Here is a 57,671-nt window from a genome sequence, read left to right on the forward strand (position 1 = left end):
TTCGAATACATCGAGCGGTTCCACAACCCGAGGATGCGACGAAGGGTCGCCAGGCAAGACCAGAAGTTCTCAGCCCTTTTACAACCGTCCGTGATTTCGGGGTAGAACCCCGAAGACCGATCCGCGCCTGATCAACGATGCCGATGCACTGGCCTATGTCGACCACCTCAACGGAGACCCTACCGCCTCGACACGGGCGCGGCAGGAGGGCATGCGGACCATCGCTGCGTTCTTTGAGTGGCTACAGAAGGAACGCAAGCTGCGCCGTGACAACCCCTTCGATGGCCTCGCCAAATCAGTGCGGCCAAACGGGAAGAAGGTGAAGCGGAAAATTCGCGCTTGGCACGCGGAAGAACTGGTGACCTTGATTGAAGGCCTAGACCCTCGCGCTCCCTACTGGTCGCTAGTGGTGCTGGCGATCTACTCGGGATGCCGCATCAGCGAACTTTGCGGGATGAAGTTGCAGCACACCGCGCACCGGTGCCTAAGCGTCACTCGAGATATTGCCAAGACCGACCATTCCGTTCGCTCTGTCCCGATCCATCCCATCATCGCGCCGCTTGTGGCGAAGCTAATCGAGACATCCTTCGACGGCTACCTCATCAGCGGGCTGTTGCTTGCAGGCGAAGACAAGCGGCGTGGCGCCTACCCCAGTAAGCAGTTCTCCATCATCAGGCATCAGCTGGGCCTCTCCGACCCTCTCACGGTGTTCCACTCGACCCGCCACAACTTCACGACTGCACTGGAGCGGGCCGGCGTGCCCCACAACGTCATGCAACGCCTCACCGGCCACGCCTTCCAGAACATCACGCTCGACAGGTACAGCGATGGCCCGGAGCTGGCGACCTTCCGTGATGCCGTCGCCCGCGTCACCTACGACCGGCGGAAGTCAGAAGACTATCCCGCGATCACCGTAGATGCACTGGTCACCGCCAAGCTGGCGGACTTCGAAGGCAATACGGCGTGGAAGCACAAGGGAGGCCGCGCCGTCATTCCAACGGCGGTTCTTGGGAGCGTGTAACCAAATTCATTGACCGCCCGAAAGAGCTACCCCAATATGCTTCAACGCGCCAAGGCAACGCCGATCAAGTGCCGGAAAAACGGAACACACCTTACGAGACAGTGATCCAGCACGGCGCGGCTGTCTCAGGCCGGACTTGTTCAACCTTGCTCTAAGTAACGTACTGCCATGTTGAAGCAAACGGGAGTTAGATAAAGAGATGGCATTGAGAAATACTGTCATAGCTAATATCTGGAGTGCCCTCGAGAGGTCTCCATTCTCTCCGTCTGATTTCCAAGTGGTCACGGATGATCGCGACTACCTGCTGCGAATTGTCTTCAGGCACAAGGAAGAATATACGTTCACTCTGCGACGACTTGGCCATGAGTTTTTAGTGGTAGCTTCGCCGGGCGAGCATGAACTCCAAGAAAGCCTGAAGGTTTCCAACCCATCTCAAAGCCCGGACCAAATCCTTATATGGACCAGGAGCATCAGGGATGAGTTGCGCATCGCTCTTCCCGTTTACTCCGAACTCGATGCCCTTAGAGAGCAGCTTGAGAAGCACGTCCAAGCGCATATTCAAGATGCCCAACAGCCTTTCAGCGATGAAGAGTCAGCCGAATTACGAAGCAAGCTCGATGATCTCATGGCGAAGTTTGAAGAGATGGCGCAACGCCAAGAACTGAGCCAGCAGGAGGTTAACCGCTTGCAAAAGGAGGTCGCCGCCATAAAAGCCAACTTGGATGGCTACCCAAAAGGCACTTGGTATAAGACCGCCGCCAGCAAGCTATGGCTCGCTGTAAGTAAGGTCGGGACATCGAAGGAAAGTCGCTTAGTACTCGCAAAGGCAGCCCAAAAACTTCTGGGTCTAGACCAGTAGAATTTACTACTCAGAGCGGGCCAGGACGCGCGACACAGCAGCTGCCGTCCATTGCCCGCCTCTTCGTGTCGTCATGCCTCGCGCGTTCAGAGCCTTGGCCAACTCCCTGAGAGTCCCGCAGCCTGCGGCCTGTGCCTGCTGAATCACCGGCAGGACGTTGCTGGCGAACTGGTCGGCGCCGGCCCGAATCGCCCCAGCAGCAGCAGCCCGGGCCGCGCCAATCTCTGGATTTCCCAACGCCACGCCACGCCGCTTGGCAGCCGCCAGTGCTGCCTTTGTCCGCTGGCTGATCAGCCGCCGCTCTTCCTGCGCCACTGCTGCAAGGATATTGATCGTCAGCTCTGTGGCCGACGGGTTATCAGCAGCGACGAAGTGAACCCCCGAGTCCATCAGGCGGGACACGAACGACACCTTGCGGCTCAGTCGGTCGAGCTTTGCGATCACCAGGGTGGCCTTGTGGCGCTTCGCGTGGTCGATGGCCTTGGCCATCTCAGGACGATTATCGTCCTTGCCAGATTCGACATCGGTGAACTCCGCGATCAGCGCCCACGGACCGCCCGTAAGGTAGTCCGTCACCGCCTGCCGTTGGGCGTCGAGGCCCAAGCCCGAATCGCCCTGCCGCTTGGTCGACACGCGGTAGTACGCCACTGCCTTCCTGTCCATAACAGTCCCCTGCTCGTTGGCCCGTATCAATTCTATACCGACGTTTAGATTCGATACAAGACCGGGACGGCGGCCAGATAGCGGACACCCGGCAGGGCACTGCCAGCGCAGAAGCTCACCAGATGCATCAGGAGGCCGACACTCACCGGATGGCATGGCACTAGCAGGCGCCCCATGAGCAGCCCTCCTGTGGTCACTGGCGAGCTTCTAGAGGCATTCCGGGCGCTGGCGACACCGCCCACTCGACTGGATCAAAAAAAAGACCGGCCACCCGGTGAGGATGGCCAGCCTTGGAGAGGTGGCAGGACGGCGCGTGGTCGCGGCCTGTCGGCTGCCGATGGCAAGCGGTGAAGCTGTTCGCGGTAACAGGAGGACACGAAGTGTCCGACTGTCATGAAGGAGTTCTTCTAGAGGTAATCCATCGTCAATGAAGAAGAGAGAACTACTGCTAGACCAACTGTTCGTCTAACAGTTAGACCTTAGGGTTCTACCTTAAGAGGGACTCAGGCGATGCCGTTCAATGGGGACTCGACTCTCGACCATGCCAGCGGCCAAGGCCATCACGCCGACCGAATCGACCCCACTCCACCGCCTGATTCGCAGCGACCACCCAGGGGGGGGGAAGCCGCTGCAAGTGCTACCACCCTTAAATGACCTCTCAGATTTTCGCTACAAAATTCATCGGCGCCAGCCGGTAGACCTCAAGCCCCCAGCCCGCCACCACGATCCGCACCACGTTTCCCGCGTCCCACTTCACGAACCACTGCCGGTCCACGCTGAACCACCACGACAGGCCAAGCGCATCCATCTCCACACGAGGCGCTGCGATCAGGCCCCACCCCCACCGCTGGCCCGGCATGGCCTTCCAGCCATCCCAGTTGACCAAGTCGATGGCAACGCCAGTGGCGAAGTCACGCAATGTACGAACAGCACGCATGGTCCAAACGATCATCTGCAATCCCCATCAGCCCGACAGTGGGCGGCGGGATTCTGCTGGTGGTCCGCTGGTGACGCCACCCTGACTCGTCGGACTTGTGGTTTTCGCCGACGATCTCCACAGTAGACCGCACGATCACTCCTCAATCGTGGATTAATCCATTATCCGGGAGGACTGAAGCCGCCAGCAACGGCTGCCCTGCCGTGGCACCGGCGTTCGTGCAAAAAATAAATACCACCGCGAAGGCGGGGACCATGGTTGCTACGATGCAACGGCAAGTTGCTACGGCGACGGTCTCAAGCCACCATCCAAGTCACTGATTCGAAACGGAATTGATCGACGTTTTCGATAGTGGAGCGGGTGAAGGGAAAGAACCCCAAACCCGCCTAACCCGATGATCCAAAAGGCAATACAGGCCTCAACGGGTTAGAAAAACGATACCTCAAACGATGCCTGAACTCTAGCAGGGTCGTGGGTCGCCACTCAAGAACTCTTGGGTGGCGACATGCAGCGATTCCTGTTTTTGGTCCTGGCGGCCTTGACCGCCCTCCCCTGCCATGCGCAAGACTTGCCCGCCGAACTGGCACCGGTCCACCTGGCCGACCTCACCAGTCAGCAGGGCGAAACGCTGCCGTCTTTCCTGCTACGCGTCGGCGGCGCGCTCCACGGATACACGCGGGAAACCGGTTTTGAAGCGTGTGGTGCCATCGGCGAGCAGGATGGCATTTACAGCGTCCGCTTGTTTTCCGACCGGGTGCCCCACGGCTGTGTCGTGCGCACCAGCACGCTGGCCCAGGGCTTCGCATTCACTGGAGAAACCATTCACTCGCACCCGCATGCCAAGGTATTGACCATGACCACGCGCGCTCACGCCTGGTCGCAGTTTTACCGCGACGGCCACGCTGGAGCGCCAACCCTGCGCAACGATGGAGCGACGGGTTTCAGCAAGGCTGACCGCGCTAACGGAGATGGCTGGTTGGTCGCTGGCGGGCAGTTGCTGCACCTCGTCAACGGAAAGACCGAGCGCCATGGCTCGGTCTCTACCCACTGACTCCTTTGCCGCTTAGGGGCATTTGAACTCATATGCCGACCAGTCAGACGCTCCAGTCACCTGCCAGTAGAACGCCGAGCCAGCTCCGACCACCTCGCAGGCGCATTCGGACGGCCAATCTACTGGCCCATTGCTGGGGGTGTAGCCAAACCCTGGCATCGGACTCAGTCTCTGCTGAAGTGCGGCGATGCAGCTCCGACGCTCTGACGTCAGCGCCTGTTCTTGAGGCAGGACGGGGGAAAAAGTTGCGTCATCGTTAGTGTTCACGCTTTGCGTGCAGTGGGTCTGGTCCGCGTAATACTGGGACGGGGCGCAAAAGACGCCCCAACCGTAAAGCCCGCCGTCGCCCCACGAAACCCACGACCTCCCGCTATAGGACGGATAGGTTTTTGCCGGTGGTGCTGGAGTGGTGCAAGTGTTGGAGGTGATGACCCAACCGCTGGCCGCCGAGTATGTGCCGCTCCAGCTATCGGACGTGCTCGATACCGGGGAGCCGGTGGCAGCAGGGCACGCCCAGGACGTGGTGCGCGTGCCGGTCTCCACCCGCGTGCGCTGTTGGACGATGCTACCGGTCTGTCCCGTAGGGCATCCCAGACTCTGGCTCTCGACAGGCGCGGGCCGAGTGATGGCCACTGACGTGGACGAGGGGGCCACGCACGCCGGGGCGCAGGTGCTGGAAACAGTGGCCCATGGGCCATAGACACCCGTGGCCCAGGCTTCATAGGGCCCGCCCACCTCCCCGCAGTAACCCACGCGCTGCTGCGTCACAGTTCCGACTTGCCCTGCCGGGCAGTTCACGTTTTGCGCCTGCGTCGGCGGCACCGTGCAGACCGGCAAAACTGTGGGTGTGCTGGGAGGCGGAACCGCCGGCGTTGGCTGGGGAGTCTGTGGGACCACTGGCGCGGGCGGAGCTACAGGCACGGCAGGCGGCGGAGCCGCAGGCGTGCCAGGCGACACCACACCGGCGGCTCCAGGAGCAGCATCGCCCACGCTGGGGGCCCCATCAACCGGTGCGACTGGCGTTGTCGGGCTGGCTGGGGTCACGCCGACCGGGGCCGGCGGGAGTGCGATGGCAGACACGGCCACGGACGAGCCGGAGGCCAACCCCGAGAAATACACAAATCCCATCCGGTCCCCGCCGTGGGCCTGGCATGCAGCGGCGGCGGTAGCGGGGTCGTATCTGTTGCCCACGTAGACGCTTTCCCCGTCGACCTGGGCATCCCAAACGGCCGGGTCGCCGGACATGGCCGCGACCAGTCGGGCGCATGCCGCCTTGGGCACTTCGCGGGTTTCGACCAAAAACGAATCGTTCCCGCGTCGAACAGTGTTCGCCACGAACGACACCGAACCGCCCCACACGTTGCGCAAGGCGTCGCCCTGGCGCAGCCGCTGGGCGGCCAGGTCGTCAGATTGCACCAGGGAAGAGCTCAAGCCTGAGTAGCCGCCCAGGATTCCAAGGCTGCGGTCGATGGCGTTGGCGGTTTCACTGAAATCTAGTTGAGTCTGTTTCACGTCGGCGGCCACTGAAGTGGGACCGAATATAAGCCAGCCAGCGGCGGCCATGGCCGAGGCCACGCCAAGGACCAAAAGCACTTCCACCAAGGCGAAGCCGTGCGCATGTGCGCAGGCTCGCGCAAGTTTTGTTGGACGGGGCGCACTCATGACCGGGCCGCCTTGCGCGCCGCATCACGCGCTTCCAGGTGGGCGATGCCACGCTTGCGCAGTTGCTCGCGTAGCGGTGCATGCGTGCCCATTTTCTCGCCGACGAGCAACAATGCCCCGACGATTTCCGCTGGGTCCCAGTGGTCCGCGTCCGCAGCGATGGTCAACCCACCTAACACAATCTTGCGGTGCGCATCGGCGCTGCGAAACAGCGCGGCGCGCTCCTTCGCCCGCTCACGAGCAGCCTGCCGGGCTAGCCGTTCCTTCTGTTGCTTCTCCGCAACGAGCAGCTTGGCTTGCTCCTTGGCAGCGGCTTCCAGAATCCTCGCCAGTTTTAGTTTTTGCTTTTCAACATCCGCCACGACACGCCTGCATATAACCCTTGATAAACCATGCAAGCAGATTCAGCGCGGAGCGCAAGGGGCCACGCCCCAAAACTGGCGCGAGCGAGCAGCGAGCGCCGCCTTTGCTTTTGGCTAAAAACTTGACACTTCAGATGTGCATGTAAACCTGATTCAGGGGGCCAGCGAGCGCAGCGAGCAGCCCGGTTCTCATGCGGTTTTCAGCGGGTGCGAAGCGCCCGAAGAAAACAACAAGAGCGCGGTTATGCAAACTCTTCGAGTTTGCCCGCGGTCAGGGGCTTCGCCCCCGACACCCCGCGAGCGCTACGCACTCGCTGCCCCCTTCCGCCGGACGCCCCCGTGAACGGGGACTGGCGGGCTTGCCAAAGCTTGGGGACCGTGTGGCCATTTACCGTTGCGAAATCAAAACCGTCAGTCGAAGCCAAGGCGCCAGCGCCGTGGCCGGCGCGGCGTATCGCGCGGGCTTGGATCTCAACGACTTGCGCACGGGCGAGCGGCACGACTACACCCGCAAAAACGGTGTGGTGGCCTCGGGCATTCTGGCCCCGGCTGACGCTCCCGATTGGGCCCAGGACCCGGCCCAACTCTGGAACGCCGCCGAAGCCGCCGAGACGCGCAAGAACAGCGTGGTGGCACGGGAGTTCCTGGTGTCGCTCCCGCACGAGCTGACCGACGCCCAGCGCGCCGACTTGGCCCGCGACCTCACCGCCCACCTAGTGGACCGGTTCGCCTTTGCGGCCATGTTCGCCATCCATGCCCCGGACAAGAAGGCCGACGAGCGCAACCACCACGTCCACATTTTGGCGACGACGCGGCGAATGGAGCCGACCGGGCTGGGCGCGAAAACCCGTGAACTGGACGACCGGAAGAGCGGCGCGGTGGATGACGTCCGCGCTCAAGTCGCCAGCACTATCAACCTTCATTTGGAGCGCGCCGGCCTGGCCGTGCGCGTGGACCACCGCAGCTTGCTGGACCGGCAAATGGCCGCCGTCACCGTGGGCGACTTTGCCAAGGCGGCCGAACTGGACCGCCAACCGGAACCCAAGGTGGGCCGCACCGCCACCGCTGCCGCCCGCCGGGGCAAGCGCAGTCCCCGCGCCGAACGCGTCCAGCGGGTGCGCACCGAAAACGCCCAGCACGCCCAGGCCCAGGCCGACCGCTTCCGCGAGCTCAAAGCCCAAGCCGCCGCCGAAGGCCGCTTGACCCTGGTCGATGAGCAGGCCCTGCACGCCCGTGCGCTGTTGGAACGTCAGCATTCGGCTGCCCAGGCTCGCCGCCCCCTTTCCACTCCACGAGCCCCACGCCATGACCGAACTACCACCAACGCCCAGCGCCGACGCGCCCCCGCTCTCACTCGAAACAGCCTTGATGCTGTCCGAGTCAGAAAACCCCGAGATGGCAGCCAGCGCCTGCCTGCGCTGCGCCCACTCCACGGCCTTAACCCTGGGCTGGCCAGTGATGGACGACCAGCCGCCAAAACCGCCGGCTTTAGTCGTGTTCTGCGGCCAGATGCACCGCGACATCGAGACCCTCGTCCAGCGGTGCTCCGGATTCCAGCCCAAAGCCTGACACCTAAGGCAGGGGCCGCCGTCCAGGCGCGTGCACAGCGTCCCGCTGCGCACAAAGCCGGGGCATCCATGCCCCGGCCGGCCGCTGGCGCGGCTGGTCATCAGGGCAAGGGGGCGGCAGCGGTTGAGCGCGCTTCACGCAAATACACTCAGAACCGGCAGGCGGAAATCATGGCAGGCGATCAGGCGGTCAAAAATCTGGAAGAGATGATTGAACAGATGTTCAAGGTGGCACGCCGGGCGCTTATGTCCAGGAACGCCACACCCGAGCAGCGTTCTGCCTCTCGCATGCTCATCCAGCGGTGGGACGACGTGGCCGAAAAGCGCCAGGCACATGCGGACGCCAAACAAGCCAGGGAGGACGCCAGGCTGGTCCGCCGCAGGGCCATGGCTGACGCCAACACGTTCCCGGTGCCAACGGATTTTCGTTCTACCCTTCTGCGCAGGGTCGGACGGCCTACCGCCAAAGACCGGGCCGCACAGGCGGCGCAAGAACAGAAGCAGCAGGCCAGGCTGCAAGAGCAGCAGGCCCGTGCATTGCGCGAACAGACCAGGGAGGCCAGGAACAAAGCCGGGGTGGCGTTCGAGCTGGCCAAAGAAAACTTCCTGGCGCAGTTCCCCAAGCAGTTCCCGACGACGCCTTCAGCTTCTCCACCGGCGGCGTCTCCAACCCTTGGCCCCGAGCCTTCCTCACTGATTCAGCCTAGTCTCGATAGCGGCTTGAGCTCCCCCAGGAAGCCCGCGCCGCGGCCATGACACTCGAAACCGAGCAAGAAACCCATTTCCGCAGGGTCTTTGCAGGCTGAACTGGGCTTGATACCGTTGTCCGTTGCAGACAACTCGTGACGCTAATGCAACAGCCAGCACTCGCCAGGCTCCAACCGCTTCTAGACCAACTTACCGAGGGCCAACTGTCGCTTGTGGGCGACGTTGCTAGGTTGTTTACAACTGACCATACGTTTACATGCTCGCCATTCCTTATCGGGAGCGGCGTCCAGTTGATGACTCAGGAAATCGTCGATGACCTTGGCGATATCATCCGCGTTCATCACGCTTTTTCACGTGAAGCCTTCTCAAAAGATAAGTTCGAATACGCGCTGGAACGTGTCCAGAAGGCCCACGGTCGGGATGCAGAGTTGGCACCGCGCGGCAACAAGGGATATGACCTAAAGATAGGCGACGAGCGATTCTCGTTGAAGACAGAAGCATCGCAGTCCATCAAGGTCGATTCGATTCACATTTCCAAGTTTATGGAGCTGGGCGGTGGCAAATGGACAACTGACCCCGCTGACTTGGAAGGCCTGCGCCAGCAGTTTATCCAACATCTCAACGGCTACGAGCACGTGTTGACGCTGCGTCGGTTGCCGGCCAAGGCGGAGGGCTGGCACAAGTATGAGCTCGTAGCCATCCCCAAAGAACTTCTTTTGCTGGCAGCAGGCGGTGCCTTGGAGATGCGAGCGGACAGCAAGCAAACCCCAAGACCTGGCTATTGCTACGTGGGAAATGCCGGCTGGGCTTATCTTGCTGGAACTCGACCTAGCCCGAAGGACTTGCAGTTTTCGCTCTACTTTGACGGTGGTGGCGAGAGAAAACTGCAAATCAAGCACATGAAAAAGAGCCTGTGCAAAGTCATCGCGACTTGGGAGTTCGAAAGCTTACCGGTGTGACCTGCGGACTTGCTTGGGAGCGGCCAGCCGTTCCCGAGCCAGTTGCGCGTATTCCTCTGACAACTCAATCCCTACGAATCGTCGGCCGTTATCGCGAGCGACCTGTCCAACTGTTCCCGAGCCGAAGAATGGGTCCAAAACCAGGCCATCGTCCTGCGTGCTTCCCGCCATGCAAAGCCGCACGAGCTCGCTGGGAAACACGGCGAAATGGTTGCCGCCGTAAGGCTCCGTGTTGATAGCCCAGACCGAACGGCGGTTTTTTGCTCCCTTCCCGTCCGCAGTTTTTTCCTTCATTGCGCCGATGTCGTAGTAGTAGCGTTCCGACTTCGAGAGCAGGAAAACGTATTCGTGCGACCGCGTAGGACGGTCCTTGACCGATTCGGGCTGACAGTTCGGCTTGTGCCAAATGATATCGGAACGAAGGAACCAACCATCAGCCTGCAAGGCCAATGCAAGCCTCCATGGAACGCCCATAAGATCTTTTGGCTTTAGGCCTTCAGGGGTAGGGGCGCGGTATTCCATGGCCCGCCCTTTATTCTTCTTGTCAGGCGCGCGCCAAGTGCGGCCGCCGCTTGTGAAGCCATCCCCGATGTTCAGCCAGAGCGTGCCATCGGCCCGCAAGGTTCGACGCACCTCCCTAAACAGCAAAACCAAGTCGGTGATGTAGGCGTCGAGCGTCGGTTCTGCACCGATTTGGCCAGCGACTCCATAGTCGCGCAGCCCCCAATAGGGGGGGGATGTGATGCAAGCATTGAAGGTGTCGCTCGGGAAGCTCGCCAAGACACGCCGCGCATCACCCACAATCAGCCTTCCTCTGGCCTCCGGCTCATCGGTGGCTGGCAACGCAGAGGGGTCCAAGGCTGTCTCGTTCACAATCTGAAGCATAGATGGGTCACTGTTCGACTACTGCGTAAGGGTCCCGTGCATGCCCCCCCCTTGGTCAAGCACTGCTCTCATCTAGCGGACAGACCAAATAGGCATCGCCCCGGCCTCTTGACAAGCGACCGGGGCGAGCTAGTTTGGATTCACGGCCCCCGAGTTTGACCGACTCGGAGGCGAGCAAAGTAGGAATCAGCTACCCGCCCAGGCAAGGCCCCTTGAGGCCACTCTAACAAGCCTGGACGGACCCGCAAGCCCCCCTCCTTTCTCTCCTCCCTGTCTGCCCAGCCCGAAGGCCGTTGGTAGCCGTAACTCGTTGTCGGTGGAAAGACCGGCTGCGCACAGGGATATCTGGGAGCCCGCAAGGGCTTGGGTTGACCGCCACCAGGGTGCGCAGGCTTTGAAGCAGGGGGACAGGGTGCTGTATGGCCCGCAACCTGCGCCAACCCAGTGAATCATCTGTCGCGGGGAAACCGGGAGTGCTCAAGCTGGCCCGGAAGCGTGCGCCCCGACACTGTCCGTTCACGCCGGGGTATGGTCAAAGGATTGCTGCTAGGAGTTATCCCAGGAACAACGCGCCTGGGGCGGGGGAGCCCACTGGAGAGACGCCCGGCTGTTGGCCGGGTGGCAAGACCCAGAGCCGGGGCAGTCAGACTGCCTGAACTTGCCGTAGCGGTGTCGTCTGATTATCACCGCGCCCGACTGTCGGGCCGTCCTTCGGGGCGGTAACCAACGGGGGCCAAGTCACCCCTGCCGCTTCGCGCGGAGGTCCTAGGGGAGACTTTGCCCTTCATCGTCGGGGGGAGCCGGAGGCGACCCCCAAGATGAAGGGCAAAGCAGGGGAGCTTAGCTAAGCTTTAAGGGGAAGAAGGGCAGGCCCGTGCAAGCTTTTCCTGTTTCAGGAAAGCATATCGGCGCGCGCCGCCCCCTTGCGCATCGAGCCAAACGCGCTAAAAACTGGGGATGGACAGTGCCACTCGCCGAGCCGCCGCCAAGGCAGCAGACAAACTTCTGAAAGCCGCCGGTTACGACACGCGGGGCAAGAACCTGCGCAAAACCATGAAGAAGAAACGCAAAGCGGCACACGTCGCCCGGCAAGGAAAAAAGACCGGGAAAATGCGTGGTGCATTGGCCCGCAAGGCGATGACTTGACATTGCTCCGGGCTGTATTAGGTTTGTCGTGTCGGCGGGCTTCCCCGCATTAGCGGGGATGAATCGGATTGTTTACCACCCTATGGGTGGCTTAGAAAAAAGCTTTGCCCGCCGACACGTTCACCGCCCTCTGGGTGGAAAGTAGGTTCCCCCTTAGGGGGTAGTGAGTCCTAGCGATGCTGCTGGATTCAGTCTGGTTCCCCATCGGGATAGCAACACCAAAGCCCTCGCTCACGCGGGGGCTTTGCTTTTCTTGGGCGCTTGACGCGCCACCCGCTTCGCAACGCTTGCTGCCCGTTTTAGTTGGTCGGCGAACTGCCCAGGAACGTGCGCCGGAAGGCTGACAGGCGGCACCAAGAGTTTGAGGGTTGCGACACGCTCGGGCAGCGTCTCCGGCTCGGAGAAAGGCGGCACCGGCAGCCCGTCCTTATCGACGTATACAGCACGGAGCGTTGTTGCTGGCGGCTTGTAATGGCCCGTGATTCGTCCAATAGCCGGGTCCCGTTGCTCCTGCTTCATCCCAGCAGCGGTGAGCGCCCTGTCCAGGTGCGTAATGAGGTAATGCCGGAAAGCGTGGAAGCCCATCCCAGGGTCAGCAATCCCTTGCTTCTTGATGTAGCTGGAGAACTGGCGGCTCAACTGCCGCCCCAGCCCCAAGCCGGTGGAGTTTGGCAGATTCGGGAAGAGCCGCTCATGGCCCGCGGCTCGGACCTCTTCGACGTAGTGCAAAAACCCTGCGTCCAACACCGGCTGCGCCAATGGCACGAACCGCTTGGAGTTAGGGTTCTTAACCTTGTTCCCTTCTACTTTCGGGGTCACCACAAAGCCCCACACCCCTTCAATCGCGCACACGTCGACCACCCGCAACTGAGCGACCTCAGTAACACGGGCACCGCTGTAGAGCCCAAGCACAACGCCCCAGTAGCGATGAGGCCACTTGGCGGACCAGCCAGAAAAGGCGGGACCGAAAACTGTCTGAAGCTCCGCATGGGAGAACGGTCGTCCACTATCGGCTTCGACGTCAGCGCTGTGGGCTGTCATTCTGGCCAGCCCTGCCATCGGGTCGCGGTCGAGCACCCCAGACGCATGCAGATGGCGAACGAAGACGGCGAGGCGGTCCCAGTGCTTGTTCAACGTCCACGCCTTGGGAGATGGCTCTCCGTTGCTTTTGGACAACGTCACAATCTGCCGGACGGTCAGGCCACGGTATTCGGCGCGCTTAGTGGCATTCTTTGGCCAGTGCTGAACGGCGTCCAAGAACTCGCGCACGTGCTCAACGGTGAGCTGGCTTGCGGCGATATCCCCCACTACACCAAGCAAAATCCGCAGGCTGTGCCGGCTTTCGATGAGAGTCTTGGGGTCGCGCTTGGCGCGACTCAGGTCGGCTACATGCTTGTCGATGGCCTCTGACAGACTAGGCCCCTGTTGCTGCTTCGCCTCCGCTTCGGCTCTCTTACGGGCGCGGGCAGCCTTCATCCAGTCCCCATCGTCCTCAGCAGGCGCGGGTTTGCTGCGCAGAATGTCTGCAAACATGCGTGCGTCCTGTGGCGTGTCGATTTGCGCCCTCTCTACCCGTGCGCCCCCTGGCAGCGTGACGCCCTGAAGAGTGAGTTCAAACAACTCGCCGGAAGCAGCCTTCCGAAGCAGTTCATCAAGTTCCTTCTTATCCACACTCCCACCCGCGCGCATCGCCTTGAAGATGTTTGAGAGTGCCATAGCCAAGCGAGCCGCTGCCAGCCGGGCGGCATCGCCAAGCGGGAGATGCAACGCGCGAACAACGAAGCGCGAGCCCAGCGAATCGCGGAGGTCTTGAGGAACGAGGAAGCGGGCATAAACACCGCTGGGACGACTGAGCAGAAGCGCTTTTGGCATGGCTGCCGATACCTCAAACGATACCTAAAGGGAGGTCGTTTGAGATGCGCCAAACACACAAAAATCATTGCACTTTCAACCACTTAGTGCTAGTTTTTGCATTGAGTGGAGCGGGCGAAGGGAATCGAACCCTCGTCAGTAGCTTGGGAAGCTACAGCTCTACCATTGAGCTACACCCGCGTCGGGTGGGCAGTCTATGCGCTGGCCGGCGGCCGGCGCAACGCCGTCGAGCGATGCACCGCCCGGCGCGGGGCCGGGCGGTGCGGTCCGGCGGGCCGGACCGGATGGATCAGAAGCTGCCGCCCAGGCTGACGAACACGCCCGAGTCGTTGGCGCTGCTCTGGCCGATGGTGCTGCGCGCGCCGAAGTCGGCGTTCAGGCCGGCGATGTGGCCGCGGGCGCCGACCACGACCACACCGTAGTCCTGGTCGAATTCCACGCCCGGCACCGCGTAGCGCATCGCGCCGGGGATGGACTGCAGCGAGGCCCAGGCCTGGGCGGGGCTGTCCTCGAACTCGCGGTTGTAGGTGGCCTGCACATACGGCGTCCAGGTCGGCGAGATGTCGAAGCTGGCGCGCCAGCCGGCGCTGCCGATCAGCGAGTCGAACTTCTGGTTGGGGAAGGACAGCGCTGTGGAGGACAGGTTGTTCTCGTCGTAGCCGTCGACCTTGATCGTCTGCGAGACCAGGCCCAGCACCGGGCCGGTATGCCAGGGGCCACTCTGATTGAAGTCGAAGCCGGCGTTGATCGCCGCGGTGAAGTTGCTGCCGTCAGGCGAGCCTTCCTGCTTGCGCGTGGCCGTGCCCAGCTGGATCTGGCGGGTCACATCGAAGCTCAGCCAGGTGTAGCTCAGTTGGGCGTTGACCCAGGCGCCGCGCCCGGCCCACTGCGCGAATACGCCGGCGGTGGTGTCTTCCTGGTCGAACTTGCCGCTGGAGTGGCCGAAGTCCTGCTTGCCCTTGCCGTAGCCGGCGAAGGCGCCCAGGGTCCAGCCGTTCTGCGCCCAATCGACGCCGAACAGCCCGGCCGGCGTGGTGCCGTCGTACAGGTCGCCGTCCTGCTGGCGCTGGCGGTCGGCACGCAGGTCGCCCCACCAGCTCCAGCCCTGTGCCTGGCCGGTGGTGTCGGCGTGCATGGACACGCGCTCGGCGCGCGAATAGCCCACCACCGAGGCCGAGTGCGGCAGCACGGCGATCTGGCGCGGGCCTCCCAGCACCGACAGTGCGTACTGGCCCAGCAGCTGGTGCGCGGCGGTGCTCGGATGCACGCCGTCGGCGAACACGTAGTCGGTGTTGGCGGTCGGGGTGACGTAGTTGAGCGGACTGCAGGTCACCGAGGACATCGCGCCGCAGGCCGTGCCGGTGGCATTGGTGAAGCCATACGCGGCCGGGTTGCTGGTGACCTCGTCGATCAGGGTGAAGGTGTCCAGCGGGATCACGCGCAGGCCCGAGGCGGCCAGGCCGTTGAACAGCGCGGTGTTGTAACCCGTGGCCAGCTGGGTGCCGGCGGCCGAGGTCGCCGCGCCGCCTGCGAGGAACTGCGGGGTCTTGCCCAGGTCAGGAATGGTCGGCACCAGCACGTACTGCGCGCCGGCCGCCTGCAGCCGGCCGATCACGCCCACCTGCGCGGTCACCGCCGAGCCGATGATGGTCTGGGCCTGCGCCGGCGCCTGGGCAGCGGCGAACAGGTCGTTGGCGCCGCCCCACACGGTGTACAGCGCCTTGGCGTCGGCGACGCCGCCGGTCTTGGTGAGGTAGCTGTTCACCTGCGACACGATCGATGGGGACGGGCCCAGCGCGGTGTTGACCGTCGCGTTCACGCGCGCGCCGCCCACCGCGTAGTTGGTGCCGCCCTGGTTGTCGCTGGTCGCGTTGGTGCCGTAGAAGTCGGCCACGTACTCGCCCCACACCAGACCCGGGTTGGTGGTGAAGCGGCCGACGATGGCCGCCGACGGGCCGGCGACCTGGATCAGGGCCGGGCGGAAGTGACCCGAGTCGGTCAGGCTGTCGCCGAAGAACACGGTCTGCGAATAGGCCGGCTGCTCGGCCTGCGCCGGCACGGCGAACGCGGCCAGGGCGACGACCACCGCTGCGGACAGGGTGGACAGGGAACGGGGTGCGGACATGCGATCCTCCAACGGATCAGAAGAAAAACAAGGATGCGGTGGCCGCCATACGGCGGCGCACTGGCGGCAATGGTTCATCTTGCGCTGCGGCAACTCACGCTGCACTGCGGCATGGCGCCCGCCATCGACAGGCAGGCAACGGACACGCGGCGACAAGGGGCGCCACAGGCGCGATGCTCGACTCGAGCGAAGCCTTGGCCCGGCGGACGGATCAGACTGCAACCGCCTCCCGGCGACGACCACGCGATCCTGGCGGCGAGTTGGGCGATAATTCGTCTCATGTCGTCCCTGCCCCCGCCCTTCACGCCGGTCGTCTGCGCGATCACCGGTCACCGTCGCCACGCCGCCCCAGGACCGATCGGCCGATGACCGATCCGTTCTCCAGCCCCGGCGCCAAGGCCCCGGCCAAGCCGTTCACCGTCACCGAAGGCCGTCGCGAGATCCGCAGCTTCGTGCTGCGCCAGGGGCGCTTCACCGAGGCCCAGCAGCGCGCGTTCGACGTGCAGTGGCCGCGCTTCGGCCTGGACTACACCGGCCAGCTGCGCGATTTCGACGCGGTGTTCGGCCGCGCCGCGCCGCGGGTGGTGGAGATCGGCACCGGCAACGGCGATGCGCTGCGCTTCGCGGCCAGGCAGGACCCGTCGCGCGACTACCTCGGCATCGAGGTGCACGCCCCGGGCGTGGGCCGGCTGCTCAACGCGCTGGAAGCCGACGGCAGCGACCACGTGCGCGTCTACCACCACGATGCGGTGGAAGTGCTGCGCAACGAGGTGGCCGACGGCAGCCTGGACGAGGTGCGCATCTATTTCCCGGACCCCTGGCACAAGAAGCGCCACAACAAGCGCCGGCTGGTCCAGCCCGAGTTCGCCGCGCTGCTGGTGCGCAAGCTGGCCCCGACCGGCCGCCTGCACTGCGCCACCGACTGGGAGGCCTATGCCGAGCACATGTGGGACGTGCTGGACGCCACGCCGGGCCTGCGCAACCGCGCCGGCGCCCGCGGCAGCGTGCCGCGCCCGGACTGGCGCCCGCAGACCCATTTCGAGACCCGCGGGCAGAAGCTCGGCCACGGCGTCTGGGACCTGCTCTATGACCGCTGCTGACGAACCGCCCTCGCCCACCGGGGCATCCGCCGCGTAATGGACACCGGCCTGACGCTGACCAACGACATGCGCCTGGTGCTGGGGCTGGTCGGCTTCGTCATGGTGATGTTCCTGTTCGAGCGCATCCGCGCCGACGTGGTCGCGCTGGTCGTGCTGGTGGTGCTGGGCCTGACCGGCCTGGTCGCGCCGGAGGAGATCTTCGGCGGCTTCTCCGGCAACGCGGTGATGAGCATCATCGCCACCACCATCCTGGGCGCGGGCCTGGAGCGCACCGGCGCGCTGAACCGGCTGGCGTCCTGGCTGCTGCGACGCGGACACGGAGTGGAACAGCGGCTGCTGCTGCTGACCACGGCCATCGCCGGGCTCAACTCCTCGTTCATGCAGAACCCCTCGGTGATGGCGCTGTACCTGCCGGTGGCCGCGCGCCTGTCCTCGCGCACCACGCTCAACCTGCAGCGCCTGCTGCTGCCGATCGCCTCGGCCATCGTCATGGGCGGCGCGCTGACCATGGTCGGCAATTCGCCGCTGATCCTGCTCAACGACCTGATGATCTCGGCCAACAACAACCTGCCCTCGGGCATGGCCACGCTGGAGCCGCTGCGCATGTTCGCGCCGCTGCCGATCGGCGTGGCGCTGGTGCTGGCCTCGCTGGCGTACTTCCGCTTCTACGGCGATGCCAAGCTGCAGCGCGAGACCACCACGTCCACGAGCTCGGCGCCGGCCCGCACCGAGAGCTACTTCGCCAGCACCTACGGCATCGAGGGCGAGGTGTTCGAGCTGACCGTCAGCGCCGACAGCCCGCTGGTCGGCATGACCCTGGGCGAGGCCGAGACGCTGCACGGCGCGCCGCTGATGCTGGCCCTGCAGACCGGCAACGACACGCGACTGGCGCCGCCGGCGGACATGCGCATCTGGGTCGGCAGCGTGCTGGGCGTGATGGGCAGGCGCGCCGAGGTGGCCGACTTCGCGCAGAACCAGTTCCTGCGCATGTCCTCGCGCCTGCGCCACTTCGGCGACCTGTTCAATCCCAGCCGCGCCGGCATCTCCGAGGCGGTGATCCCGCCGACCTCGCGCTTCATCGGCAAGACCGCCGCCGAGCTGGCGCTGCGCAAGCAGGCCGGCATCAGCCTGCTGGCGATCAACCGCGACAAGAAGGTGTTGCGCGAGGACGTGCGCAAGGTGCCGCTGCGCGCCGGCGACATGCTGGTGTTCCACAGCATCTGGCAGGATCTGGCCGCCGCGGCCAAGGGCGGCGACTTCGTGGTGGTCACCGACTACCCCAAGGGCGAGCAGCGTCCGCACAAGTTCAAGATCGCCATGGCGATCTTCGCCCTGACCATCATCATCGCGCTGACCTCGCACATCCCGGTGGCGCTGATCCTGATGACCGGCGTGGCCGGCATGCTGCTGACCGGCGTGCTGCGCATGGACGAGGCCTACGCGGCGATCAACTGGAAGACCGTGTTCCTGATGGCCGGGCTGATCCCGCTGGGCTGGGCGATGGATTCCAGCGGCGCGGCCGCCTGGGTCGCCGGCCACACCATCGAGCGCCTGCCCGACGGGCTGCCGGTGTGGGTGCTGGAGATCGCCATCGCCCTGCTGACCACGGCCTTCTCGCTGGTGATCAGCCACGTCGGCGCGACCATCGTCATGGTGCCCATCGCGATCAGCCTGGCGCTGGCCGCCGGCGGCAACCCGACCTCGTTCGCGCTGATCACCGCGCTATCGGCGTCCAACAACCTGATGACCGCCTCCAACCCGGTGATCTCCATGGTCACCGGCCCGGCCAACTATACCGCGCGCCAGATGTGGCGCGTGGGCGGGCCGATGTCGCTGATCTATACCTGCGTGGTGGTGGCGATGGTCAACCTGATGTCGTGGTGGGCGACCCGTGCCTGAGTGCGAGGCGCACGCGGCATGGCGCTGACGCTACGCCTGCTGGGGTTGACCTCCGCGGTGTGCCGCCTGCCGGCCGGCGCGCCGCTGCCGGATTGGTGCGCGCCGGCCGCGCAGACGCATATCAGCTGGACCGACGAGGAGCTGTCGATCGTCTGCGACGAGGGGCGCGTGCCGGAAGAGGTGCAATGCGAGCGCGGCTGGCGCACGCTGATGCTGCACGGCCCGTTCGCCTTCGAACTCACCGGCATCCTGGCCCAGGTGCTGCAGCCGCTGGCGCAGGCCGGGGTCGGCATCTTCGCCGTCTCGACCTTCGACACCGACTACGTGCTGGTCAAGCAGTCGCAGCTGGAGGCGGCCATCGCGGCCCTGCGCGCGGCCGGGCACACCGTGCTGGACCAGAGCCTGTCCTCAATTCCTGAGTAGGCCGCGTTGGTGCTGCAAGGCTGTCAGGTTTGCGTCGCGCGGCGCAGGCTTGACTGGCCGTCAGGCCAAGCCGCGCGGCGCGAAGATGGCGGCCTTGCAGCGCCAACCCGAAGGGCCGCCCTTGCGCGCACCCGGGACAGCGTCATTGCTCGGTCGTGGACGGACGTCCACTCCCTCCCGCTTCCTTGCCCCGGGCACGCGCAAGGGCGGCGCGACCTACCCAGGAATTGAGGAAAGGCCCTAGCCCAGCACCACCTGCCCGTCGCGCACCTGCACCGGCACCTGGCTGAGCGCCTCGCCGCGGCACGGCCCGGACAGGCATTGACCGCCTTGTAATTCGAACGTGGCCCCGTGCGCGGCGCACACCAGATGGCCCTGCTTGGTCAGCAGGAACTTGCCCGGCGCCCAGTCCAGGCGCCGGCCCGCATGCGGGCAGACATTGCGCCAGGCGCGCACCTGCGGCCCCTGGCGGACCAGGAGCAGCGATTCGGCGCCGTCGTCCAGCGTGGCTTCCACCTCGGTGGGCTGGCCGTCAGCGAGACTGTCGAAAGGGATCGGATCCATGCAGGGCTTAACGAAGGTTTCACACGTCCGGCGGGCGGCTCGCCATACTGGCATCCGTTCGCCACACATTCTGTCACGAGCCCATGATCCGCACCTTCTCCTTCGACTCTCAGCGCCTGCGCAACGCGTTTGCGCCGCGCAAGCCCCGGCATCCGCTGCTGCGCGTCGTAGTCGGCCTGCTGGGGCTGGCGGTGCTGGCGGTACTGGTGTTCTTCGGCCTGTTCGTCGGCGCGGCCATGCTGGCCGCCGGCATGGCCTATCGCCTGCTGCGCCCCCGGGCACGCGCCAACGCGCAGCAGCGCGTGGTGGAAGGCGAATACCAGGTCGTACGCAAGCAGGCCCTGCCCCTGTCGCACTGAAGGCGCGTCAAGCGCCTTACACTCGCGTTCCTCTTTAGCGTGATCGAGGAACGCCCAGATGTCCGATGTGATTCCCGCGCCCGAGCAGGCGCGCGTGCCGGTACGCGGCGGCGGCACCTTCCCGGTGCACCGCATCTACTGCGTCGGCCGCAACTTCGCCGACCATGCGCGCGAGATGGGCGCCACCGCGCCGGCCTCGAAGGCCGAACGCGGCCAGCCGGTCTTCTTCTCCAAACCGGCCGATGCCATCGTCACCGGCGATCGCACCATCCCCTACCCGCCCGGCACGGCCGACCTGCACCATGAGGTCGAGCTGGTCGTCGCGCTGGGCCAGGACGCGCCGGCCGGCGTGCTCGAAGGCGAGGCCGGCAACGCGCTGATCTACGGCTATGCCGTGGGCCTGGATCTGACCCGTCGCGATCTGCAGGCCGCGGCCAAGAAGGCCGGCCTGCCCTGGGACACCGGCAAGGCCTTCGATCACTCCGCGCCGATCAGCCAGATCGTGCCCGCTGCGCAGGTCGGGGCGCTGCAGGACGCCGTGATCGCGCTGACCGTCAACGATCAGGTGCGCCAGCGCGGCACGCTGCACGACATGATCTGGAACGTGCCGGAGATCCTGCACGAGCTGTCCAAGCTCTATGCGCTCAAGGCGGGCGACCTGGTCTTCATGGGCACGCCCTCAGGCGTCGGCGCGCTGCAGCGTGGGGACACGTTCGTGGCCACGCTGGAGGGCGTGGGCGAACTGCGCGGCGCGATCGGCGTTTGACTTCGCGCGCACGTTGGGTCCGGTAACGTTGCCGGACCTTCCCCCGAGCCTTCAGGAGAGACGAGAGATGGGCATGCTCAGCGAATTCAAGACCTTCGCCATGCGCGGCAACGTGGTGGATCTGGCGGTCGGTGTGGTGATCGGTGCGGCCTTCGGCAAGATCGTCACCTCGCTGGTGGACAAGATCATCATGCCGCCCATCGGCCTGCTGATCGGCGGCATCGATTTCTCCAGGCTCGCCTGGGTGCTCAAGCCGGCCACCATCGGTGCCGATGGTAAGGAGATCCCCGCAGTGGTGATCGGCTACGGCGATTTCCTCAATACGCTGGTGCAGTTCATCATCGTGGCGTTCGCGATCTTCCTGGTGGTCAAGGCGATCAACCGTCTGGCGCCGAAGAAGGAGGCCGCCCCGGCCGCCACGCCGGAAGACGTGCTGCTGCTGCGCGAGATCCGCGACTCGCTCAAGAGGTAAGCCTCGGGCGGTGGCGAGCGAGGCGAGCGGCGGCTGTTAAGCTCGCCGCTTCCCCACTCGCGAGCCTGCCTGCATGCGTCGTTCGATCCTGTCCTGCGCCCTGTTGCTGTGCGCCTCGTTTTCGCTGCAGGCCGCCGGCCCGACCACGATCCCCGAGGCGGCACTCAAGCGCGCCGACGCGCTGCGCCAGCAGGCGCTGGCCGACGATACCGGCTGGAAGGTCGTCGAATCGCTGACCACCGAGGTCGGCCCGCGTCTGGCCGGCAGCGAGGCCGATGCGCGTGCGGTGGCCTGGGCGCAGGCCAAGTTCAAGCAGCTCGGCTTCGACAAGGTGTGGACCGAGCCGGTGACCTTCCCCAAGTGGGAGCGCCGCAGTGAGCATGCCCAGCTGCTGGGCGCCAACGCGCAGCCGCTGGTGGTGACCGCGCTGGGCGGCAGCGCCGGCGGCACGGTCGAAGGCGAGATCGTGCGCTTCGCCGACCTGGACGCGCTGCAGGCCGCGCCGGCCGGGTCGCTGGCCGGCAAGATCGCCTTCGTCGACTTCCAGATGCACAAGAAGCAGGACGGCGGCGATTACCGCTATGGCGGCGGGATCCGCGGACGCGGGCCGTCTGAGGCGATCAAGAAGGGCGCGATCGGCTTTCTGATGCGCTCGGCCGGCACCACGCCGCATCGTGTGGTCAACACCGGCATCACCCGCTACGAGGAAGGGCTGACACCGATCCCGGCGGCGGCGGTGTCGATTCCCGACGCCGACCAGTTGGCGCGCCTGGTCGCGCGCGGCCCGGTGAAGGTGCGCCTGGCGCTGGACTGCGGCTGGGACGGCCAGGCCACCAGCTACAACGTGATCGGCCAGATCACCGGGCGCAGCAAGCCCGGCGAGATCGTGCTGACCGGCGGGCATCTGGATTCGTGGGACCTGGGCACGGGCGCCATCGACGACGCGGCCGGCATCGGCATTTCCATGGCGGCCGCCAGACTCGCCGGCCAGCTGCACCCGGCGCGCACGATCCGCGTGGTCGCCTTCGCCAACGAGGAGCAGGGCCTGTACGGCGGCCGCGCCTACGCGCAGGCCCACGCCAAGGAGATCGCCCAGCACGTCATCGCCGCCGAGAGCGACTTCGGCGCGGGGCATATCTATGGCTTCAGCAGCAATGCCGACGCCCATGCCAAGGGCGCGATCGAGACGATCGCCACCGCGCTCAGGCCGCTGGACGTGGCCTATCTGCCCGGCCAGGGCGATCCGGAATCGGACATTGGCCCCATGGCCCAGCTCGGCATGCGCTGGGCCTGGCTGGGCCATGACGGCACCGACTACTTCGACCTGCACCACAACGCGGACGACACGCTGGACAAGATCGACCCGAAGGTCCTGGCGCAGAACGTCGCGGCCTATGCGGTGTTCCTGTACCTGGCGGCGGAAGCGAAGGGCGATTTCGGCAGCGCGCCGGTGCCGGCGGGGGCGAAAAAGGAAGCGCACTGAGTCGCGGGTTCGCTACTTGCCGTCGCGCTCGACTGCGCAGACCCAAAGCCGCCGATAGTCCCCCTACCGTCGTTCCCGCGCACGCGGGAACCCAGGGACTTTCGCTTTTCGCGACAAGCAGCGCTATCCCCCCGCGAACGCGAGGACAAGCGATAGACACTGTGGGAGCCGCCATGGCGGCGACGGGCCTTACCGGGAAAGCCTCATCGCCGCCATGGCGGCTCCTACCAAGCATCATCGAAGTCGATCAACACTAAACACGCCTGACGGCATACGCCCTACGACCGCCTGCCCGCCCGCGTCTCAACCGCCTCGCGCGCGCCCGCTCGCCCATTGCGCCAGCAGCACGGCGGTGGCGGCGGCGACGTTGAGGCTCTCCACGCGGCCGGTGCCGGGGATGGACAGGGCCAGGTCGCAGGCCTTGGCCAGGCCGCGGTCCATGCCCTCGCCTTCGGCGCCCATCACATAGACCAGCCGCTGCGGCAGCCGCGCGGCGAAAAGGTCGTCACCGCCGTGCACCAGCGTGGCGGCCAGGCCAAAGCCGGCGGCGCGCAGCGGTGCGAACGCGTCCGCGGGGGCACCGGCCTGCACCAGGGTCACCGCTTCGGCACCGCCTTCGGCCACGCGTGCGGCGGCGCCGGACAGCGCCAGCGGCGAATCCTGCGGCAGCAGCACGCCGGCCACGCCGAAGTGCGCGGCCGACCGCAGGATCGCGCCGAAGTTGTGCGGATTGCCCACCCCGTCCAGCCACAGCGCCAGCGCCGGGCCAACCGGCAGCGCCTCGAGCCAGGCGTCAAGCGACAGCGGCGCGCGCCGCAGCACGTCGGCCACGACGCCTTCGTGGTGGCTGCTGGCGGCGAGCCGGTCCAGGTCGCCCTCTTCGACCACGCGATAGCCCACGCGGTTGGCCACGCACCAGGCCAGGATCGGCTTGAGCGCCGGCACGCGCGTCTGGGTGAGGTAGAGCTTGCGCAGCGCCTCGGGCCGCGCGTCGAACAGCGCGCGCACCGCGTTGAGACCGTACAGGCGCACTTCCTCGCCGCGCCGGACGGGACGTGCGGGCGCCTGCGGCCCCTCGGGCGGCGCGCGTTCGCCGTCGGGCGCCTTGCGGGCGACCGGCGGACGGCGCGGGGGGAGCTTCTGCCAGGGGCCGGTCATGCGTGCACCAGCGGGAAAGCGGAGAGGAAAGACTTCATGGGACGTCCGCCGGCGCGCGGCGGTGAGGGCAACTGGATGCGTACCTTACCCGAAGCGTCGGCACAGGCCGCTTCGCACAGCGGAGCGGCGGCCGATGGGAGGGTCGGTCGATGCGCGTGCACGGGTCGGCGTGGCACCACCTGTAGAGCGGAGCTTGCTCCGCTGGGGTCTTCCCACGAATCGAACGAAGAGCAGCGGAGCTTGCTCCGCTTAAGCCTTCCCCACGAACCGAACGGAGAGCAGCGGAGCAAGCTCCGCTCTACAGGGAGGCCGCGACTTGAGATGGGAGACAGTGGCTCCCACGCCCACAGGGCAGTCCAGTCAGGCGAGGCCGAGGTGGGCCAGGACGCGCTCGGCCATCTGGTCGGTGGATTCCGCGGCGGCGTGCAGGTGAAGCTCCGGTGCCTCGGGGGCCTCGTAGGGCGAGTCGATGCCGGTGAAGTTGGGGATCTTGCCGGCGCGCGCCTTGGCGTACAGGCCCTTGACGTCGCGCGCCTCGGCCACGGCCAGCGGCACATCGACGAAGACCTCGACGAACTCGCCCGGCGCGAAGCGTTCGCGCGCCATGCGCCGCTCGGCGCGGAACGGGGAGATGAAGCTCACCAGCACGATCAGTCCGGCGTCGGCCATCAGCCGCGCGACCTCGGCCACGCGCCGGATGTTCTCCACGCGGTCCTCGTCGGTGAAGCCCAGGTCGCGATTCAGGCCATGGCGCACGTTGTCGCCGTCGAGCAGGAAGGTGTGGTGGCCCGAGGCGTGCAGCCGCTTCTCGACGCGGTTGGCGATGGTGGACTTACCGGCGCCGGACAGGCCGGTGAACCACAGCACGCGCGGGGTCTGGCCCTTGATCCGCGCCCGCGCGGCCTTGTCCACGTCCAGATGCTGCCAGTGCACGTTGCCGGCGCGGCGCAGGGCGAAGTCCAGCGTGCCCGCGCCGACGGTGGCATTGGTCTGGCGGTCGATCAGGATGAAGCCGCCCAGCGCGCGGTTGCGCGCATACGGCTCGAAGGCGATCGGCGCGTCCAGCGACAGGTTGCACACGCCGACTTCGTTGAGTTCCAGACGCTTGGCGGCCAGCGCTTCCTGGGTGTTCACGTCGATGCGGTGCTTGATCTCGCTGACGCTGGCCGGCACGGTGCGCGCCCCGATCTGCAGCCAGTAGGGGCGGCCCGGCAGCAGCGGCGCATCGTCCATCCACAGCAGGTGCGCGGCGAACTGGTCGGACACCTCCGGCGGATCGCCGGCGGCGGCGATCACATCGCCGCGGCTGATGTCGATCTCGTCGGCCAGGGTTAGGGTGACCGCCTGGCCGGCGCGGGCGAACGCCACATCGCCGTTGGCATCCAGCACCCTGGCCACGGTCGAACGGCGCGCCGAGGGCAGTACCACCACCGCATCGCCCGGACGCACCTCGCCGGCGGCGACGGTGCCGGCGAAGCCGCGGAAGTTCGCGTTCGGTCGGTTGACGTACTGCACCGGCAGGCGCAGGCCGAGCGCCTCCGTCGCGTCGTCCAGCGTCAGCGTGTCCAGGTGTTCCAGCAGGCTGGGACCTGCGTACCACGGCGTGCGCGAGGAACGGCTGGACAGGTTGTCGCCCTCCAGCGCCGAGAGCGGAATCGCCTGCACCTGCGCGATGCCGAGCTGCGCGGCCAGCGCGCGGTAGTCGCGCACGATGGCGTCGAACACGGCCTGGTCGAAGTCCACCAGATCCATCTTGTTCACCGCCAGCACCACGTGCCGCAGGCCCAGCAGCGAGACGATGTAGCTGTGCCGGCGCGTCTGGGTCTGCAGGCCCTTGCGCGCATCGACCAGCACCACGGCCACGTCGGCGGTGGAGGCGCCGGTGGCCATGTTGCGCGTGTACTGCGCATGGCCCGGGCAGTCGGCCACGATGTACTTGCGCCGCTCGGTGTCGAAGTAGCGGTAGGCCACGTCGATGGTGATGCCCTGCTCGCGCTCGGCGGCCAGACCGTCGAGCAGCAAGGCGTAGTCGATGCGCGCGCCCTGCGTGCCGTGGCGGCGGCTGTCGCTTTCCAACGCGGCCAGCTGATCGTCGAACAGCCGCTTGCTGTCGTGCAGCAGCCGTCCGATCAGCGTGCTCTTGCCATCGTCCACGCTGCCGCAGGTGATGAAGCGCAGCAGCGGCTTGGATTCGTGCTGCTGCAGGTAGGCTTTGACGGCTGCGCCGTCGGGATTGGGGATTGGGGATTCGGGATTGGCAACAGCGGCGCCTCCCGCTGCCGCATCCGCCAGCAGGCCGCGCTTCTGCGAATCCCCAATCCCCAATCCCGAATCCCTGCCTTCCATCAGAAATATCCTTCCAGCTTCTTCTGCTCCATCGACGCGCCCGGATCCTGGTCGATCACGCGACCCTGGCGCTCGGAGCTGGTGGCCACCAGCATCTCGGCGATGATCTTCTCCAGGGTGTCGGCCTGCGACTCGATGGCGCCGGTCAGCGGGTAGCAGCCCAGCGTGCGGAAGCGCACCGACTTCAGCTGCGGCACTTCGCCCTCGCGCAGCGGCAGGCGTTCGTCGTCGACCATGATCAGCGCCCCGTCGCGTTCAACGACCGGGCGCTCGGCGGCGAAGTACAGCGGCACCACCGGGATGCGCTCGCGGTAGATGTAGAGCCAGATGTCCAGCTCGGTCCAGTTGCTCAGGGGAAAGGCGCGCACGCTCTCGCCGGGATGGATGCGGGCGTTGTAGAGGTTCCACAGCTCGGGGCGCTGGTGCTTGGGATCCCAGCGGTGCTTGTCGTTGCGGAAGGAGAACACGCGTTCCTTGGCGCGCGCCTTCTCCTCGTCGCGCCGCGCGCCGCCGATGGCCGCGTCGAACTTGTAATGGTCCAGCGCCTGCTTCAGGCCCTGGGTCTTCATGATGTCAGTATGGACCGTGGCGCCGTGGCTGAACGGACCGACGTTCTGCGCAACGCCATCCGGGTTGATGTGCACGCGCAGCTCGACGCCGGTCTCGGCGGCGCGGCGGTCGCGGAAGGCGATCATCTCGCGGAACTTCCAGCGCGTGTCCACGTGCAGCAGCGGGATCGGCGGCACCGCCGGGGCGAAGGCCTTGAGCAGCAGGTGCAGCAGCACCGAGGAATCCTTGCCGACCGAATACAGCATCACCGGATTGCGGAACGCGGCGGCCACCTCGCGCAGGATGTGGATGCTCTCGGCCTCCAGGCGGTCGAGATGGGACAGGGTCGGCACAGCGCTCATCGGCTCGGGTGGAGAGGAACGGGGCCCGGACGCAGCGGGGACCGGGCGCGGACGGTGGGGCGGCAGTATTGGCACCGCTTATTCCCGGACGAAATAAGCACGGAGCATAAGCCCATAACCCTGCATCCTTTCAGCCATGTGACAGCGGCGCCTAGCATCGACGCTCCCACACGCCGCTCTACGGAATCGCGATGTCCGCTGTACCCCCCGCGCTGGCTGCCGGCCCCTTGCCCGACGACCGCAAGGCGCTGCTGGCACGGGTGGTCGAGGGCCTGGACAGCGCCTCGCTGTGGTGGCTGTCCGGCTTCACCGCCGGCCTGGCCGAGGCCGCGCACCCGGCGCCGCACCTGGCCCTGCTGCAGGGCACGGCCGCCGGCGCGGCGGCGCCCAGCGCGGGCTCCGGCGAACGCGCCACCGTGCTGTACGGCAGCCAGACCGGCAATGCCAAGCGCGCCGCCGAGGCCCTGGCCGCCACGCTGGAGGGCGCGGGCCTGGCCGTGCGCCTGGTGCGCACCGACGCCTATGCCACCCGCGAACTGGCCGGCGAGCGCCTGCTCTACCTGGTGATCAGCACCCAGGGCGAGGGCGACCCGCCGGACGATGCGATCGGATTCAGCGAATTCCTGCTCGGCCGCCGCGCGCCCAAGCTGCCGGAGCTGAAGTTCGCCGTGCTCGGCCTGGGCGACTCGAGCTATGCCGACTTCTGCGGCATCTCCCGGCGCCTGGACGCGCGCCTGGCCGAGCTGGGCGCCACCCGCCTGCTGCCGGCCGGCGAGGCCGACCTGGACATCGACACCGTCGCCCAGCCCTGGCGCGAGCAGGCCCTGGAGCAGGCCCGCAAGGTCCTCAAGAGCGCCCCGGCTGCGCCCAGCGCCAAGGTCACCCCGCTGCGCCCGGCGCCGGCGACGCAGGCGGTCTCCCACAGCGCGCCTTTCCAGGCCGAGGTGCTGGCCAACCAGCCCATCGCCGGCCGCGACTTCAAGGGCCCGGCCTTCGGCCGCCACGGCGCGCCGGACAAGCAAGTGCGCCACATCGAGCTGTCGCTGGAAGGCAGCGGCCTGAGCTACGAGCCTGGCGATGCGCTGGGCATCGTCCACCGCAATCCCGACGCGCTGGTCGAGCCGCTGCTGGCGGCGCTCAAGCTGGACGGCGACGCTGCCCACCATGTCGATGGCACCCAGCGCAGCGTGCGCGAGTGGCTGGCCGGACATCGTGAGCTGAGCAAGCTCTCGCGTCCGTTCCTGGCCGCGCACGCGCGCCTGGCCGGCGCGCGCGAGCTGGAAGACCTGCTCGCCCCCGGCAACGCCGACCTCTCCGCCCTGCTCTCCAGCCACCAGGTGATCGACGTGCTGCGCCGCTGGCCGGTGGACTGGAACGTGGGCGAGCTGCTGGCCGCGCTGCGGCCGCTGGCGCCGCGCCTGTATTCCATCGCCTCCAGCCGCAAGCGCGTGGGCGAGGAGGTCCACCTGACCGTGGACGTGCTGGGCTACCACGCGCACGGCCACGCGCACAGCGGCTCGGCCAGTGGCTTCCTGGCCGGGCTGGCCGAGGGCGACCGCGCGCCGGTCTACATCGAAGCCAACGACCGCTTCCGCGTGCCGGCCGACGGTGCGCGCGACATCCTCATGGTCGGCCCCGGCACCGGCGTGGCGCCGTTCCGCGCCTTCGTCCAGGAGCGGGCCGAGACCGGTACGAGCGGCCGCAACTGGCTGTTCTTCGGCGCGCAGCACTTCAACAGCGGTTTCCTCTACCAGAGCGAATGGCAGGACGCGCTCAAGCGCGGCGAGCTGGACCGGCTGGACCTGGCGTTCTCGCGCGACCAGGCCGACAAGCTGTACGTGCAGCACCGGCTGCGCGAGCGCGGCCGCGAGGTCTTCGACTGGCTGCAGTCCGGCGCGCACTTCTACGTGTGTGGTTCGATCGCCATGGGCAAGGACGTGCACGCCGCCCTGACCGACATCGTCGCCGAACACGGCGCCCTGGACGCCGATGCCGCGCACGACTACCTCACCACGCTGCAGACGGAGGGGCGGTATGCACGCGATGTCTATTAGGACGGGGATTGGGTATTCGGGATTGGGGATGCGATGTCCGCGGCCCGCTCGCCCTTGCCTTTGCCGATCCCCAATCCCGAATCCCCAATCCCCATGCATTCAGTAGAAGACATCAAGGCTGAGAGCCGCCGCCTGCGCGGCAGCCTGCTCGAGAGCCTGGCCGACCCGGTCACCGGCGCGCTGCGCGAGGACGACCAGACGCTGATCAAGTACCACGGCAGCTACCAGCAGGACGACCGCGACCTGCGCGACGAGCGCCGGCGGCAGAAGCTCGAGCCGGCCTACCAGTTCATGATCCGCACGCGCACGCCCGGCGGCGTGGTCACGCCCGCGCAATGGCTGCAGCTGGATGCCATCGCCACCCGCTACGGCAACCACTCGCTGCGCGTGACCACGCGCCAGGCCTTCCAGTTCCATGGCGTCATCAAGCGCGAGCTGAAGGCCACAATGCAGGCCATCAACGCCGCGCTGATCGACACGCTGGCCGCCTGCGGCGACGTCAACCGCAACGTGCAGGTCGCGGCCAACCCGCTGCTGTCCGAGGCGCATGCCACGCTCTACGCCGATGCCGCGGCGACCTCCGAGCACCTGCTGCCCAACACCCGCGCCTACTACGAGATCTGGCTGGACGAGGAGAAGGTGGCCGGCGCCGGCGAGGAAGAAGAGCCGATCTACGGCGACAAGTACCTGCCGCGCAAGTTCAAGATCGGGTTCGCGCTGCCGCCGATCAACGATGTGGACGTGTTCGCCAACGATCTTGGCTTCATCGGTGTGACCGATGAAGCCGGCCGGATCGTCGGCTACAACGTCAGTCTGGGCGGCGGCATGGGCGCGACCCATGGCGATGCGCAGACCTGGCCGCGCGTGGCCGACGTGGCCGGCTACATCCCGCGCGAGCGGCTGCTCGACGTGGCCACCGCCGTGGTCACCACCCAGCGTGACTACGGCAACCGCGCGGTGCGCAAGCGCGCGCGCTTCAAGTACACCATCGACGACCACGGGTTGGACTTCATCAAGGCGCAGATCGAGCAGCGCGCCGGGATCGCCTTCGCGCCGGCGCGACCGTTCGCGTTCGAGCACAACGGCGACCGCTACGGCTGGACGCAGGGCAGCGACGGCCGCTGGCATCTGACCCTGTCGCTGGGCGCCGGGCGCATCGCCGATGTCGGCACCGCCACCCAGCTCACCGGGCTGCGCGAGATCGCGCTGCGGCTGCAGGAGGCGGGCCTGGGCGAGTTCCGCATGACCTCCAACCAGAACCTGGTCATCTCCAACCTCGACGACGCGCTGAAGGCCACCGTCGATGCGCTGGTGTCGGCCCATGGCCTGGATGCCGGCAACGCGCTGCCGACCGCGCTGGCGCGCAAGGCCATGGCCTGTGTCGCCCTGCCCACCTGCGGCCTGGCCATGGCCGAGGCCGAGCGCTATCTGCCCGACTTCACCGGCAAGCTGCAGCCGCTGCTCGAGAAGCACGGCCTGGCCCAGGCGCCGATCGTGCTGCGCATCTCCGGCTGCCCCAACGGCTGCTCGCGGCCGTACCTGGCCGAGATCGCCCTGGTCGGCAAGGCGCCGGGCCGCTACAACCTGATGCTGGGCGGCGACCACCGCGGCCAGCGGCTCAACACGCTGTACCGCGAGAACATCACCGAGGAGGAGATCCTCGGCGCGCTCGACCCCTTGTTCGGCCGCTATGCCGCCGAACGCGACGACGCCGAAGGCTTCGGCGACTTCCTGCACCGCGCCGGTGAGATCGACCTGCCGCCCTATCCCACCCATCGTGCCATTCCCGTGGAGCTGCACGCATGACCGCCCTGCCCGCCAACGATGATCCGCATCTGGACGCCCGTCCGTCCACCATCGACCTGGACGCGGCCAACGCCGCGCTCGAGGCGATGGACGCGCCGGCGCGCGTGGCCTGGGCGCTGGCGCATGGCCCGGCGCAGGCGGCCCTGTCCTCCAGCTTCGGCGCGCAGTCGGCCGTGGCCCTGCACCTGCTGACCCAGCAGCAGCCGGACATCCCGGTGATCCTGGTGGACACCGGCTATCTGTTTCCGGAGACCTATCGCTTCGCCGATGCGCTGATCGAGCGGCTCAAGCTCAACATCCAGATATTCCGCCCGCTGGTCAGCCGTGCCTGGATGGAGGCGCGCCACGGCCGCCTGTGGGAACAGGGCGTGGTCGGCATCGAGCAGTACAACAATCTGCGCAAGGTCGAACCGATGCGCCGGGCGCTGGACGAGCTGGACGTGGGCACCTGGTTCACCGGCCTGCGCCGCCAGCAGTCCACCAGCCGCGCCGCCACGCCGATCGTGCAGCTGCGCGGTGAGCGCTGGAAGGTCAGCCCGATCGCCGACTGGACCGACCGCGACGTGTGGCAGTACATGAAACAGCACGACCTGCCCTATCACCCGCTGTGGGAAGAGGGCTACGTGTCCATCGGCGACTTCCACACCACCCGCCGCTGGGAGCCGGGCATGCGCGAGGAAGACACCCGCTTCTTCGGCCTCAAGCGCGAGTGCGGGATCCACGAGGACATCTGAGCGCTGTGCGCTTCTGCCCTCTTCCCTTTGGCCGCAGGCCAAGGGGAGCTCGAAGTCGCGGCTAGCGACTGAGGGGGAGGGGTTGTTCTTCGCGGCAACGTCAGAAGCAAAAGCACCCCCTCCCAACCTCCCCCTTCGCTGCGCGAAAGGGGAGGGGCAGAGCGCGCGGAGAACAATCGTCTCCTCAAATCTCAGCGGCCTGCCTGTAGAGCGGAGCTTGTGGCAATCCCCTCTTGGGGACTCCGCTGCTCTTCGTTCGGTTCTTGGGGAAGGCCCCAGCGGAGCAAGCTCCGCTCTACAGGTGGGGCCGCATCCTGCGGGCGCTGCTTTGCCACTGGCCTTGGACCGGGGCGATGCGCTAGAACTGTCGCACCGGCCCCGGAGGGAGGCTGGCCCCGCCACGCCCCCGCGCCCAACGCCTCCCGCCCGCCATGACCGACGCTGCCTCCGATTCCCCCGACCAGGAACTGGCCCGCCTGGGCTACCGACCCGAGCTGCGCCGCAGGCTCGGCCTGGGCGATCTGCTGGTCTATGGCCTGGTGTGCATGGTGCCGACCGCGCCGTTCGCCATCTTCGGCGGGGTGTTCGACGTCAGCCACGGCATGGTGCCGCTGGTGTACCTGGTGGGCTTCGGCGCGATGCTGTTCACCGCGCTGAGCTACCAGCAGATGGCGCAGGCCTTCCCGGTCGCCGGATCGGTCTACGCCTACGTGGGCCGCGGCCTGCACGAGAGCGTCGGCTTCCTGGCCGGCTGGGCGATCCTGCTGGACTACCTGCTCATCCCCACCCTGCTCTACGTGATCGGCGCCAACGCCATGGCCAGCGTGTGGCCGGGCATCCCGCAACATGCGTGGATCGTGTTCTTCGTCGTGCTCAACACGGCGGTGAATCTGCGCGGCGTGGAGACCACCGCGCGCGCCAACCTGGTGTTCCTGGGCGTGCAGCTGGTGGTGCTGGCGGTGTTCGCCGTGCTGGCGGCGCTGGCGATCCAGCGTGGCGCCTACGGGGCGCACTGGAGCCTGCGCCCGCTGTACGACCCGACCGCCTTCTCGCTGCCGATGCTGTTCGGCGCGCTGTCGATGGCGGTGCTGTCCTTCCTCGGCTTCGATGCGATCTCCACTCTGACCGAGGAGAGCCGCGGCGGCGCACGCGCGGTCGGTCGCGCGACCGTAGTGTCATTGGCACTGGTGGCGGCGCTGTTCGTGCTGCAGACCTGGCTGGCGGCGCTGCTGCTGCCCGAGCTGCGCCGCTTCCCCGACGAGGCGGCCTCCAACAACGCCTTCTTCGAGGTCGGCCGGCGCGTGGCCGGGCCGTGGATGCAGATCGTGATCGCACTGACCGTGGCGGTCGGCGCGGCGCTGGCCAACGCGCTGGTCTCGCAGGCGGCGACCTCGCGGCTGCTGTTCGCGATGGCGCGCGACGGCCAGCTGCCGCGCTTCCTGCGCAAGGTGCATGCAGGCAGCGGCGTGCCGCGCCGGGCGATCCTGCTGGTGGCGGGTCTGAGCCTGGTGCTGGGGCTGCTGTTCCTGGGCAAGATCGCGCTGCTGGCCACGGTGTGCAACTTCGGCGCGCTGACGGCCTTCGCGCTGCTGCACGTGGCGGTGGCCTGGCATTTCCGCCGCTCCGGGCGCTGGCTGATGCATGGGGTGGTGCCGCTGGTGGGCGGGCTGATCCTGCTGTACGTGCTCTACAACGCCGATCGCCTGGCGCAGATCGGCGGCCTGGCCTGGCTGGCGGCCGGCGCGGTGGTGGCGCTGGTGCTGCGCCGGCGCGGGCGTTCGCTGCAGCTGGCCCTGGACCAGGCCTCGCCGCCGGCGCCTTGAAGCGCTGCGGCGCAGCGTCGTGGCCGGGACCGACGCGCTAGAGTGGGTCCCCAACGCATCACATGACGTACCGCATGGACCGCCCGATCCGCGATTACTTCGAACACGTCCGCACGCTCGACTTCGTGCCGGCGCCCGGGCCGCGCAACGCCTGGCAGACCTGCATCGGCGCGCACCTGGGCGCGCAGCGCGAGGCGCTGTGCTGGATCGACACCCAGCGCGTGGTGCGGCGCTACACCTTCGAACAGCTCGACACCTGGTCGGCCCAGTTCGCCCAGCTCCTGCGCGCACGCGGAATCGGGCCGGGCGCGGTGGTGGCCGGGCTGCTGCCGCGGCGGCTGGAGCTGCTGGTCGTGGTACTGGGCACCTGGCGCGCGGGCGCGGTGTACCAGCCGCTGTTCACCGCCTTCGGCCCCAAGGCGCTGGAACACCGGCTGGCGGCCAGCGGCGCGGCGCTGGTGGTGTGCTCGGCCGAGCAGCGCCCCAAGCTGGACGAGGTCGCCGCCGCGCCGCCGATCCTGACCCTGGGCAGCGACGATGGCGAGGACTTCTGGGCCGCGCTGGAAGGCCAGCCGCAGGCCTTCGACCCCGTGCCGCGGCGGCGCGAGGACCCGTGCATGATCATGTTCACCTCCGGCACCACCGGGGCGGCCAAGGCGCTGCGCGTGCCGCTGCACGCGCTCGATGCCATCGCCACCTACATGCGCGACGCGGTGGACCTGCGGCCGGACGATGTGCTGTGGAACATCGCCGACCCGGGCTGGGCCTACGGGCTGTACTACGGCATCGCCGGGCCGCTGGCGCTCGGGCATTCGGTGACCTTCCACGAAGGCCCGTTCACCGTGGACAGCTGTTACCGCACCATCGCCGAGCTGGGCGTGACCAATCTGATGGGGGCGCCCACCGCCTACCGCATGCTGATGGCCGCCGGCGACGCCGCGGCCGCGCCGGTCAAGGGCCGGCTGCGCGTGGTCAGCAGCGCCGGCGAGCCGCTCAACCCCGAGGTGATCCGCTGGTTCGACCAGGCGCTGGGCACGGTCATCCACGACCATTACGGCCAGACCGAGACCGGCATGACCCTGTGCAACCACCACGCGCTGGCCCATCCGGTGCAGCCGGGCAGCGCCGGCTTTCCCCTGCCGGGATATCGGCTGGACGTGCTGAGCGACGACGGCCAGCCGCAGCCGGTCGGCGTGCCGGGGATGCTGGCCGTGCATGTCGACGATTCGCCCGCGCTGTTCTTCCGCGGCTACGAGAACACCGAAACGCAGCCGTTCAAGGATGGCTGGTACCTCACCGGAGATACGGTCGAGCGCAACGCCGATGGGTCCATCGCCTTCGTCGGCCGCAGCGACGATGTGATCACCTCCAGCGGCTATCGCATCGGTCCGTTCGACGTGGAGAGCTGCCTGCTCGAACATCCCGACGTGGTCGAGGCCGCCGCGGTCGGCAAGCCGGATCCGGAGCGGTTCGAACGGGTCAAGGCCTATGTGGTGCTGCGCCCCGGCGTGGCCGGCGACGAGGCGCTGGCGGCCGCGCTGGCCCAGCACGTCAAGACCCGGCTGTCGGCCCACGCCTACCCGCGCGAGATCGCCTTCGTCGACGAGCTGCCCAAGACGCCCAGCGGCAAGATCCAGCGCTTCCTGCTGCGCAACCAAGCCCGCGCCGAAGCCGAAACGGCACCAGCGGCCTAAGCCGCCCTCAAACGCCCGACGCCCCCTCTACCGTCGTTCCCGCGAACGCGGGAACCCATGGACGTCAACGCGCACAACCAAATGCAGACGTGGCCCTACACCCCCGCGACAACACAGCGCCCCATCCGTCCGCAAACCTCGCAACAATCCCGAATCCCGAATCCCTAATCCCCCACCACCGGCACCGGCGTCAACGGCACCTTCTCGCCGCAGGCCAGGCACTTGCGATAGTGCTGGCCGTGCTTGTGGCGCGGCCGCGAGAGCAGCCCGCCGCAGGGGCAGCGCCCCTGCTCCATCCCGCGCAGCCACAGGTACAGGCGCCAGCTGGCCAGCGACGCCCACACCAGCCCGAGCGCGACACCGGTGAGGGCCAGCAGCGAGCCGACCCGTCGCGCCGCGGCGGCGCCGATCAGCGCCTCCTGGTGTTCGACCACGAACGACAGCACCCAGCCGGCGGCCACCAGCACCGGCGCCGGTGCGTACAGCCGCGCCACCATCCGCGAAAACCGCCTCATCCCCGCCCCCTGTCCGTGCGCCGCCAGCGGCGCTGCCGCCGCAATCTACCCGCTCACATGTGCATGCCGTGCATGTCGTCCGCAGGCCCCGCCGCGTCGATCGGGCGCACCTGCAACCTGACCGTCTGCGGGGGCGCGTGGGCGAAGCGCAGGACCAGCTCGATCGTCTGGCCGGCGACCAGCGGCTGCCTGGGCCCGATCAGCATCAGGTGCGCGCCCGAGGGCGCCAGCGCCACCGTCGCACCGGCCGGCACGTCCAGCCCCTCGAGACGGCGCATGCGCATCACGCCGCCGTCCATGCGGCTCTCGTGGAGCTCCACCCGCGTCGCCGCCGGCGAGCTCACCGACACCAGCCGGTCGGCCTGCGCCCCGCTGTTGACCAGGGTCAGATAGCCCGCCGCGCTGGGCGCCTGCGGCGGGGTGGCGCGCGTCCAGGCCGCGCGCACCTGGATGCCTGAGCCCGCCGTGGCCGCCTGCGCCAGCGCGGACAGCAGCAGCATTGCCGCGGTGATGATGATCTTGCCCATAAGCCTTGCCCTCTCCTTCAAGGTTGAACGACGTCTTGCCCGTTGCCAACGCGCCGGCCGCCGCCGGCTGTTATCTCATGCGCGCCGCGCCCGTTGGCGAGGCTGCACCCATCCCAGGTCCACGGCGAGCATCACCAGCCACGAGACGCCCACCAGCGGGAACAGCACCCCGCCCACCGCCAGCATGCCCGCCACGACCTTCAGCGTCCGCGGCTGCGCCGGCAGCGGCGGCACACCCAGCCCGCCGCGCGGACGCCGCTTCCACCACATCACCGCGGCGCTGATGCACAGCACCAGCGTGCAGGCGCAGGCCAGCACCAGCAGCACCCGGTTGGTGCTGCCGAACTCGTCGCCCATGTGCACGTTGATGCCCCATTCCAGCGCCTTGGCCGCCGGGCCGTAGTCGGCATAGCGCATGTCGAGCAGGGTTCGCCCGCTGTACTGGTCCAGGTGGATCACGCGCTGCTGGTCCAGCACGCCGTTGTAGAGCGAGGCGGTATAGACCCCGCGCGCGCCCTGCGGCATCGACACGCTGTAGCCGGCGCCGATGCCGCGCGCGTCGAACGCCGCCACGGCGCGATCCAGCCCGATCGCGCCTGGCTGCGCCGCACTCGCATGGCCCGCCCCATGCCCGGCGTGCTCCATGCCGGGCATGTCGGCCATGGCCGCGTGCGCGGCCGACTGCGGCACGCGTGCCTGCTGCAGCGACCAGGCCTGGTCGGCCGTGTCGGCCACGCGCGCCTGCGACATCGGCAGCTGCACACGCAGGCCGGCGGGATAGCCGAAGTTGTGGCCGTTGACCAACTTGTTGACCTGCGCCCCCCACAGCCATGACCAGGGCATGCCCGACATGGCCAGGAACAGCACCGCCGCGCCCGCGCCGATGCCGACCACCGCATGCAGATCGCGCCAGAACAGGCGCTGCGACGGCCTGCCACGCACGGTGATCACGCCGCCCAGCGTGCGCCCCCGCTGAGGGATGGGCGCGCGCTTGCTGGGGATCCGCACGGTGCCGCGCGGCCACCACAGGTAGACACCGGTCAGCACCAGCACGATGGCCCAGCCCGCGGCCAGCTCCACCAGCGCACGCGCCCAGTCGCCGAGCAGGTCCAGGCTGTGCAGGCGACGCAGCGTCCAGCCAAACGTGCCGCGATCGGCCAGGCTGCCCAGCACGCGCGCGTGCACCGGATCCACATACACCACCCGGCGCGCGCCGTCCGGGGCCACGATGCCGACCTCCGCCGAGGCATCGGCGGCCGCCGGGGTGGTGTAGCGGAACACCTGCCCCGGCTGCGCGGCCAGGGCCGCCTGCACGATGCGCTGCGGCGTGGCCGGGCGCTCGCCGGGCGCGGCGGGCGCAACCACCAGCAGCTGGTGATGCACCAGCCGATCCAGCGGCCGGTGATAAACGAAGCCGGCCCCGGTCACGGCCAGCCAGGCCAGCAGCGGCAGCACCAGCAGCCCGGCATAGAAGTGCCATCGCCAGATCGCGCGATACAGCGCGCCGGCATTCGTCGCGGAGGCCTGCGCGGCGGCGGCGGCGGCGGCGGCGGCCATCAGAAGCTCCAGTTCCAGCTGGCGTACAGCCCGCGCCCGTCGCCGGGCGAGAACCCGTACACGCCGCTGTCGTACCAGGCGTAGACGTAGAAGCGATCGGTGAGGTTCTTCAGCTGCAGCGAGACCTCGTTGCGCGCATCCAGCGTCCAGCTGGCACCGAGGTTGGCCAGCGCGTAGCCGCCATAGCGCCCGAGCGTGTTGGTGCGCTCGAGGTGGTAGTCGCCCTGGCCGTTGCCCCAGCCGCTGAGCCTGAGCCGGTCGCTGACCTGCCAATCGACGCCGGCCGAGGCCAGCCAGTGCGGCACGTTCTCGATGTCGCGCCCCTCGGTCTGCAGCGCGCCGGGCGCGGCGCGCGCCACCGTCGCGCGTTGCCGCGAATAGGCCAGCCACGCGTTCCAGCGCGCGTCCGGCTGCAGATTGACCTGCGCATCCCAGCCGCGGCGGAAGGTGCGCCCGACATTGACCACGTCGCTGCCGGTCCCGGTCGCGCCCAGCACCGTGGCCACCTCGCCGTCGGCGCGCTGCTCCCAATAGGCCACCCGTCCGCTCAGCCACGCGGCCGGCACGAACTTCAGGCCCGCCTCCCAGCCGGTGTTGATGGACGGCCCCAGGTCGTGGACCGTGGTGCGATAGGCGCCGTCGCCGGCGCCGATCTGGAAGCTGCGCCCCCAGTTGGCATAGGCGGTCCAGGCCGCGCCCAGCGCGTAGGAGGCGCTGAGCTTGGGCTGGCGGATCGTGCCATAGCCATAGGCGTCGTAGCGCCGCCCGGTGAGGCGATCGTCCAGGTGTCCGTCGACCCGGTCGATGCGATACGCCGGCACCAGCTGCAGGCCCTCCAGCGGCTGCAGCACGGCCTGTACGTAGGCGCCGTGGGTCTGCAGCGTGTAGTCCCAGTCGCGCGTGCGCGCCAGGCGCTGGCGCGCGGCGGTGCGCCAGCGCCGCGCGGTGTTGTCCTGCCACTGCGCGTCCACGCCGGTCTCCACGGCCAGCACGCGGCTCGGCGTCCAGGTGGCGGTGGCGATGGCGCCGCGCTGGGTCTCGTCGTTGTCGCGCTCCTGCTGACTGCCGGCCTGGGAGAAGCGCACGTAGCGCGCATTGGTGTAGCGGTTGACGTAGGCCTTGCCGCTCCAGGTCCAGTCGCTGCCGATCAGGCCATCCAGATGCAGCGCGGTCTGCGTGGTCTGCCGCTCGCCGGCGTCGGCCGCCGCATAGGCCACCGTATCGCGTGGCGCGGCACGCGCCTGCAGGTAGGTGGGGAAATACCCGGGCTCCTGCGCCTGGTTGTGGTAATAGCGCGTGCTCAGCAGCGCGCTCCAGTCGCCCTCGGGCGCGTTGAAGCCCCACTTGCCGGCGAAGTTGCGCTTGATCGCCTTGGCATGGTCGCGATACCCCTCCGAGTCGCGCCAGCCCAGGAAGTAGTTCTGCGTCCATGGCCCGCTCTCGAAGCCCTTGGACAGCTGCACCTCGCGCGTGCCGAAGCTGCCGGCAGTGACGCTCAGATGCCCTTCGTCGCCGCCCACGCGCGTGACCAGGTTCACGTCGCCGGCGATGGCGTTGAGCCCGTAGCGCGCATCGTTGGTGCCGCGCACGACTTCGATGGCGGCGATGTCGCCGGACATCACCGAGTCCAGGTAAGGCATGGCCCCGGCGTTGTCGTTGCTGGGAATGCCGTCGATCAGCAGCTTGACCGCGTTGATGCGCCCTTCGCCGTTGAACCCGCGGAAGGAGAACCGGCCCGCCTCGGTGCCCATGCGGAACGGCGTCAGCTGCATGCCCGGCACCTTGGCGAACAGCTCCCAGCTGTTGTCCACGTGCTGGTCCTGGACCTGATCGGCGCCGATCACATCGACCGAACTCAGCACCTTGCGCGCGGGCAAGGCGCCACGCTTGGCGCCCTGGGCGTGGACCTTGCCCAGGGTCAGCACGGCATCGCGCTCATCGGCGCCGGAGGTCTGCGCGACGGCAACCGGCACGTACAACGCACAGGCCGTCAGCGCCCAGCCGACGATCCTGGTCAGAGGTGGAGAACAACACGTCATCTTCGATCCCTTTCGATTCATGCGGTGCGGGCGCGATGCCCGGCACCGGTGACGCGCGCCGCACGGGCGGCCGCGCGTTGCTCAGTACTTGAAGCCCAGCCGCACCCAGGCGGTGCGACCGGGCTCGTGGATGCGCACCGGATCGGCGGGGAAGCCGAAGTCCGCGCTGCCGGATAGGTTCAGGTGCTCGGCGTAGTCGCGGTCGAACACGTTGTCCACGCCGGCGGTGAGCTGCCAGGCATCGCTGAGCCGGTAGCCGGCGTTGAGCGCGAAGGTGGCAAAGCCCGCGCTCGGCCCCAGGTCGCGGCCGACGACATTGCCCTGGCCCACGCTGACCCGGTCCTGGCGGGCGACCGCGCGCAGCAGCGCGCCGGCCGACCAGCGCCGGCCTTCCCAGGAGGCGGTCACACGCGCTTCCAGCGGCGGCATCTGCGGTAGCGCGCGGCCGTCGCTGCGGTTCGCACCCCAGGCCCAGGCCAGGCTGCCGCCGAGCTTCCAGCCGTCGGCCGGGCGCAGTTCGAGGCCGGCCTCGGCGCCATGGATATCGGCGTCGACGTTGCCCACCTGCGAGCTGAGACCCATCATCCCGCCCGCGCTGTAGGTGAACAGCAGATAGTCGTCGATGCGGCCCACATAGGCCGAGACCCAGGCATCCACGCGCGCGCTCTTGTACTGCGCGCCGATGTCCAGCTGGGTGGTCTTCTCGGGCCGCAGCGCGGCGAAGGCGTTGACCGCGCCCACCGGCCCGCGGTCGGCGGAGAACAGTTCCCAGTAGTCGGGCATGCGCTCCACATGGCCCAGGCCGGCATACCAGGTCAGCGGCAGATCGCCCGCATCGGCCTCGAAGCGGGCGAAGCCCGAGGTCAGCGTCTGCCGACGGATCTGGCCGAAGGTCGGGTTGGGCATCGCAGCGCCCATGCCCATCCCGGACCCCATGCCATCGTCCATCGCCATGCCGCTGGCCTGCGCGCGCAGATCCTTCACCGACGCCCGGTCCAGGCGCGCGCCGACGATCACCCGCTGCGTCTTGGCCAGATGCAGGGTCAGTTCGGAGAACACGCCCTGGTTGCCCAGATTGGCATCGCGCTGCCAGGGCTCATACGGCATGCGGTCCATCGCATTGCGGCTGCGGTGGCGGCTGGCCTGCCAGTCCACGCCGGCCGTCAGTCCCGCGTGGTCCCAGGCCCATTCCGAGGCGATCCGACCGCCGCTGGTGCGGCGATCGACGTTGGCCGCCATCGGCATCGGCATGGCCGAGTCGGGGTTGGGCGCGCGCAGGCTGTAGTTGTCCATGATGTGGTCGGCATCGTTGGCGTAGACGCTGGCCTTGATCGACTCCCAGGCGCCGGGCAGGCCGGTCTGCTCGAAGCGTGCGCCAACGCTGGTGCGGCGGAACTGGCGCCCGTCCATGCCGCGCCCGGCATAGCGCGCCAGGCCATCGCCGACGCCGGCGTTGACCTCCAGCACCGTGTCGGGATCGGGCGTCCAGCCGATGGCCGCATCGGTGTTCCACTTGCGCCACTTCGAGGGCACCACATCGCCGGCGCCGTCCTTGTAGTCGTCCGACTCCGAACGGCTGGCGGTCACCCGCGCATAGCCGTGCGTGTCGCCGCCGGTCACGGCCAGGTTCTGGTCGTTGCGACTGCGCGAGCCGCCCAGCGCGCTGCCCTGCGCCTGCAGCGTGGGCCGTTCGAAATGCGGCGTGTCGCGCTCGAAGCGCACCGTGCCGGCCGAGGCGCCCGGCCCCCACAGCACGGTTTGCGGGCCCTTGACGATGGTGAGGCGGTCGTAGGTCTCAGGCGAGACATAGCTCAGCGGGTTGTCCATGCGCGCCGGGCAGGCGCCGGGCATGGCGCCGTCGTTGGTCAGCACGTTCAGGCGCGAACCGAACATCCCGCGCAGCACTGGGTCGCCATTGGTGCCGCCGTTGCGGATGGCGGTGAAGCCGGGAATGGTCTTGAGGTAATCGGCGCCATCGCTGGCCGGCACCGGCTGGCGCGGCAGCCGCGGATCGGTGGTCCAGGTCAGCGGCGTGGACGGCCGCACGGCGGTGACCACCAGCGGCGCGAAGGTGTGGGCGTCGTCGGCCGGATCGACATCGGCGGCGAACACGCATGGGGACGACAGGACGCACGCGAGCGCGCATGCCAGGCGCGACGGCACGGCCGTCGCGGGGCGGAAAACAGACATCGGGACACTCCAGCACAGCACACGGGTCGACGCCCGCGCAGGCGAGCGCCCGCGCGGATCGGTGGGATCAGGCGACCAGGGTGTGCGGAGGTCCGCGTGCGGCGTGGGCCGGCCAGGGCAGCGCCTGGCGCGGCGTGGCCCGGTGTTCGGGCAGCAGCGAGGGCGCCGCCTGCAGCAGCGGCAGCAACAGCAGGATCAGGACGAAGGGCAGCAGCCGCGCGGCCAGCAGGCAGTAGTCGCAGGCCATGCCCTCGTGGTGGTCGGCGGGCATGCCGTCGGGCGCGGCGTGGCCCATGCCGGCCATGTCCATCGCCAGGTTCGGCGCGTGGTCGCCGTGGCCCGCGGCCTGCGGCGCGGCGGCGCCCAGATCGACCAGGCGCATGCCGCCGCTGGTGCATAGCGCGGTCAGGACGCGCAGCGGCTCGGCCGGGCCGTGCCACTGCAGCCAGCGGCTGACCACCGGCGCCACGACCATCAGCAGCGCGCCCAGCAGGGCGAGCCGATGCATCAGTCCCAGGAAGCGGCGGTGGCGCAGCATGGCGGCAGTCTAGAGCCTCCGGCCGGCAAGTGCGAAGCCGGCGGCCACGCGCCAACGCGGCCGTGTAAGAACCTTCACGGCCCAGACCGAGGCGCGCCCTACTCTGTCCGCCCCGTTGCGGCCGTCCGCCGCGGCGCAGCGCCTCCGCCAGGAAGCTTCTCTTCGCATGTCAGCCGTCAGTCCGCCCCCGCGCGCCACGCCGCCCCTGGAGTGCGCCGCGTCGACCGCGCCGCGCGCCGTCAACGAGACGCTGCGGCTGGAGACGCTGCACGCCTACGCGATCCTCGATACACCGCGCGAGGCCGCCTTCGACGACATCACGAACCTGGCCGCGCTGATCTGCAATGCGCCGATGGCGCTGATCAGCTTGGTCGATGCCGACCGCCAGTGGTTCAAGAGCGAAGTCGGCATGGGCGCGCAGCAGACCCCGCTGCACTCGTCCATCTGCGCCCACGCGATCCTGGAGGACGAGGTGCTGGTGGTCGAGGACACGCTGGCCGAGCCGCGCTTCGCCTGCAACCCGCTGGTCAGCGGCGAGCCGTACCTGCGCTTCTACGCCGGCGCGGTGCTGCGCAGCCCCGACGGCCTGCCGCTGGGCTCGCTGTGCGTGCTCGACACCTTGCCGCGCAGCATCAGCCCGCAACAGCTCGACGCCCTGCAGGCCCTGGCGCGCCAGACCATGGCCCTGATGGAACTGCGCCGCACCCTGGCCATGGCGCAGGAAGCCAACCATTACCGCGCGCGGCTGATGGCCATCGCCGGCCACGACCTCAAGACGCCGCTGCGCAGCGCCGGCTATGCGCTGGAGAAGCTGCGCCGCACCCTGCCCAGCGACGCCCCCACCCTGCCGGCGCTGGACGACGCGCGCGTCTCGCTGGGGCAGATCAGCCGCGGCTTCGACCAGCTGGCCAGCCTGGCGATCGCCGGCGGCGATGAGGTCCGCCCCGACCTGATCGACCTGCCCCTGCAGGACGTGCTCGACGACATCCTGGCCACCTGGCGTCGTCCGGCGCAGCAGCGCGGTCTGCGCCTGCGCAATGTCCCGACCTCCCTGCGCGTACGCAGCCATCGCACGCTGCTGTCCACGCTGCTGGGCAACCTGCTCGGCAACGCGGTCAAGTACACCGAGAACGGCTCGGTGCTGATCGGCTGCCTCCGCCACGGCGACCAGGTGGCGATCGAGGTGCTCGACACCGGCGTGGGCATGGACGCGCAGGACGCGCGCGAGATCTTCAGCGCCTTCCGCCAGGCCAATCCGCACGGGGAAGGCCTGGGCCTGGGCCTGTGGATCGTCAGTCGCACCGCGCAGACGCTGGGCTATCCGGTGGAAGTGCACACGCGCAAGGGGCGCGGGAGTCGCTTTCGGGTGGTGGTGCCGCTGGCCTGAGCCGGCCTGGCGGACAGCAACGCGCCGGATCAGCGGCGCGTTGGGGTCGATCCCTGAAGGGGCATCAGGCTTCGGCGGTGGTCGGATCGATCACCGTGCGCACCTGGACAACCGAATTGGCCGGAAATCCTCCCTTGGCCGCATGCTCTCGCACGCTGGCCTCGTCCGGCGCGATATAGACGCAATAGATCTTGTCGTCGGTGACATAGCTGTGCAGCCACTGGATCTGCGGCCCCATCCCGTGCAGCACGCTGCAGGAGTGCTGGGAAATGCCGTTGAGTTCGGCGGGCGTCAGCTTCCCCGCGCCGGGGATGTCACGTTCGATCACGTACTTGGGCACGATGGCCTCCTCGAAAGACGTTGCATGGACGCGGGGGAGGCGGATCGTAGCGCGCACGGTTTTACAGGGCGTGACGCGGCGCAACAGCAAGGGGACTTTCGCCTGGATCCCGCAGGCGCGGGAATGACGACTTCGAGATCGGTCTGGTCGCTCGCGCCTGCGTTCATCCTGGCGCTCGCTGACGCGGACCCTCAACTCGTGATGGTCTGGGTCAACGCTTCCCACGTCGGCGGCACCGGCCAGTCCGGCTCGCGGTTGCCATCCATCACCTGCCGCAGGTCGCGCTTGTCGATCTGCGGCGCCAGCACGTGCACCAGATCCAGCGCGTAATCGCGCAGCACCCGCTCGCGCGGCAGCACCGCCCAGGCGATGCACTCGCTGATCTCCGCCGGCGCCGGCCAGGCGCGCAGGTCGGCGTCGCCGGCATTGACCGCCATCTCGGCCAGCAGGCCCACGCCCATGCCGGTGCGCACGTAGGTCTTGATCAGGTCCGCATCCAGTGCGGTGAGCGCGATGTTGGGCTCCAGGCCGGCGTGCACGAAGGCGCGCTGCAGGGAGGAGCCGGGCCGGGTCGAGGACTCGTAGCTGATCAGCGGCTGGCCCGCCAGGGCGGTCAGGTCGGGCGCCGCGCCCTTGCGGTCCAGCGCGTGCCCGCGCGGCACCACCACCAGGCGGCGCCAGCGGTACAGCGGCACGGCCAGGCCGGCCGCGGGCGTGTCGCCGGAGGTGCTGATCACCGCCATGTCGGCATCGCCCTGGCCCAGCAGGTCCAGCGCATCGGCCTCGGCCGCCTGCTGCAGGTGCACGCTGACCTGCGGGTAGGCGCGCTTGATCTGCGCCACCGCGTGCGGCAGCACGAAGCGCGACTGGGTGTGGGTGGTGGCCAGCACCAGCTGGCCCTGGCTCTCGCGGCGCTGGTTGGCCGCGTAGGTGCGGATGTTGTTGGCCTCGGACAGCACGGCGCGGGCGCGCTGGATGACTTCCACGCCGGCCGGGGTCACCGATTCAAGACTGCGGCCCTTGCGCACGAACAGCAGGAAGCCCAGCTCGTCCTCCAGCTGCTTGAGCTGCTTGGACAGGCCGGGCTGGGTCGCGTGCACGCGCGCGGCCGCCAGGGTGATGTTGAAGTCGGCGTCGGCGATGGCGACCAGATAGCGGAGCTGGGTCAGGGTCATCTGCGGAAGGATCGCTGGCGAGGTGCGGCGCGGCCGCTTATGGGGAAAACGAATGTACGTGTTCCGGCCACCACTGCTTATAACGTAGGGTTATCTGAACGCAGCGGCAAGTCATTTCCGACCGTCATAAGCCGGGCGTAGCGTCGTGGCCCTCTCGACCCGGACCCGCCCGTGAGCGCTGCCCTGTTTCCCCTGTTCGCCGACCTGCGTGGCCGTGCCGTCCGCGTGGTCGGCGGTGGCGCGGTGGCCGAGCGCAAGGTCGAGGCCCTGCTCCACGCCGGCGCCCTCCCCCACGTGGGCGCACCGACCCTGACCCCGCGCCTGGCGCAGTGGGCCGAGCAGGGCCGCATCGCCTGGCAGCCGGGCAGCTTCACGCCCGACTGGCTGGACGGGGTATGGCTGGTGATCGCCGCCACCGACGAGGGCGAGGTCAATCGCGCGGTGGCCGATGCGGCCGCCGCGCGGCGCCTGCTGGCCAACGTGGTCGACGACGCCGAGCTGTCCAGCTTCCAGGTGCCGGCCCTGGTCGAGCGCGGCGCCCTGCAGATCGCCATCTCCAGCGGCGGCCATGCGCCGATGGTGGCGCGCCACATCCGCCGGCAGCTGGAGACGCTGCTGGACGACTCCTGGGGGTCGCTGGTCGCCCTGCTCGGCCGGCAGCGCGCCCGCATCCGCGCGCGCTTCCCCGAGATGGGCGCGCGCCGCCGCTTCTTCGAACAGCTGCTCGCCGGCACCGTGCCGCGGCTGCTGCGCCAACGCCAGGACGCGGCCGCCGAGACCGAGCTGCAGCGCGCGCTCTCCAGCGCCACCCAGGCCCACGCCGGCACCGTCACGCTGGTCGGCGCGGGCCCGGGCGATGCCGGCCTGCTCACGCTCAACGCGCTGCGCGCGATGAACGAGGCCGACGTGATCCTGCACGACCGCCTGGTCAGCGCCGAGGTGCTGGCCATGGCCCGCCGCGACGCCACCCGCATCGAGGTGGGCAAGTCGGCCCAGGGCCACAGCACGCGCCAGGACGACATCCACGCGCTGATGCTCGAACACGCCCGCGCCGGCCGGCGCGTGGTGCGGCTCAAGGGCGGCGATCCGTTCGTGTTCGGCCGCGGCGGCGAGGAGCTGGAATTCCTCAAGGCCCACGGCATCGCCTTCGAGGTGGTGCCCGGCATCACCGCCGCGCTGGCCTGCGCGGCGTATTCGGGCATCCCGCTGACCCACCGCGACCATGCGCAAGGCCTGCGCCTGGTGACCGCGCACTGCCGCGACTCCCTGGACACGCTGGACTGGCAGGCGCTGGCGCAGGAACGCCAGACCCTGGCCGTCTACATGGGCGTGGCCGGGCTGGAGACCTTCCGCGAGCGCCTCATCGCCCACGGCCGCGCCGCCGCCACGCCGTTCGCGCTGGTCGAGAACGGCTCGCGCCGCACCCAGCGCGTGGTCACCGGCACCCTGGCCGACCTGGCCGAGACCGCGCGCCACCACCAGGTGCGCTCGCCGGCCCTGCTGATCCTGGGCGAGGTCGCCGCGCTGGCGCACACGCTGCACTGGCACGGCGATGCGCCCCTGGCCGCGCCGGCATCACAACATCCCGACAACATCGACGCGCCCACGCTGTCGCGCGCCGCCTGATCCCACCCTTCTAATCGGAAGAGACGTCTTCGCATGGCCATCTACGACAACATCCTGGACACCATCGGCCGCACCCCGGTGGTCAAGCTTCATCGCCTCGCGCCGGCGCACACCACGGTGTATGCCAAGGTCGAGTCGTTCAATCCCGGCGGCTCGGTCAAGGACCGCCTGGCGCTGGCGATCATCCTCGACGCCGAGGCCCGCGGCCTGCTCAAGCCGGGCGACACGGTGGTCGAGGCCACCTCGGGCAATACGGGCGTGGCGCTGGCGATGGTGTGCGCGGCGCGCGGCTACAAGTTCGTGGCCACGATGGTGGAGACCTTCTCCATCGAGCGCCGCAAGCTGATGCGCGCCTACGGCGCGAAGGTCATCCTGACCCCGGCCGCCGAGCGCGGCAGCGGCATGGTGCGCAAGGCCAAGGAGTTGGCCGAACAGCACGGCTGGTTTCTGGCCAGCCAGTTCGCCAACCCGGCCAATCCGGCCTATCACCGCAACACCACGGGCCCTGAGATCCTGCGCGACTTCGCCGGCCAGCGCCTGGACTTCTTCGTCACCGGCTGGGGCACGGGTGGCACCCTGACCGGCGTGGGCGAAGTGCTTAAAGTCGCGCGCCCGGAGACCAGGATCATCGCCACCGAGCCGGCCGGCGCGGCGCTGCTGAAGGGCGATGAGTGGAAGCCGCACAAGATCCAGGGCTGGACCCCGGACTTCGTGCCCGAGGTGCTCAACCGCGAGGTCTACGACGAGCTCTATACCGTCACCGACGAGCGCGCGATCGAGACTTCGCGCCGGCTGGCGGCAGAGGAAGGCATCTTCGTCGGCATCTCCGCCGGCGCCACCCTGGCCACCGCGCTGGAAGTGGCCGAGAAGGCCGTGCCGGGCTCGGTGATCCTGGCGATGCTGCCCGATACGGGCGAGCGCTACTTCTCCACCCCGCTGTTCGCCGACATCAACGAAGGCAGCGACGACGACTGGCTGGCCGGGCTGCCCTAGGCCCCGCGCGCAGCGTCAGGAAGTCAGCAACGGGCCGCTCAATGCGGCCCATTGTCCGTGGTCGCCGTGGTCGGCACGTAGGCCTTGAGCGTCTGCGCCGCGCACTTGGGGTGGTTGGTCACCAGCACGTCGGTGTAGTGCGCATCGATGTAGTCGAGATAGGCCTTGCAGCCCTGCTTGGCGACCTTGGCGTTCAGCGCCGCGCTGTCCTCGCCCTCGCCGTCGATCACGTCGGTCACCAGCACCGCCCCGGCGGTCTTGGCGTAGCCGAAGACCTTGTTCTTGGAGTCCTGCGGCACGTACATCGCCAGCGGCCGGCCGGCGGCGATGCGCTTGTAGTAGTTGGCGTCGGACTGGGTCTTGATCAGCACCGAGACCATGGCGCCATCGGCACTGGCCAGCGCCTCGGCCGCCGCGCCGCGCTCGAAGGTCAGCAGGATCACGCGGTCCTGCAGCTTGCGCTCGCGCAGCAACGGCGCCAGCGTCGCCGCCTTGATGCCCTTCAGGTCGATCATCAGGATCACGTCGGGCACGCCGGCGGCCCAGTCCAGGACCTTGGTCAGGCGCGGCAGGGCCTCGTCGGTCGGCTTGCCGTGGCCGTCCTTGAGCTTGACCGCGTCCAGCGCCTGGCTGGTCTGCGCCTTGATCGGGCCGGTGCCGGTGGTGGTGCGGTCGAGGGTGGCGTCGTGCAGCAGGTAGAGCACGCCGTCCTGGCTGGCGGCCAGGTCCATTTCCACGCCGATCTGGTGGCTGGCCACCTGCTGCATCTGCACCAGGCTGTTCTCGGCGCCGTCGGGGGTGGCGCGGCCGCGGTGGGCCACGATCAGCGGCCGCTGGGACAGTCGCATCTGAGGCAGTTCGGCGCCCTGGCGGCGGCTCTGCGCCAGCGCGGGCGCGGCCATCAGCAGGGCCAGGGCCGCCAGCGACAGGGCGCGCAGGGGGCGGGAGGAAGCGAGGTTGGCAGGCATGGGGTCATTCCTTCGGCACGCCGTGCGACCACGCCTCCCAGTGCGCCAGGATGGCCTCGGTCAACGCATGCCCGACTCGGTAGGCGTTGTGGGTGGATGGCAGGAAGCCACCGGACTTGGCCGACAGCGAGGCGCCCACGTCCTGTCCTGGCGCCTCGCGATCGAAATTGGAGGCCGTGCGCAGCAGGGCGACGCGGGCGAACTGCAGCCTGCCCGCCTCGGCTCCCCGCTGGAGCGCGGTCAGGCTGGCATTGTCCTCCATCTGCGTGATGCAGTAGTGGCCGCGCCCGTCGGTGGTCAGCTGCACGTAAGCCTCCATCGCCGTGGCGATCAGGCTGCCGTGCCAGTAGGTGTCGCTGGTCAGGCTGTCGCAGATGCTCACCGCCGGCGCGGCGCGCGCGGCCGGCTGCGGATACTGCAGGCGATAGGCCGCGGCCGCGTCGCTGTCCTCCAGCGGCACGCCCGCGCTCAGGGCGTAGGCCTTCTGCAGCAGGGCCTCGTCGAGCTGGAACACCTCGGTCCCGGTGCGGTGCTCGACCTTCTGCCCCGGCGCGGTGGCGCCGAGCATCAGCAGGTTGGACGACCAGCCGGCCGGCTGCTGGCGCGGATCGACCGCGCGCATCAGGCCGCCATCGATGGCGTAGCGCGCCCAGTGCGCCGAGCCCAGCGTGCCCTGCTCCGGCGCGACACCGCCGATGCCGGCGATCAGGAAGTAAGTGCGGCGCAGGTCGAAGCGCGGCGAGGCCACCAGCGCGGCGACCGAGCTGGCCGCATTGGCCAGGCCCATGTCGGTGGTCATCAGGCACAGCCCGGCGCGCGTGCAGTCCACGGTCGGGTACTTGGGCGACAGGCCCGGCACGGGCACCTGCGTGTCGAAGCGCTCGGCCTCGCGCCAGGGCGCGGCCTCCGGCGCGAACATGGTGATCACCAGCACCTTGGGCGCCAGCGGCTTCTGCGCGAGCGCCGGCATGGCGCACAGGCCGAGCAGCGCCGGCAGCAGGAGCTTGGTCAGAGGACGGAACATAGGACCTCCGGTATGGAATAGGAGAAGGAGACGCACGGACCGGACAGGCGGCGCCGATCGTCGGGAAGCGCGGACGCAACGAGGTCACGATCTCCGCGCATCACGCGCTGGGAGCGGACCATCGAGCGCGTGGAAAGATCTCGCATCGCCTCTGCCGCCCTGCGGGCAGGGCGACAGACGCAGGGTCCGCGGGGACGAAGCCCCGCGGACGATGAAACGCGCAGCGCGGACCGTGGCCCGCGGCTGCGCGGCACCCCGGCGTTACAGGTCGAACGAACCGCCCACCGTCACCATGAAGGTGCGGTCCTGCAGCAGCTGGTAGGTATCGGTACCGACCGAGCGATAGGTCGTCACGCTGGAGGCCCAGGTGAAGGCCTTGCGGTTGGCCACGTTCCACAGGTTGACCTTGATGTAGGGCTTCTTCAGCCAGCCCGCATCGGCGAAGTTCCAGCCGCCATTGAGGTTGATCGTGGTGTAGCCGCCGGCGTGGGCGCGGTTCTCCCAGTCGGCGTAGATGCCGCCCAGGACATTGGCGTTGGCGCTGGCCCAGAACGGACCCTGGTCATAGTTCACCGCGACGTAGCCCACGTTCTTGGGCGCGTTGATCATGGTCTTGCCGTCGGTGTCGTAGGTGACGCCGGCCACGGTCAGATCGCTCTTCATCTCCGACTTGTTGTAGGCGTAGGAGGCGTAGGTGGACCAGTTGTCGTTGAACTTGTAGCTGACCTCGCCGTTGATGCCGGTCACATCGACCTTGTCCAGCGTGGTGTAGACCGAGGCCTTGCTGACCGGGTCGGTGCCGCTGACCTGCTTGTCCTTGAACTTGCTGCTGTAGATGTCGACCATCGCGCTGATCTGATCGCCGTAGAAGCGCCAGCCCAGGTCGGCGGTCCAGGAGGACTCGGGCTTGGGCTTGATCGTGCCGCTGGGCTGGGCCAGCGCCGCGGCCGCGGCCTTGCTGTAGAAGTAGTTCAGCGCCGCGGTGTTGATCGGGGCGCGGTAGGCCTGGCCGATGCCGAAGTAGAACTGGTTGCGCTCGTCGAGCTGGAACTTGACGCCGCCGGTCGGGGTGAACTTGTTGTACTTGGCCTCACCCTCGCCGGTCACCTCGCCCAGGCTGGTGCCGCGCGTCGCGATACCCGAATCCGGCAGGTTGGTGTACCAGCCCTTGCGGTTGACCCAGGTGTAGGCGCCGCCCAGCGTCACGGTCCACTGGTCGTTGGGCGTCCAGGTGTTGGTCGCGAACAGACGCTTGGTGTCGGTGATGGAGTAGGAGCGGTAGGTCTGCAGGGCGCTGCCGTTGGGATAGGTCAGCATGTCCTCGTTGTCCTGGCCCCACAGGTTGGACGGATCGCCGTCGATGCTGGTGGGCATCAGGTTGCGGCTCTGCTGGTTGCGGGGACGCTCGTAGAGCGCGCCGAATTCCAGGCTGTCGTTGAGGCCGAAGTCCTTCTTGAACTTGACGTGGATGCCGGGACGGTAGGTATCGGAGGTGTACATCTGATAGATCGGCACGTTCGCATCGCGCGTGTCGCCGTCCTTGTTGGCGTCGATGCCGCCATAGGCCGATTCGTTCTGGGTGGTGCCGCTGCCGCCACCGCCGTAGCCGTAGACCATGTACGGCACCACGGACAGGTGCAGCGAGTCGGTCAGGGTGAACTCGCCGTCCAGGCTGGCGATCCAGCTGCGGAACGGGTTGGTCTGCATCCAGGCATAGGCGCTGGGCACGGCCGGGTTGTAGTTGCCGTCGTAGCCGAAGTGGTAGTTCTGGTGAGCCTGGGCCTTGGTGACGTTGCGGTAGTTGTTCTTGAACTCGCGGTTGTACTGCAGCGAGCCGGTGATCGAGTTGTCCTCGTCGATGGTCCACACCGACTTAGCGTCGACCTTGGTCACCAGCGACTTGCCGGTGCCGCGCCACAGGCTGGTCTCGTTGTTGGAGTAGGAGATCCACGAACGCAGCGGGCCGGTATCGCCGGTGTTGTAGCGCAGGAAGGTGCGGTGGTAGCCGTTGCTGCCCGCGCTCTGGCTGAAGTCCAGGCCCGCCTCGGCGGTCGGATCGACGGTGACCCAGGCGATGTTGCCGCCGGCCGCGCCGATCACCGGCGAGGTCACGCTGGGATAGCCCTGCTCGACGGTGATGTCGCCCATGTTCTCGGTGTCGCCGTACTCGGTGGCGTACATCTTGTAGTTGCCCGAGTCGTTGATCGGCACGCCGTTGACGGTCACGCCCACCTCATCGGGCGGGTAGCCACGCACGGAGAACTGGCCATCGTTGAGGCCGGTCACATCGTTGGTGGCCGAGGTCGCGCCGGGGATACTGGACAGCATCTGGGTGAAGTTGGCGCCGGGCGCGGCTTTGAGGATGGCTTCGCGGCCGATGGTGGACACGGCCTTGGGCGCGTCCTGGACCTGCATGTTGCCGCCGCCCAGCGACAGCGAGGTGCCGGTGACCTTGACCGCGTCGAGCTGGCGCGCGCGCTGGGTGGCGTTGGAGTTGGTGGTGTTGGAGGTGGTGGTGACGCTGCTGCGCTGCCCGGCGTCGGTGCCGGTGGCGTCCTGGGCGAAGGCGGCGCCGGCGGTCGCGTACAACGCGGCCGTGACGGCAAGGGAAAGGAGCGCTTTGTTCATGTGGGGATTGCCTGTGTGGGTAAGGGTTCTAGCCAAGACACCGCCGCGTCGGCGCGCGCGGGCACCGATCAGCGTCCGGGCCGCGTCCGTGGCCCTGCCGCTTCCAACTCCGGATTCAGGGCACCGCCGCGCCGACCGCGTGCGGCTGGGGCCGGGTCAGCAGGCGCGCCATCAGCGCCTCGAAACGCGGTACATCGACGCTGCGCACCACGGTCTGACGCCGCTCGCCCAGGCCCGGCGCGTATGGCGGGCTCCAGGACAGGATGTCGCCGTAGCCGGCGCCGCGGTCGAGGTTGGTATCGACCATCAACTCGTCGGACTGGGTAATCAGCGAGGGATCCAGCCACACCGCCACTGCCAGCTCGTCCCACAGCGGGAAGCCGGTCTGGCGCGAGGCCAGCGCGCGGGCGATCGGCGTGTCGGCCGCGCGCATGCGCGCCAGCAGCGCCGGAGTGACCTCGGTGGCGGTGGACGGATCGACCGGCACCATCACGATCTTCTTCCACGGCGCGCGCATGACGATGCTGGCGGCCTCGGGATCGAAGCGGATGTTGAACTCGCGCCGCGGCGTGTTGACGAACTCGCGCGCGAACTGCCGCGCCGCCTCGCTGTCGCGCGTCTGCTTGGGCTCCAGGCTGCCGCCCATGTAGACCAGTTCCTTGGCCAGGCTGGCGAACTGCGGGTCCAGGCGCTGGGCCAGCGCCAGGTTGGTCAGCGGGCCGGTGGCGATGATGGTCACCTGGCCCGGATAAGCGCGGACCATGCGCAGCAGGAACAGCGCCGCCGGCTCGTCGCGGGCCTTGACCACGCTGGGATTGCCCAGCTTCAGATCGCGCACCACCTCCGGGCCGTGGTAATCGGGATCGGCCTGGAAGTTGTCCTCGACCCAGTGCCTCATCCACACGCCCTTCCACACCAGCTTGCCGTACAGCGCTTCCCAGCGCTCGGTCTGCGCTTCGGTGTTGACCAGCGGATCGATCGCGCCCTGCGCCACCGGCACCTCGGGATGGCCAGCGATCTCCAGCATGCGCCGCGCATGCGCGGTGGCCTGGGTCGCCCAGGCGTTGCCGCTGACGGTGGTCAGGCCCAGCACCTGCACATCGGGCGCCTGCAGCGCCATCACCTGGGCCGGGGCGAAGCCGTCCAGGTCGTCGTCCAGGATCACCAGCTGCTTCTGCCCCGCCCACGCCGAGGCGCTCGCGGCCAGCGACAGCAGCAGCGCGCCCTGCGCCAGGGCCCGTGCGAGGCGGCTCATCGGCGCGCCTCGGCCAGCTGCTGGGTCTCGAAGGCGACGAAGTCGCGCTCCAGCTGCCACTGCAGACGCGCCTTCTCGCTGCCCTCGAGCAGCGCCTTGCAGCGCGCATCGGCGCTGCCGGAAACCAGCGAGCCGGCGCAGGCGGCCACGGGCGTGCGGCCGTCCGCGTCCCACAGGCTCTGGCCCGGCGCGAAGGAATAGGTCAGCCCATTGCGCGCGACCTGCTTGAGCGTGGCGTAGTCCAGGCCCTGCTCGGTCACCGCGCGCTGGTATTCGTGGGTCATGTCGCTGCGCGAGACGCCCTCGTCATCGGTGGAGAGCACCACCGGCACGCCGGCGGCCAGGTACATCGGCAGCGGATGGTCGCTGCCCTTGACCCCGAGAATCACGTCGTTGCTGGTCAGGTTGATCTCCACCGCCACGTGCTGGGCCTTCATCTGTCGCAGCAGTCCGGCGGCATCGTCCTCGTAACCGATGTCCACGCCGTGACCGATGCGCCGGGCGCCGATGGCCACCGCATCGCGGATGTGGAAGCGCAGGTCCGCCGGCGGCACCAGGCCCAGGCTCAGTTCGCCCGCGTGCAGGGTCAGCGGCACCTGCGGGTAGCGCGCGGACAGCAGCTTGAACATCGCCATGTGCAGGCGGTAGTCGCGCAGCGCGACCGGGTTGTCCTCCGGCGCGACGATGTTGACCCCGGCATAGCGCTGCGGATCGGCCTGCACCACCGCATAGCCCATCAGCATCTGCCCGAACACCACCGGCGCCGGCAGCGTGCGCAGTGCGTACGGCACATAGCGATAGCGCACGCCGCAGCCGATGCTGGCGTCTGTCTGGCCGCAGCGCAGCAGCTGGGCCACGCGCGCATCGAGCGCGGCGGTGTCGGCCTTGGCCGCCTCGACCAAGGCCGGCAGCTGGGCCTGCAGCGGCGCCAGGTTGGCGTCCAGGTCGGTGGCGTTCCAGTCCAGCGCACCGGCGCGCTTGCCGAGCTCGGCCGACTGGGCGGGATTGGCGATCAGCTCGACATAGCTGACGCGGTCGCGCGCGGCCTGCTCCAGCGTCGCGGCGATCGCGTCGGGGCGACGCGCCTGCGAACTGCCGAACCGGGCGAAGGTGCTGAAGAACTGGTCGTGCCCCGAGGCGGCCGCATTGCCCTGCACGAAGTTGCGCATCGACAGCGCATCGACCGTGGCGGAGAAGAACGCCGCATCGCGCGCGGCCAGGCCGTGCGCCGGCACCGTGCCCTCGCCGCACGGCGGCGGCAGCAGCTGGTGGGTGTCGCGGGCGATGCAGCCCTGGTCCTCGTCGGCCCAGCGCAGGAAATCCTCGGCGTAATTGCTACCACCCACATGGTTGTGCAGGTCCGCGCCCTTGGGCATGGCCTGCAGGAAGGCGCGCAGCTGCGGGCCGTTGCCCGCCACGCGCTGCATCAGCGCGGCCACCTTCGCCTCGCGCGCGCCGGCCGTGCCGCCGCCATCGGCCGCCGAGGCCTGGCCGACCAGCGCCACACAGGCGATCACGCCCCAGATTGTTCTACTTCCCACCACGTGCACGACTCCCCTTGCCAAAACGTCTTGCGAAATCCTCACCGCCCCGCGTCGCGCTACAGCGCGTAACGCAGCACGAACAGCGCCGCCACCACCCAGGTCGCCACGTGCACGCCGCGCCAGCGTCCGGTGCCGAGCTTGAGCAGCGCATAGCTGACGAAGCCCAGCGCCAGGCCGTTGGCGATGGAATAGGTGAACGGCATGCCCAGCGCCGCCAGGCTGGCCGGCATGGCCTCGGTGACATCGCTCCAGTCCAGGTGGACCAGCTCGCGCAGCATCAGCCCGGCCACGTAGATCAGCGCCGGCGCAGTCGCATAGGCCGGCACCATCGCGGCCAGCGGCGAAAACAGCAGCGCCAGCAGGAACAGCGCGGCCACCGTCAGCGCGGTCAGGCCGGTGCGGCCGCCGGCCTGCACGCCGGCCGCGCTTTCCACGTAGGCAGTGGTGCTGGAGGTCCCCAGCAGCGAGCCGGCCAGGATCGCGGTGCTGTCGGCTACCAGCGCGCGATCGAAGCGCTGGCGCTGGTCAGGGCGATCCAGCAGCCCGGCGCGCTGGGCCACGCCGGCCAGCGTGCCGGTGGCGTCGAACATCTCCACCAGCAGGAACACCAGCAGCACATGCAGCAGCGCGGCCACGCCGCCGTGCTGGGTCAGCGCGCCGGCGATGTCGAGTTTGAGGAAGGTCGGCGCCAGGCTCGGCGGCCAGGCCAGCAGCCCGGCGTAGTGCACCTTGCCCAGCGCCAGGCCGGCGGCGGTCACCGCCAGGATGCCGATCAGGATCGCCCCGCGCACCCGCAGCGCGTCCAGGATGCCGATCAGCACCAGCCCGGCCAGCGCCAGCAGCGGCTCGGCCTTGTGCAGATCGCCCAGAGTCACCAGCGTGGCCGGGCTGTCCACCACCAGACCCGCGCCCTGCAGGCCGATGAAAGCTAAAAACAGGCCGATGCCCGCGGCGATGCCGCTGCGCAGCGACAGCGGGATGCCGTCGACCAGCCAGCGCCGCGCGCCGGTCAGGGTCAGCAGCACGAACAGGCAGCCGGACAGGAACACCAGCCCCAGCGCCTGCGGCCAGGCATAGCCCATCGTGCCGACCACGGTGAAGGCGAAGAAGGCGTTGAGCCCCATGCCCGGCGCCAGGCCGATCGGCCAGTTGGCCAGCAGCCCCATCAGCGCCGACCCCAGCGCCGCGGCCAGGCAGGTGGCCACGAACACCGCGCCCTTGTCCATGCCGGCCGCGCCCAGGATGTCCGGGTTGACGAAGACGATGTAGGCCATCGTCAGGAAGGTCGTCGTCCCGGCCAGCAGCTCGGTGCGCACCGAGCTGCCGTTGCCGGCCAGATCGAAGCCGCGGCCCCTCACCGGCGGACACCCCGTGCGGGGGTGGGCGAGGCAATGGCGGCGGGCTGCAATCGGGGCATGAGCGGTCCGGTGGCGAAGGGGTGCGGCTTGGGCGGCATCGCGGCGCGGGCGCTGCACGGCGCGGATCACGGCACGGGCGGATTCCCGCGTCGGACCCGGCGCGCGGCCGGCCAGACGATGCTGCAGAGCAACACGATCTTTTCACACGGAACTTACGGATTTGCAAGCCGTCGAAAGTCACGGTGTGTGACGGCTAGGCGACATTTCCGCCTTATTTAGAGCGGTGCGCGGGGTCGCCCTTGCCGCGAGGGGCGGAAGTCGGCACCTCTCGCCCCTCCAGCGAAAGTCCCTGGATTCCCGCGTTCGCGGGAATGACGGTAGAGCGTTCTTTGCGCCTTCCCCTTCTGCTTCCACGCCGCAGGATCGGCCCCCTCCCTTTCGCGCAGCGAAGGGGAGGGCTGGGGAGGGGTCGCTTTTGGGGCTCGCCCCGTATCGCTCGGCGGCCGCTCCCCCTGCCCCCCTCAAGGCAGCCGCAGCACCTGCCCCTGGACCGGCAGCACGAACGCGACGCCCTGGCGGTTGCCCGCCTCCAGCTCG

Annotated in this window: 46 protein-coding genes and 1 tRNA gene (1 of these 47 running past the window's edge); 21 read left to right on the top strand and 26 right to left on the bottom strand. The window is 68.3% G+C overall.

Annotation, left to right across the window (positions count from 1 at the left end):
- Positions 1 to 211 precede the first annotated feature (211 nt).
- Together WFQ05_RS18455 and WFQ05_RS18460 are read left to right on the top strand one after the other, a co-directional pair.
- Positions 212 to 1,021: a tyrosine-type recombinase/integrase gene (locus WFQ05_RS18455; protein WP_337054865.1), complete on the top strand. Its 810-nt coding sequence runs from the start codon at positions 212 to 214 to the stop codon at positions 1,019 to 1,021.
- 277 nt (positions 1,022 to 1,298) lie between these two features.
- Positions 1,299 to 1,880 carry a hypothetical protein gene (locus tag WFQ05_RS18460; RefSeq protein WP_337054866.1) on the top strand — a complete coding sequence of 194 codons (582 nt, stop codon included), beginning with the start codon at positions 1,299 to 1,301 and terminating at the stop codon, positions 1,878 to 1,880.
- Between the two features lie 6 nt (positions 1,881 to 1,886).
- Here the strand turns inward: WFQ05_RS18460 and WFQ05_RS18465 are convergent, their stop codons facing one another.
- Positions 1,887 to 2,528: a recombinase family protein gene (locus WFQ05_RS18465; RefSeq protein WP_337054867.1), complete on the bottom strand. Its 642-nt coding sequence runs from the start codon at positions 2,526 to 2,528 to the stop codon at positions 1,887 to 1,889.
- A 673-nt stretch (positions 2,529 to 3,201) separates the two neighbouring features.
- Positions 3,202 to 3,495, bottom strand: a complete 294-nt coding sequence (locus WFQ05_RS18470; RefSeq protein ID WP_337054868.1) for a hypothetical protein — start codon at positions 3,493 to 3,495, stop codon at positions 3,202 to 3,204.
- A 490-nt stretch (positions 3,496 to 3,985) separates the two neighbouring features.
- On the opposite strand from WFQ05_RS18470, the gene WFQ05_RS18475 reads away from it, so the two are divergent.
- Positions 3,986 to 4,531: a hypothetical protein gene (locus WFQ05_RS18475; RefSeq protein ID WP_099527266.1), complete on the top strand. Its 546-nt coding sequence runs from the start codon at positions 3,986 to 3,988 to the stop codon at positions 4,529 to 4,531.
- Between the two features lie 1,658 nt (positions 4,532 to 6,189).
- Here WFQ05_RS18475 and WFQ05_RS18480 read toward each other — a convergent pair.
- Positions 6,190 to 6,555: a conjugal transfer protein TraD gene (locus WFQ05_RS18480; protein ID WP_099527268.1), complete on the bottom strand. Its 366-nt coding sequence runs from the start codon at positions 6,553 to 6,555 to the stop codon at positions 6,190 to 6,192.
- Positions 6,556 to 6,935: 380 nt separating this feature from the next.
- Here WFQ05_RS18480 and mobQ point away from each other — a divergent pair, with 380 nt between their 5' ends.
- Entirely contained in the window at positions 6,936 to 8,879 is a 1,944-nt protein-coding gene (gene mobQ, locus WFQ05_RS18485) for a MobQ family relaxase (protein WP_099527269.1), read from the top strand.
- Positions 8,880 to 8,974: 95 nt separating this feature from the next.
- Positions 8,975 to 9,790, top strand: coding sequence for a restriction endonuclease (locus WFQ05_RS18490; RefSeq protein WP_099527270.1), 816 nt, complete (start codon positions 8,975 to 8,977; stop codon positions 9,788 to 9,790).
- Here the strand turns inward: WFQ05_RS18490 and WFQ05_RS18495 are convergent.
- Positions 9,779 to 10,648, bottom strand: coding sequence for a site-specific DNA-methyltransferase (locus tag WFQ05_RS18495; protein ID WP_234852580.1), 870 nt, complete (start codon positions 10,646 to 10,648; stop codon positions 9,779 to 9,781). The genes WFQ05_RS18490 and WFQ05_RS18495 overlap by 12 nt on opposite strands.
- Before the next feature lie 984 nt (positions 10,649 to 11,632).
- Between WFQ05_RS18495 and WFQ05_RS18500 the strand changes: the two genes are divergently transcribed.
- The gene (locus tag WFQ05_RS18500) at positions 11,633 to 11,821 is read left to right on the top strand and encodes a hypothetical protein (RefSeq protein WP_099527272.1); all 189 of its coding nucleotides are present in this window, start codon (positions 11,633 to 11,635) and stop codon (positions 11,819 to 11,821) included.
- Positions 11,822 to 12,052: 231 nt separating this feature from the next.
- Here WFQ05_RS18500 and WFQ05_RS18505 read toward each other — a convergent pair whose 3' ends face one another.
- The 3 genes from WFQ05_RS18505 to WFQ05_RS18515 form a co-directional block, all read right to left on the bottom strand.
- Positions 12,053 to 13,693, bottom strand: a complete 1,641-nt coding sequence (locus WFQ05_RS18505; RefSeq protein WP_130523300.1) for a site-specific integrase — start codon at positions 13,691 to 13,693, stop codon at positions 12,053 to 12,055.
- 106 nt (positions 13,694 to 13,799) lie between these two features.
- A tRNA-Gly gene (locus WFQ05_RS18510) sits at positions 13,800 to 13,873 on the bottom strand.
- A 109-nt stretch (positions 13,874 to 13,982) separates the two neighbouring features.
- Positions 13,983 to 15,779 (bottom strand): autotransporter domain-containing protein, encoded by a 1,797-nt coding sequence (locus WFQ05_RS18515; protein ID WP_337054913.1) that lies wholly within the window; start codon positions 15,777 to 15,779, stop codon positions 13,983 to 13,985.
- 404 nt (positions 15,780 to 16,183) lie between these two features.
- On the opposite strand from WFQ05_RS18515, the gene trmB reads away from it, so the two are divergent.
- The 3 genes from trmB to WFQ05_RS18530 are packed head-to-tail and all read left to right on the top strand — an operon-like array spanning position 16,184 to position 19,240.
- Positions 16,184 to 16,918, top strand: coding sequence for a tRNA (guanosine(46)-N7)-methyltransferase TrmB (trmB, locus tag WFQ05_RS18520; protein WP_130523298.1), 735 nt, complete (start codon positions 16,184 to 16,186; stop codon positions 16,916 to 16,918).
- A 36-nt stretch (positions 16,919 to 16,954) separates the two neighbouring features.
- Positions 16,955 to 18,817, top strand: a complete 1,863-nt coding sequence (locus tag WFQ05_RS18525) for an SLC13 family permease (RefSeq protein WP_130523297.1) — start codon at positions 16,955 to 16,957, stop codon at positions 18,815 to 18,817.
- 18 nt (positions 18,818 to 18,835) lie between these two features.
- Positions 18,836 to 19,240, top strand: coding sequence for an ACT domain-containing protein (locus tag WFQ05_RS18530; RefSeq protein ID WP_337054870.1), 405 nt, complete (start codon positions 18,836 to 18,838; stop codon positions 19,238 to 19,240).
- Between the two features lie 240 nt (positions 19,241 to 19,480).
- Here WFQ05_RS18530 and WFQ05_RS18535 read toward each other — a convergent pair whose 3' ends face one another.
- Positions 19,481 to 19,804 carry a Rieske (2Fe-2S) protein gene (locus WFQ05_RS18535; RefSeq protein WP_337054871.1) on the bottom strand — a complete coding sequence of 108 codons (324 nt, stop codon included), beginning with the start codon at positions 19,802 to 19,804 and terminating at the stop codon, positions 19,481 to 19,483.
- Between the two features lie 83 nt (positions 19,805 to 19,887).
- Here WFQ05_RS18535 and WFQ05_RS18540 point away from each other — a divergent pair, with 83 nt between their 5' ends.
- The 4 genes from WFQ05_RS18540 (at position 19,888) to WFQ05_RS18555 (ending at position 22,884) form a co-directional block, all read left to right on the top strand.
- A complete protein-coding gene (locus tag WFQ05_RS18540; RefSeq protein ID WP_130515732.1) occupies positions 19,888 to 20,163 on the top strand; it encodes a hypothetical protein in 276 nt (91 codons plus the stop codon).
- 58 nt (positions 20,164 to 20,221) lie between these two features.
- Complete coding sequence (locus WFQ05_RS18545) at positions 20,222 to 20,929, top strand: fumarylacetoacetate hydrolase family protein (protein WP_130532376.1); 708 nt, start codon at positions 20,222 to 20,224, stop codon at positions 20,927 to 20,929.
- A gap of 67 nt (positions 20,930 to 20,996) precedes the next feature.
- Complete coding sequence (mscL, locus tag WFQ05_RS18550; protein ID WP_130523292.1) at positions 20,997 to 21,401, top strand: large-conductance mechanosensitive channel protein MscL; 405 nt, start codon at positions 20,997 to 20,999, stop codon at positions 21,399 to 21,401.
- Between the two features lie 73 nt (positions 21,402 to 21,474).
- Positions 21,475 to 22,884, top strand: a complete 1,410-nt coding sequence (locus tag WFQ05_RS18555) for a M28 family peptidase (protein WP_337054872.1) — start codon at positions 21,475 to 21,477, stop codon at positions 22,882 to 22,884.
- A gap of 303 nt (positions 22,885 to 23,187) precedes the next feature.
- On the opposite strand, the gene WFQ05_RS18560 is transcribed toward WFQ05_RS18555, so the two are convergent.
- The 3 genes from WFQ05_RS18560 to cysD form a co-directional block, all read right to left on the bottom strand.
- Positions 23,188 to 24,042: a TrmH family RNA methyltransferase gene (locus WFQ05_RS18560; protein ID WP_337054873.1), complete on the bottom strand. Its 855-nt coding sequence runs from the start codon at positions 24,040 to 24,042 to the stop codon at positions 23,188 to 23,190.
- 360 nt (positions 24,043 to 24,402) lie between these two features.
- Positions 24,403 to 26,388 (bottom strand): sulfate adenylyltransferase subunit CysN, encoded by a 1,986-nt coding sequence (cysN, locus tag WFQ05_RS18565; RefSeq protein WP_337054874.1) that lies wholly within the window; start codon positions 26,386 to 26,388, stop codon positions 24,403 to 24,405.
- Complete coding sequence (cysD, locus tag WFQ05_RS18570) at positions 26,388 to 27,299, bottom strand: sulfate adenylyltransferase subunit CysD (RefSeq protein ID WP_337054875.1); 912 nt, start codon at positions 27,297 to 27,299, stop codon at positions 26,388 to 26,390. Before cysD ends, cysN begins: the two co-directional genes overlap by 1 nt.
- A 191-nt stretch (positions 27,300 to 27,490) precedes the next feature.
- On the opposite strand from cysD, the gene WFQ05_RS18575 reads away from it, so the two are divergent.
- From WFQ05_RS18575 to WFQ05_RS18595, 5 genes are all read left to right on the top strand, one after another.
- Entirely contained in the window at positions 27,491 to 29,353 is a 1,863-nt protein-coding gene (locus tag WFQ05_RS18575; RefSeq protein ID WP_337054876.1) for an assimilatory sulfite reductase (NADPH) flavoprotein subunit, read from the top strand.
- A 93-nt stretch (positions 29,354 to 29,446) separates the two neighbouring features.
- On the top strand, positions 29,447 to 31,159 hold the full coding sequence (gene cysI, locus WFQ05_RS18580) for an assimilatory sulfite reductase (NADPH) hemoprotein subunit (protein WP_337054877.1): 1,713 nt from the start codon (positions 29,447 to 29,449) through the stop codon (positions 31,157 to 31,159).
- On the top strand, positions 31,156 to 31,893 hold the full coding sequence (locus WFQ05_RS18585) for a phosphoadenylyl-sulfate reductase (protein ID WP_130532383.1): 738 nt from the start codon (positions 31,156 to 31,158) through the stop codon (positions 31,891 to 31,893). Before cysI ends, WFQ05_RS18585 begins: the two co-directional genes overlap by 4 nt.
- 431 nt (positions 31,894 to 32,324) lie before the next feature.
- Entirely contained in the window at positions 32,325 to 33,716 is a 1,392-nt protein-coding gene (locus tag WFQ05_RS18590) for an APC family permease (protein ID WP_337054878.1), read from the top strand.
- Between the two features lie 74 nt (positions 33,717 to 33,790).
- Positions 33,791 to 35,410, top strand: coding sequence for an AMP-binding protein (locus WFQ05_RS18595; RefSeq protein WP_337054879.1), 1,620 nt, complete (start codon positions 33,791 to 33,793; stop codon positions 35,408 to 35,410).
- A gap of 164 nt (positions 35,411 to 35,574) precedes the next feature.
- On the opposite strand, the gene WFQ05_RS18600 is transcribed toward WFQ05_RS18595, so the two are convergent.
- The 6 genes from WFQ05_RS18600 to WFQ05_RS18625 form a co-directional block, all read right to left on the bottom strand.
- A complete protein-coding gene (locus tag WFQ05_RS18600; protein ID WP_130533551.1) occupies positions 35,575 to 35,925 on the bottom strand; it encodes a hypothetical protein in 351 nt (116 codons plus the stop codon).
- 53 nt (positions 35,926 to 35,978) lie between these two features.
- Positions 35,979 to 36,452, bottom strand: a complete 474-nt coding sequence (locus WFQ05_RS18605; protein ID WP_337054880.1) for a copper chaperone PCu(A)C — start codon at positions 36,450 to 36,452, stop codon at positions 35,979 to 35,981.
- A 75-nt stretch (positions 36,453 to 36,527) separates the two neighbouring features.
- Entirely contained in the window at positions 36,528 to 38,009 is a 1,482-nt protein-coding gene (locus WFQ05_RS18610; protein WP_337054882.1) for a PepSY domain-containing protein, read from the bottom strand.
- Complete coding sequence (locus tag WFQ05_RS18615) at positions 38,009 to 40,048, bottom strand: TonB-dependent receptor (protein WP_337054883.1); 2,040 nt, start codon at positions 40,046 to 40,048, stop codon at positions 38,009 to 38,011. The genes WFQ05_RS18610 and WFQ05_RS18615 overlap by 1 nt, the downstream gene beginning before the upstream one ends.
- Positions 40,049 to 40,129: 81 nt before the next feature.
- A complete protein-coding gene (locus tag WFQ05_RS18620; RefSeq protein WP_337054884.1) occupies positions 40,130 to 42,238 on the bottom strand; it encodes a TonB-dependent copper receptor in 2,109 nt (702 codons plus the stop codon).
- A gap of 67 nt (positions 42,239 to 42,305) precedes the next feature.
- Positions 42,306 to 42,776: a DUF2946 family protein gene (locus WFQ05_RS18625; RefSeq protein WP_337054885.1), complete on the bottom strand. Its 471-nt coding sequence runs from the start codon at positions 42,774 to 42,776 to the stop codon at positions 42,306 to 42,308.
- Between the two features lie 166 nt (positions 42,777 to 42,942).
- On the opposite strand from WFQ05_RS18625, the gene WFQ05_RS18630 reads away from it, so the two are divergent.
- A complete protein-coding gene (locus WFQ05_RS18630) occupies positions 42,943 to 44,163 on the top strand; it encodes a GAF domain-containing sensor histidine kinase (RefSeq protein WP_337054886.1) in 1,221 nt (406 codons plus the stop codon).
- Positions 44,164 to 44,227: 64 nt separating this feature from the next.
- On the opposite strand, the gene WFQ05_RS18635 is transcribed toward WFQ05_RS18630, so the two are convergent.
- Together WFQ05_RS18635 and WFQ05_RS18640 are read right to left on the bottom strand one after the other, a co-directional pair.
- Positions 44,228 to 44,503 (bottom strand): DUF4242 domain-containing protein, encoded by a 276-nt coding sequence (locus WFQ05_RS18635; protein WP_337054887.1) that lies wholly within the window; start codon positions 44,501 to 44,503, stop codon positions 44,228 to 44,230.
- Positions 44,504 to 44,694: 191 nt separating this feature from the next.
- Entirely contained in the window at positions 44,695 to 45,678 is a 984-nt protein-coding gene (locus WFQ05_RS18640; protein ID WP_130523274.1) for a LysR family transcriptional regulator, read from the bottom strand.
- A 171-nt stretch (positions 45,679 to 45,849) separates the two neighbouring features.
- On the opposite strand from WFQ05_RS18640, the gene cysG reads away from it, so the two are divergent.
- Positions 45,850 to 47,304: a siroheme synthase CysG gene (cysG, locus tag WFQ05_RS18645; RefSeq protein ID WP_337054888.1), complete on the top strand. Its 1,455-nt coding sequence runs from the start codon at positions 45,850 to 45,852 to the stop codon at positions 47,302 to 47,304.
- 33 nt (positions 47,305 to 47,337) lie between these two features.
- Complete coding sequence (gene cysK / locus WFQ05_RS18650) at positions 47,338 to 48,297, top strand: cysteine synthase A (RefSeq protein ID WP_130515693.1); 960 nt, start codon at positions 47,338 to 47,340, stop codon at positions 48,295 to 48,297.
- A 38-nt stretch (positions 48,298 to 48,335) separates the two neighbouring features.
- Here cysK and WFQ05_RS18655 read toward each other — a convergent pair whose 3' ends face one another.
- The 7 genes from WFQ05_RS18655 to WFQ05_RS18685 form a co-directional block, all read right to left on the bottom strand.
- Positions 48,336 to 49,265: a glycerophosphodiester phosphodiesterase family protein gene (locus WFQ05_RS18655; RefSeq protein WP_130515691.1), complete on the bottom strand. Its 930-nt coding sequence runs from the start codon at positions 49,263 to 49,265 to the stop codon at positions 48,336 to 48,338.
- A gap of 4 nt (positions 49,266 to 49,269) precedes the next feature.
- Entirely contained in the window at positions 49,270 to 50,289 is a 1,020-nt protein-coding gene (locus tag WFQ05_RS18660; RefSeq protein ID WP_337054889.1) for a purine nucleoside permease, read from the bottom strand.
- 261 nt (positions 50,290 to 50,550) lie between these two features.
- Positions 50,551 to 52,917, bottom strand: a complete 2,367-nt coding sequence (locus tag WFQ05_RS18665) for a TonB-dependent receptor (protein ID WP_130530890.1) — start codon at positions 52,915 to 52,917, stop codon at positions 50,551 to 50,553.
- Positions 52,918 to 53,032: 115 nt separating this feature from the next.
- Positions 53,033 to 54,172, bottom strand: a complete 1,140-nt coding sequence (locus WFQ05_RS18670; RefSeq protein WP_337054891.1) for a nucleoside hydrolase — start codon at positions 54,170 to 54,172, stop codon at positions 53,033 to 53,035.
- On the bottom strand, positions 54,169 to 55,599 hold the full coding sequence (locus WFQ05_RS18675; protein WP_337054914.1) for an adenosine deaminase: 1,431 nt from the start codon (positions 55,597 to 55,599) through the stop codon (positions 54,169 to 54,171). Before WFQ05_RS18675 ends, WFQ05_RS18670 begins: the two co-directional genes overlap by 4 nt.
- Before the next feature lie 173 nt (positions 55,600 to 55,772).
- Positions 55,773 to 57,074, bottom strand: coding sequence for an NCS2 family permease (locus WFQ05_RS18680; protein WP_337054892.1), 1,302 nt, complete (start codon positions 57,072 to 57,074; stop codon positions 55,773 to 55,775).
- A 521-nt stretch (positions 57,075 to 57,595) separates the two neighbouring features.
- A protein-coding gene (locus tag WFQ05_RS18685; RefSeq protein ID WP_337054893.1) for a 3',5'-cyclic-nucleotide phosphodiesterase crosses the window boundary here: on the bottom strand, positions 57,596 to 57,671 show its 3' end. 944 nt of this gene lie beyond the right edge of the window; only the last 76 of its 1,020 coding nucleotides appear in the window; its start codon lies off the right edge, out of view; its stop codon occupies positions 57,596 to 57,598.

The sequence above is a fragment of the Pseudoxanthomonas sp. USHLN014 genome (assembly GCF_037153335.1).
Taxonomy (GTDB): Bacteria; Pseudomonadota; Gammaproteobacteria; order Xanthomonadales; family Xanthomonadaceae; genus Pseudoxanthomonas_A; species Pseudoxanthomonas_A winnipegensis.

Bases quoted from the DNA above. Each gene is read 5' to 3' on its own strand.
- WFQ05_RS18455 (WP_337054865.1), top strand. From the start codon at position 212: ATGCGGACCATCGCTGCGTTCTTTGAGTGGCTACAGAAGGAACGCAAG.
- WFQ05_RS18470 (WP_337054868.1), bottom strand. From the start codon at position 3,495: ATGATCGTTTGGACCATGCGTGCTGTTCGTACATTGCGTGACTTCGCC.
- WFQ05_RS18475 (WP_099527266.1), top strand. From the start codon at position 3,986: ATGCAGCGATTCCTGTTTTTGGTCCTGGCGGCCTTGACCGCCCTCCCC.
- WFQ05_RS18490 (WP_099527270.1), top strand. From the start codon at position 8,975: ATGCAACAGCCAGCACTCGCCAGGCTCCAACCGCTTCTAGACCAACTT.
- WFQ05_RS18500 (WP_099527272.1), top strand. From the start codon at position 11,633: ATGGACAGTGCCACTCGCCGAGCCGCCGCCAAGGCAGCAGACAAACTT.
- WFQ05_RS18505 (WP_130523300.1), bottom strand. From the start codon at position 13,693: ATGCCAAAAGCGCTTCTGCTCAGTCGTCCCAGCGGTGTTTATGCCCGC.
- trmB (WP_130523298.1), top strand. From the start codon at position 16,184: ATGACCGATCCGTTCTCCAGCCCCGGCGCCAAGGCCCCGGCCAAGCCG.
- WFQ05_RS18525 (WP_130523297.1), top strand. From the start codon at position 16,955: ATGGACACCGGCCTGACGCTGACCAACGACATGCGCCTGGTGCTGGGG.
- WFQ05_RS18530 (WP_337054870.1), top strand. From the start codon at position 18,836: ATGGCGCTGACGCTACGCCTGCTGGGGTTGACCTCCGCGGTGTGCCGC.
- WFQ05_RS18535 (WP_337054871.1), bottom strand. From the start codon at position 19,804: ATGGATCCGATCCCTTTCGACAGTCTCGCTGACGGCCAGCCCACCGAG.
- WFQ05_RS18540 (WP_130515732.1), top strand. From the start codon at position 19,888: ATGATCCGCACCTTCTCCTTCGACTCTCAGCGCCTGCGCAACGCGTTT.
- WFQ05_RS18545 (WP_130532376.1), top strand. From the start codon at position 20,222: ATGTCCGATGTGATTCCCGCGCCCGAGCAGGCGCGCGTGCCGGTACGC.
- mscL (WP_130523292.1), top strand. From the start codon at position 20,997: ATGGGCATGCTCAGCGAATTCAAGACCTTCGCCATGCGCGGCAACGTG.
- WFQ05_RS18555 (WP_337054872.1), top strand. From the start codon at position 21,475: ATGCGTCGTTCGATCCTGTCCTGCGCCCTGTTGCTGTGCGCCTCGTTT.
- WFQ05_RS18560 (WP_337054873.1), bottom strand. From the start codon at position 24,042: ATGACCGGCCCCTGGCAGAAGCTCCCCCCGCGCCGTCCGCCGGTCGCC.
- cysN (WP_337054874.1), bottom strand. From the start codon at position 26,388: ATGGAAGGCAGGGATTCGGGATTGGGGATTGGGGATTCGCAGAAGCGC.
- cysD (WP_337054875.1), bottom strand. From the start codon at position 27,299: ATGAGCGCTGTGCCGACCCTGTCCCATCTCGACCGCCTGGAGGCCGAG.
- WFQ05_RS18575 (WP_337054876.1), top strand. From the start codon at position 27,491: ATGTCCGCTGTACCCCCCGCGCTGGCTGCCGGCCCCTTGCCCGACGAC.
- cysI (WP_337054877.1), top strand. From the start codon at position 29,447: ATGCATTCAGTAGAAGACATCAAGGCTGAGAGCCGCCGCCTGCGCGGC.
- WFQ05_RS18585 (WP_130532383.1), top strand. From the start codon at position 31,156: ATGACCGCCCTGCCCGCCAACGATGATCCGCATCTGGACGCCCGTCCG.
- WFQ05_RS18590 (WP_337054878.1), top strand. From the start codon at position 32,325: ATGACCGACGCTGCCTCCGATTCCCCCGACCAGGAACTGGCCCGCCTG.
- WFQ05_RS18595 (WP_337054879.1), top strand. From the start codon at position 33,791: ATGGACCGCCCGATCCGCGATTACTTCGAACACGTCCGCACGCTCGAC.
- WFQ05_RS18600 (WP_130533551.1), bottom strand. From the start codon at position 35,925: ATGAGGCGGTTTTCGCGGATGGTGGCGCGGCTGTACGCACCGGCGCCG.
- WFQ05_RS18605 (WP_337054880.1), bottom strand. From the start codon at position 36,452: ATGGGCAAGATCATCATCACCGCGGCAATGCTGCTGCTGTCCGCGCTG.
- WFQ05_RS18610 (WP_337054882.1), bottom strand. From the start codon at position 38,009: ATGGCCGCCGCCGCCGCCGCCGCCGCCGCGCAGGCCTCCGCGACGAAT.
- WFQ05_RS18615 (WP_337054883.1), bottom strand. From the start codon at position 40,048: ATGACGTGTTGTTCTCCACCTCTGACCAGGATCGTCGGCTGGGCGCTG.
- WFQ05_RS18620 (WP_337054884.1), bottom strand. From the start codon at position 42,238: ATGTCTGTTTTCCGCCCCGCGACGGCCGTGCCGTCGCGCCTGGCATGC.
- WFQ05_RS18625 (WP_337054885.1), bottom strand. From the start codon at position 42,776: ATGCTGCGCCACCGCCGCTTCCTGGGACTGATGCATCGGCTCGCCCTG.
- WFQ05_RS18630 (WP_337054886.1), top strand. From the start codon at position 42,943: ATGTCAGCCGTCAGTCCGCCCCCGCGCGCCACGCCGCCCCTGGAGTGC.
- WFQ05_RS18640 (WP_130523274.1), bottom strand. From the start codon at position 45,678: ATGACCCTGACCCAGCTCCGCTATCTGGTCGCCATCGCCGACGCCGAC.
- cysK (WP_130515693.1), top strand. From the start codon at position 47,338: ATGGCCATCTACGACAACATCCTGGACACCATCGGCCGCACCCCGGTG.
- WFQ05_RS18655 (WP_130515691.1), bottom strand. From the start codon at position 49,265: ATGCCTGCCAACCTCGCTTCCTCCCGCCCCCTGCGCGCCCTGTCGCTG.
- WFQ05_RS18660 (WP_337054889.1), bottom strand. From the start codon at position 50,289: ATGTTCCGTCCTCTGACCAAGCTCCTGCTGCCGGCGCTGCTCGGCCTG.
- WFQ05_RS18665 (WP_130530890.1), bottom strand. From the start codon at position 52,917: ATGAACAAAGCGCTCCTTTCCCTTGCCGTCACGGCCGCGTTGTACGCG.
- WFQ05_RS18670 (WP_337054891.1), bottom strand. From the start codon at position 54,172: ATGAGCCGCCTCGCACGGGCCCTGGCGCAGGGCGCGCTGCTGCTGTCG.
- WFQ05_RS18675 (WP_337054914.1), bottom strand. From the start codon at position 55,599: ATGCAGCGCGTGGCGGGCAACGGCCCGCAGCTGCGCGCCTTCCTGCAG.